Here is a 56,700-nt window from a genome sequence, read left to right on the forward strand (position 1 = left end):
GCGCGCGACGGCACGGTGATCCAGCGCTTCTCGCCTGACACCACGCCAGAAGATCCGGCGCTGGTGGCGGCGGTGAAACAAGCGCTGGCAGGGTAAGACGGATGCTGCAACTCGTTGAGGTTGGGGTGGCGGGGCGCCTGGCGCCTTTTTCGGCACAGATTGACGGCGGGTTGCAGGTTCACCTGATCGGCCCAAACGGCGCCGGGAAGAGCACTCTGCTGGCGCGGGTGGCGGGCATGCTGCCGGGGCTGGGCGAGGTTCGTCTGGACGGACGCGCGCTGTCCGATTATCCGGGGAGCGAACTGGCATCCCGGCGCGGTTACCTCAGCCAGCAACAGCCGCCGGTGTCGCTGATGCCGGTGTTTCAGTATTTGGCGCTGCACCGGCCTGCGGCGGCGGCGCAAACCGATGTGGAGCACGCCATCCTCTATCTGTGCCGGCGGTTGAAGCTGGTGGATAAGCTGTCACGCATGCTGACGCAGCTTTCTGGAGGCGAATGGCAACGGGTGCGGCTGGCGGCGGTCTTGCTGCAGGTGTGGCCCTGCGTCAATCCGCACAGCCGCCTGTTGTTGCTGGATGAGCCGACCAACAGCCTGGATGTGGCGCAGAAAGTCGCGCTGGATCGCCTGCTGCGCGAATTCTGCCAGAGCGGGCGCAGCGCGCTGGTATGCGCGCACGATCTGAATCACACCCTGCAGCAGGCCGATCGGGTTTGGTTGCTGCATGCCGGCCGGCTGGTGGCGCAGGGCGTCACGCGTGAAGTGATGGCGCCCGCGCTGCTGTCGCAGATTTATGAAGTGGATTTCCAGCTGCAATGGGTAGGGGACCAGCGTTGGATCATGACCCGCACGGCTTAATTAACCCAGTGGGCGGGGCGCAACGTAAACGGAAACTAAACACAGTGAATATAAATAGCGGGGTAAGGATCGGCGAATATTGTGCGGTCTCTCATTTTCTTATCGATTTTCTTGAAAAACGTCGATGACGTGCTACGCTTGATTCGGCAAAAATAAAATACGTAAGTAATTATTAAAAAATATAAGAAATTGATTTACATAATTAAATTAAATTAATGATGACGGCGCCTTCCTATCAGTTCTCCCACTGATGACAAGTCTCGTCTTAAGGTTTAGTTAAGCTTGCGGCCTTACATTGGCAGTTAATCCACGGAAACGATTCTTCTCTGGCGTTTAATATTCGTTAAACGAAAGGGATTTACAGTGTCATCAAAAGCAGTTCGATACGTTTGGGGTTAACTATGGATCAATTTTTACCTTTCTCTCGTCCAGCCATCGGCGATGAAGAAATCGCCGCGGTAGAGAAAGTGTTGCGTTCCGGTTGGATCACCACCGGCCCGCAAAATCAGCAACTGGAAAGCGACTTCTGTTCCACCTTCGGCTGTAAGCACGCCATCGCCGTCAGTTCCGCCACAGCGGGCATGCACATCACTTTGATGGCGCTGGGCGTGGGGCCCGGCGATGAAGTCATCACCCCTTCGCAAACCTGGGTTTCCACCCTCAACATGATCGAACTGCTGGGCGCTACGCCGGTAATGATCGACGTTGACCGTGAGACCTTGATGGTCAGCGCCGCCGACGTTGAGGCTGCCATCACCCCGAAAACCAAAGCGATTGTTCCGGTGCATTATGCCGGCGCCCCCCTGCAGATGGACGCTTTGCGCGCCGTGGCCGAACGCCATCGTCTGCCGTTAATCGAAGACGCCGCCCATGCGGTCGGCACGCGTTACAACGGCGAATGGGTCGGCGCGCGCGGCACGGCGATTTTCTCGTTCCACGCGATTAAGAACGTGACCTGCGCCGAAGGCGGCCTGATCGCCACCGACGACGATGCGCTGGCGGATCGCCTGCGTTGCCTGAAGTTCCACGGCCTGGCCGTCGATGCCTTCGATCGCCAGCAGCTGGGCCGCAAACCGCAGGCCGAAGTGGTGGAGCCGGGGTACAAATACAACCTGTCAGACATTCACGCGGCGATCGCCGTGGTGCAACTGTCGCGCTTCGCCGAGCTGAACGCGCGCCGTAAGGCGCTGGCGCAGCGCTACCTGAGCGCGCTGGAAGGCTCGCCGTTCCAACCGTTGGGCTCGCCGTTCCAACCGTTGGGCGTGCCGGATTATCCGCATGACCACGCCTGGCATCTGTTTATGGTGCGCGTCGATCCCGAGCGCTGCGGCCTCGATCGCGACCAGCTGATGGAGCGCCTGAAAGAGGTTGGCATCGGCACCGGGCTGCATTTCCGTGCCGCGCACACCCAGAAATTCTACCGTGAGCGCTATCCGCAGCTGTCGTTGCCGAATACCGAATGGAACTCGGCGCGGCTGTGCACCTTACCGCTATTCCCTGATATGACCGACGCCGATGTGGATCGCGTGGTCAATGCCTTGTCTTCTGTTGTGGAGTCTTTACGTGTCTCGCGTTGAACCGATCAAAAAAGTGTCGATAGTCATCCCGGTATACAACGAGCAGGAAAGCCTGCCTGCGTTGCTGGAGCGCACTACCGCCGCCTGTAAGCAGTTATCCCAACCTTATGAAATCATTCTCGTCGACGATGGCAGCAGCGATAACTCCGCTGACATGCTGACCGCGGCGGCCGAAAAGCCGGACAGTCACGTGATTGCCGTCCTGCTTAACCGCAACTATGGCCAACACTCAGCGATCATGGCCGGTTTCAATCAGGTGACCGGCGATCTGGTGATTACCCTTGACGCCGATCTGCAGAACCCGCCGGAGGAAATCCCTCGGCTGGTCAGCGTGGCGGAAGAGGGCTATGACGTGGTGGGCACCGTGCGCGCCAACCGTCAGGACTCCTGGTTCCGCAAAAGCGCTTCGCGCGTAATCAACATGATGATTCAACGCGCCACCGGCAAATCGATGGGGGACTACGGCTGCATGCTGCGCGCCTACCGTCGTCATATCGTTGAGGCGATGCTGCACTGTCATGAGCGCAGCACCTTCATCCCGATCCTGGCGAATACCTTCGCCCGTCGCACGACCGAGATCGACGTGCGTCACGCCGAGCGCGAGTTCGGCGACTCCAAATACAGCCTGATGAAGCTGATCAACCTGATGTATGACCTGATCACCTGTCTGACCACTACGCCGCTGCGTTTGCTCAGCGTGGTCGGCAGTATCGTGGCGCTGTCCGGGTTCGTGTTGGCGCTGGTGCTGATCGCGCTGCGTCTGCTGCTCGGTCCTGAATGGGCCGCCGGCGGCGTGTTCACGCTTTTCGCCGTCCTGTTCACCTTTATCGGCGCCCAGTTTGTCGGCATGGGGCTACTGGGTGAATACATCGGCCGCATCTATACCGACGTGCGCGCACGTCCTCGCTATTTTGTTCAGAAAGTGGTCGGCGTACAGCAAGACCACAATACTCAGGAAGAAGAATGATGAAAGCTATTGTATTTGCTTACCATGATATTGGCTGCGCAGGTCTGAAAGCGCTGACTGAGGCGGGTTATGACGTGCAGGCTGTGTTCACGCACACCGACGACCCAGGTGAGAACAACTTCTTCTCCTCCGTGGCCCGTTTGGGCGCCGAATTGGATCTGCCGGTCTATGCGCCGGAAGACGTGAACCACCCGCTGTGGGTTGATCGCATTCGCGAACTGCAGCCGGACGTGATCTTCTCGTTCTACTACCGTCACATGCTGAGCGACGAGATCTTGTCGCTGGCCCCGTTGGGCGGTTTCAACCTGCATGGTTCGCTGCTGCCGCGCTACCGTGGTCGCGCGCCGGTGAACTGGGCGTTGGTGAATGGCGAAACCGAAACCGGCGCCACCCTGCACAAAATGGTGAAACGCCCTGACGCCGGCGACATCGTGGGCCAGCAGAAAGTGGCTATCGCCGACAACGACACTGCGCTGACACTGCACAAAAAAGTGCTGGAAGCCGCACAGGCCGTGTTGAAAGAGCAGCTGCCGAAGCTGAAGAACGGCACCGCCACTTTTACCAAGCAGGATGAGTCTCAGGCCAGCTACTTCGGGCGCCGCACCGCGGCGGACGGCGAGATCTTGTGGCACAAATCCGCCAAAGAGATCAACAACCTGGTGCGCGCCGTCACTGAACCGTACCCGGGGGCATTCAGCTACCTCGGCCAGCGCAAGCTGATCGTCTGGCGTTCCCGCGTGCTGGATACCCAACACGATAAACAACCGGGCACCGTGCTGAGCACCGCCCCGCTGGTCATCGCCTGTGGCGAAGGCGCGCTGGAAATCGTCGCCGGGCAGAACGAAAGTGGCCTGTACGTGCAGGGCAGCCGCCTGGCGCAGGAAATGGGCATCGTCACCGACGTGCGTCTGGCCGCCAAGCCTAACGCCGTGATGAAACGCCGCACTCGCGTGCTGATCCTCGGGGTCAACGGTTTCATCGGCAACCACCTGACCGAGCGTCTGCTGCGCGACGATCGTTACGACATCTACGGTCTGGATATCGGCTCTGACGCCATCAGCCGCTTCCTCGACAACCCGCGCTTCCACTTCGTGGAAGGCGACATCAGCATCCACTCCGAGTGGATCGAGTATCACATCAAGAAATGCGACGTGGTGCTGCCGCTGGTGGCGATCGCGACGCCGATCGAATACACCCGTAACCCGCTGCGCGTGTTCGAGCTGGACTTCGAAGAGAACCTGAAGATCGTTCGCGACTGCGTGAAATACAACAAGCGCATCATCTTCCCGTCCACCTCCGAAGTGTACGGCATGTGCGACGACAAAGAGTTCGATGAAGACCATTCGCGTCTGATCGTCGGGCCAATCAACAAACAACGCTGGATCTACTCGGTCTCCAAACAGCTGCTGGATCGGGTGATCTGGGCTTACGGCGCCAAAGAAGGCCTGAAGTTTACGCTGTTCCGTCCGTTCAACTGGATGGGGCCGCGTCTGGATAACCTGGACGCCGCGCGCATCGGTTCTTCCCGCGCCATCACCCAGCTGATCCTCAACCTGGTAGAAGGTTCGCCGATCAAACTGATGGACGGCGGCGCACAGAAGCGTTGCTTCACCGACATCAACGACGGCATCGAAGCGCTGTTCCGCATCATTGAGAACCGCGACGGCCTGTGTGACGGCCAGATCGTCAACATCGGCAACCCGACCAACGAAGCGAGCATTCGCGAGCTGGCGGAAATGCTGCTGGAAAGCTTCAACAACCACCCGCTGCGCGACCGCTTCCCGCCGTTTGCCGGCTTCAAGGACGTGGAGAGCAGCAGCTACTACGGTAAAGGTTACCAGGACGTCGAGCACCGCACGCCGAGCATCAAGAACGCGCGCCGCCTGCTGGGCTGGCAGCCGACCATCGAGATGAAGCAAACCGTCGCCGATACGCTGGACTACTTCCTGCGCACTACCGTTCAGGAAGGGAACGATGCATGAAGAAAGTCGGTCTGCGGGTTGATGTAGATACCTTCAGCGGCACCCGTGAAGGGGTGCCGCAGTTGCTGGACCTGTTCGAAAAGTACGACATTCAGGCCAGCTTCTTCTTCAGCGTGGGACCGGACAACATGGGGCGCCATCTTTGGCGCCTTTTGCGTCCGAAATTTCTGTGGAAAATGCTGCGCTCGAACGCCGCTTCGCTGTACGGCCTGGATATTCTGCTGGCCGGCACCGCGTGGCCGGGGCGCAACATTTCACGCGCGCTGGGGCCGCTGATGAAGCGCACCGCCGAAGCCGGCCATGAAGTCGGGCTGCACGCCTGGGATCACCAGGGATGGCAGGCCAACGTCGGCAAATGGAGCGAGGCGCAGCTGACCGAACAGGTGCAGCGGGGCGTCGATGCCCTGAGCGCCAGCACCGGCCAGCCGGTGAAATGCTCCGCCGTAGCAGGGTGGCGTGCCGACACGCGCGTGCTGGAGGTCAAGCAGCGCTTCGGCTTCCATTACAACAGCGATTGCCGCGGCACCCATCCGTTCCGTCCGGTGCTGAGCGACGGGCGTCACGGTACGGTGCAGATCCCGGTGACGTTGCCGACCTTCGACGAAGTGATCGGCAGCGAAGTCAGCATGGCCGACTTTAACGACTACATTCTGCGCGCCATCGAGAACGATCGCGGCGTACCGGTGTACACCATTCACACCGAAGTGGAAGGCATGTCGCAAGCGGCGATGTTCGAACAGTTATTGCAACGCGCACGGCAGCAGGGCATCGAATTCTGCCCGCTGAGCGCGCTGTTACCGCAAGATTTGGCGTCACTGCCGTTGGGCCGCATCAAGCGCGCTCCTTTCCCCGGCCGCGAAGGTTGGCTGGGCTGTCAAACCGATGTGAAGGACGTTACATGAAGGCGCTAAAAGGATCCTGGGCCATTCTGCTGGCCGTTTTTTTTGCTCTGGTCTATCTGATCCCGCTTAACGGTCGCCTGCTGTGGCAGCCGGATGAAACGCGTTATGCCGAGATCAGCCGTGAAATGCTGCAACGCGGCGATTGGGTGGTGCCGCACCTGCTGGGGCTGCGCTATTTCGAGAAGCCGGTAGCGGGATACTGGTTTAATAACATCAGCCAGTGGCTGTTCGGGGAAAACAACTTTGCGGTGCGGTTCGGCTCGGTGTTCAGCACCGGCATGACCGCGCTGCTGGTGTTCGCGCTGGCGATGCTGATGTGGCGTAATGCGCGTCGCGCCAGCCTGGCGATGCTGATGTTCCTGTCGATGGTGCTGGTGTTCAGCATCGGCACTTACAGCGTGCTGGATCCGATGATTTCGTTGTGGCTGGCGGCGGCAATGGTCAGCTATTACCTGACGCTGAAAGCCACCTCGGTCAAAGGCAAGCTGGGTGCCTACGCCTTGCTGGGCTTGGCCTGCGGCATGGGCTTTATGACCAAGGGCTTCCTGGCGCTGGCGGTGCCGGTGATTGCGGTGATCCCGATTGTCATTCAGCAACGTCGCATCAAGGATCTGCTGTGCTACGGCCCGGTGGCGATCGTGACCGCCACGTTGCTCAGCCTGCCGTGGGCGCTGGCGATCGCGCAACGTGAGCCCGATTTCTGGAATTACTTCTTCTGGGTCGAACACATTCAGCGCTTCGCCGAAGATAACGCCCAGCACAAGGCGCCATTCTGGTATTACCTGCCGATCCTGCTGGCGGCGGTGTTGCCGTGGCTGGCGCTGCTGCCCGGCGCGCTGCTCAAAGGTTGGCGCGAACGCGTGCAGCGCCCGGAGCTGTTCTTCCTGCTGAGCTGGGCGATGATGCCGCTGATCTTCTTCAGCATCGCCAAAGGCAAGCTGCCGACCTATATTCTGCCGTGCATGGCGCCGCTGGCGCTGCTGATGACCGCCTATGCGGAAGACTATGCCGCCACGCTGCGCGCCAGGCTGTTTAAGGCCAACGCCTGGCTGAACGGCCTGTTCGGGCTGATTGGCATCGTGGCGCTGGTGGTGTTGAGCTCCGGTTTGCTGCCGAAAGCGCATCTGTTTACTCCGCAGGAGTGGCCGAAAGTGGTGCTCGGCCTGATCGCGTTCGGCGGTTGGCTGCTGTTCGCGCTGGTCTCCGCGCGCGATAACGGCCGCCAATGGCGTTGGGCGGCCGCTTGCCCGGTGCTGCTGTGCCTGGTGATCGGTTACGCGATTCCGCAGCAGGTGACCGATTCCAAACTGCCGCAGAACTTCGCCCGCGCCACGATGGCCGAACTGGGCGACAGCCGTTACGTGCTGACCGACAGCGTCGGGGTGGCGGCCGGCTTGGCCTGGGAACTCAAGCGCAGCGACGTGCTGATGTACAGCCAGAAAGGCGAGGTGGCCTATGGTCTGGAGTATCCGGACGCCAAAGGGCACCTGATCAGCGACGCCGACTTCCCGCAGTGGCTGGCGCAGGCGCGCAAGCAGGGGAATGTGTCGCTGGTGTTGCAGCTCTCCCGCGGCGAAGCGCTGCCGCAGGAACTGCCTGCCGCAGACAAGGTGGATCGCATGAACCGTCTGGTGCTGATGTGGTATAAACAGCAACCATGATCGGTTTTCTGTTGGTGATAGTGGTCAGTCTGCTCACCTGTGGTGGGCAGCTGTGCCAGAAGCAGGCGGCGCACTGCTGGGAACGGGCGGACGAGGCGCGGCTCAAGCAGACGCTGCGTTGGCTGGCGCTGGCGGTGCTGTTGCTGGGGCTGGGCATGGCGGTGTGGCTTAATGTGCTGCAACGCCTGCCGCTCAGCCTGGCTTACCCGATGCTCAGCCTTAACTTCGTGATGGTGACGCTGGCCGCGCGCTGGCTGTTTCATGAGCCGACGACCGCGCGCCATTGGTGTGGCGTGGCGTCGATTATGCTGGGGATCCTGCTGATGAGCGTGCATTCATGAAGGGCTATGCCTGGGGCGCTGCCAGCGTACTGCTGGTGACGCTGGCGCAGTTGCTGATGAAGTGGGGCATGGTTCAGATCCCGCTGATGTCGTTCGCCGACGTCTCGCTGACGCTGATCGGCGACTACTGGCTGCCGCTGCTGGCGGTGGGCGGCGGCATCTTTGGCTATGCGCTGTCGATGCTGTGTTGGTTCTTTGCGCTGCGCCATCTGCCGTTAAACCGCGCTTATCCTCTGCTGAGCGTCAGCTATGCGCTGGTTTACCTGGCGGCGGTGATCCTGCCGTGGTTTAACGAATCCGCTACGCTGCTGAAAACGTTGGGCACGCTGTTTATTCTGTTCGGCGTCTGGCTGATTAACAGCAAATCCGAGACCAAATCGCCGCAATAGGGCCAAAACCGGCGATCCTGCTATTATCTCCCTCATGGCGCTTGCCTTTTTCCCCGTGCGGGAGATAAATTAACGCGAAATAGCGCTTTCCTTACGTGGTGCCGGCTTTGCCTCGCAGGCAGTGTAGTGGTGTACCGAATGGCATAATGCGGCAACGTGTTCAATGAAGGGATATTATGCGGATGCGTGTGTGGTTTTTATTAGCCAGTTTAATCCTCGCCGGTTGCAGCAGCCATGCGCCGCCACCCAGCGGCCGCCTGGCGGATTCTATCGTGGTGGTGGCTCAGCTCAATGAACAACTGCGCCAGTGGTACGGCACGCCATACCGTTACGGTGGCCTGGATCGCGGCGGCGTGGATTGCTCCGGCTTTGTTTACCGCACGTTCCGCGATCGCTTCGATATGCAGCTGCCCCGTTCGACCGAAGAGCAAACCTCGCTGGGCACCAAGGTCTCGCGCGACGAACTGATGCCGGGCGATCTGGTGTTTTTCAAAACCGGCGGCGGTGAGAACGGTCTGCACGTCGGCATTTACGATACCAACGACCAATTTATCCACGCTTCGACCAGTCGCGGGGTGATCCGCTCCTCGCTCGATAACGTTTACTGGAAACGGGTGTACTGGCAGGCGCGGCGCATTTAGCCTTAACCCGTTGATTTGGTGTATCATGGCGGCATCACGTGTTTTGAACGGTGCCTGCCATGAACAGTTTGCGTTTACTGATCTCCGACTCCTACGATCCCTGGTTCAACCTGGCGGTGGAAGAGTGCATCTTCCGCGAAATGACCACGCAAAAAATCCTCTTCCTGTGGCGCAATGCCGAAACGGTGGTGATCGGCCAGTCGCAGAACCCCTGGAAAGAGTGCAACACCCGGCGTATGGAACAGGATGGCATTCGGCTGGCGCGGCGTAGCAGCGGCGGCGGGGCGGTATTCCACGATTTGGGCAACACCTGTTTCACCTTTATGGCCGGCAAGCCGGGGTACGATAAAAGCGTCTCCACGAACATCATTCTGCAAGCGCTGCGGCAGTTGGGCGTAACGGCCGGCGCATCGGGGCGCAATGACCTGGTGATGGAAACTGCCGATGGGCCGCGCAAAATATCCGGCTCCGCCTATCGCGAAACGCAGGATCGCGGTTTCCACCACGGCACGCTGTTGCTGAATGCCGATCTTGAGCGGCTGGCGGACTACCTCAATCCGGATCCCAAAAAACTGCAGGCCAAGGGCATCACCTCGGTGCGTTCGCGCGTCGCCAACCTGGCGGAGTTTTTGCCGGGCATCAGCCATGAGCAGGTGTGTGAGGCGATCGTGCAGGCCTTCTTCGCCCACTATGGCGAGACGGCCGAGCCGGAGATCATTTCGCCGGATGTATTCCCTGATCTGCCCGATTTTGCCGCGCAGTTCGCCAAACAGAGCAGTTGGGAATGGAATTTCGGCAAGGCGCCAGCGTTCAGCCATCTGCTAAATGAACGCTTCGTCTGGGGCGGCGTGGACCTGTTCTTCGATGTCGAGAAGGGGAGAATTGTTCGTGCGCAGGTATTCACCGACAGCCTGAATCCGGCTCCGCTACAGCGGTTGGCGGACATGCTGGTGGGCTGCGCGTACCGCAGTGAGCCCGTCGCCGCCTGCTGCGACCGCCTGGTGGCGGCCTATCCGCAACAGGCGGCTGAATTGACCGAGCTGCGGCAATGGCTGAGCGATACCATCCGCTAGCCGGGCGGTCTGGCTGCGAGGGGATGAGCGTGCTCATCCCTTTTTTTATCGCTGAAAGCGACGTTTCGCTGGGCGTAGCGCAGATTTTCTGAAAATCAAGGTGGGCATTTTTTCAGGTTTTCAATGCTGCGAATAACGGGCGGAATTGATGCGTTATTAAATTTAATCAGTCATCGTTAACGGCCGGAAAAATTGGCGTTAAGTCAGAAAGATTATTTTACTTTATTTAGGATTTTTCTTAATTAAAACAAAGGAGATAAGTCAAATTTGACCTCAAATCCATTCCACTTAAGCCAAATATCTTTTCGCATCACGCGCCGAACGAGAAAACTGGCATAAGTGCGGCTGCTTTTCTTTGCGCCGTTCGCGATTGTCGTATAGCTTTAATCTATCAATTAAATGATATTTTACGAGCATTTGCATTGATATTTCCGATTAATCCCAGAAGGATTGATCGATAAAATATATTGATATACGATGATACGCTAGCCATTCATCCTGTGGCATTAAAATGAACATCCAACTCGAAGCTGACTTTATTAGTAGCTATGTTTTTCAACCTGTTTACTCAATGGAGGGCGGGCTGTTGGCGGTGGAAATGTTGAGCCGTTTCAACAGTCTCGACGGTGATTTAGCCATGCCGGCCGAAATTGGGATTAATTTATTGGCGCCTGAACAAAGGATTGAGTTATTTAATGAGCAATTGAGACTGGCGGAGCAGCATGCGGCCTGGTTTACCGGTAACAGCGTGCAGTTGACCATCAATATCGAAGAAACCATCGTCGAGCTTATTCTTTCCGATCCGGCCTTGTGCCAGAGGATCCGGCAATATCCTTTTATTGCATTTGAAATGAGTGAGAGTTTTCCGAATCTTTCTGCCGGAAAGAACAATACGAGCGTGCGGCGATTAAGCGAATTGTTTACGCTGTGGCTCGATGATTTCGGTTCCGGTAAAGCCACGCTGACCGCGTTGTACGATGGTTTGTTTGACTACGTAAAGATAGACAAGCGTTTTTACTGGCAGCTGTTTACCCATCAGGGGTATGACGTGGTCATCGACTCGTTGTTAAAGAATATCAACCTGTTGTGTAAAGGCGTGATCGTCGGAGGAATAGAGAAAAAAGAGTACTTTAATAAACTCAGATACGCCGGTGTTTTAGGCCTGCAAGGTTTTTTATGGCCCAGCGTTGGTGTGGATAATCTGCAAGCTTTGCTGGCGATGCCCAGCGAGTTCAATAATTAAGAAGTGATACAAAAAAACTACACACAATGAGGTAAATAAGCGACGGGGTGATGTTTAGCGTGATTCAGTCGCCGTTATTCACCCACGTTTTTGCTGATAACCGCGTTTGTCAGCCGACGTTCAGCGCGTTTCCTCACGCGAAACCTCCCGCATCCGTTCTGGCGACAGGCGGATGCGTTCTCCCTGCATTCCTTCGGTGTTAATCCTCCCGTTCAGGCTCTACACTACGCTGAAACGGAGGGCCTATGCCGCAATTCGATAACGCTTACTATCAACAATTACCCGGTTTTTACACCGCCCTGAACCCGACGCCGCTCAAGGATGCGCGCCTGCTGTACCACAGTGAGCCGCTGGCGCGCGAGCTGGGGCTGGATGAAAGTTGGTTTACTCAGGATAAAACCCCGATTTGGGCGGGGGAAACGCTGCTGCCGGGCATGCAGCCGTTGGCGCAGGTGTACAGTGGCCACCAGTTCGGCGTCTGGGCCGGGCAACTGGGCGATGGGCGCGGCATTTTGCTGGGCGAACAAGTCCTCGCGGACGGCAGTCACCGCGACTGGCACCTGAAGGGCGCCGGGCTGACGCCGTATTCACGCATGGGGGATGGCCGCGCGGTGCTGCGTTCGGTTGTCCGCGAGTTTCTGGCCTCTGAGGCGTTGCACCATCTGGGGATCCCCACCACGCGTGCGTTAACTATTGTCACCAGTCAACAACCGGTATACCGCGAGCAGCCGGAACGCGGCGCGATGCTGCTGCGGGTGGCGGAAAGCCATGTGCGTTTCGGTCACTTCGAACACTTTTATTACCGCAAACAGCCGGAGCAGGTGCGGCAGCTGGCGGATTTCGTCATCGCCCGTCACTGGCCGCAGTTGCAGGATCAGGCCGATCGTTACCTGTTGTGGTTTACCGACGTGGTCGAACGCACGGCGCGCCTGATCGCCCATTGGCAAACCGTCGGATTCGCCCACGGCGTGATGAACACCGACAACATGTCGATTCTCGGCATCACCATCGATTACGGCCCTTACGGCTTCCTCGATGACTATCAGCCCGGCTATATCTGTAACCATTCCGACCATCAAGGGCGTTACGCCTTTGATAATCAGCCGGCGGTGGCGTTATGGAACCTGCATCGCCTGGCGCAAACTTTGTCGGGGCTGATGACTGCCGAACAGCTGCAGCAGGCGTTGGCGGCATATGAACCGGCGTTGATGCGCGCCTATGGCGAACAGATGCGCGCCAAACTGGGCTTCTTCACGCCGACGGCGCAGGATAACGACGTGCTGACCGGCCTGTTGAGCCTGATGGCCCAGGAAGGGCGGGACTATACCCGCACGTTCCGCCTGTTGAGCGAAACAGAACAGCAACAGGCGCAGTCGCCGCTGCGCGATGAGTTTATCGACCGCGCGGCCTTCGACGCCTGGTATCAGCAATATCGTCAGCGTTTGCAGCAGGAGCAGGTCAGCGACGCGGAGCGACAACGGGCGATGAAGGCGGTGAACCCGCGGCTGATCCTGCGCAACTACCTGGCCCAGCAAGCGATTGAGGATGCGGAGAAAGACGACGTCGGCCGTTTGCAGCGGTTGCATCAGGCCTTGCTGCGGCCGTTCGACGATGCGCCGGAGTATGACGATCTCGCCGCGCTGCCGCCGGACTGGGGCAAACATCTGGAGATTTCCTGCTCCAGCTGAGATGAAAAAAGGGCGCCTCATGGCGCCCTTGAACGTTTTATTGGCGCAGATAGACCTGCGGCAACGACACTTCGGGATGATGAATCACGCCGAGATCGGCCTGGTACCAGCGGGTGAGGATTTCCGTCTGCAACACTTCCTGCGGTGTGCCGCTCGCCACCAGGCGCCCCTGATGCAACAGCAGGATACGGTCGGCGTACAGCGCCGCCAGATTGAGATCGTGCAGCACACAGCAGACGCCCAGCGGCTGTTGGCGCGTCAACGAGCGCAGCAGGCGCAGGGTATGCTGCTGGTGGTAAAGATCCAGCGCCGAAGTCGGCTCGTCGAGGAACAGCCAGGCGGGGGACGGCTGCGGCTGCCACAGCTGCGCCAATACCCGCGCCAGTTGCACCCGCTGCTGTTCGCCGCCGGACAGCTGACGATAGTCGCGCTGCGCCAGCGCCAGGCAATCGGTCTGCGCCATCACCTGTTGGATCGCCTGGTGCTCGTCGCGTTTGCCGTGCGGCGCGCGTCCCATGCTGACCACTTCTTCCACGCTGAAGGGAAACGCCAGATCGCTGTATTGACGCATCACGGCTCGGACTTTGGCCAACTGCTGCGGCGCCCAGTGTTCCAGCGGGCGGCCAAGCAGCCGGCATTCGCCGCAGTCCGGCGTCAAATAGCCGGTCAGCAAACGCAGCAGCGTCGATTTGCCGGCGCCGTTAGGGCCGATAATCGCCACCATTTCACCGCCGGCGAGGCTGAGCGAAACATCGTTGATCAAGCGGCGCGTACCGAGGCTGTAGCGCAGCTCCCGGGCCGTGAGGTTGGCGGCGTTATCCACCGGTTCGCTCCCGCTGGCGCATCACCAGCCACAAGAAGTAAGGGCCGCCGATCAGGCTGGTCATCAATCCCACCGGCATTTCGGCCGGCGCCACCAGCGTGCGCGCCAGCGTGTCGCTGACCAGTAACAGGCAGGCGCCGCCCAGGGCGGAGCAGGGCAACAGCCAGCGGTGATCCCCGCCGAGGCGCATGCGCACCAGATGCGGCACTACCAGACCGACGAAGCCGATCACGCCGCTCATCGCCACCGCCGCGCCGATCAACAGGGCGCTCAACAGCAGCAGCTGCAGCTTGGCGCGCTGAACGTTCACCCCGAGGTAGTGTGCCTCTTCGTCCCCCAGCTGTAACAGGTTCAGACGACGCGCCTGCAGCAGCGTCAGCAGCACCGTGGGCAGGATCAGCGAGGCGGAAACGGCCAGCGTCGGCCATTGCGACTGGCTGAGGCTGCCCATCATCCACAGCGAGAATTGGCGCAGCTGTTGATCGCTGCTGATGTAGGAGAGCACGCCGATGGCCGCCATGCACAGGGCGTTGATCGCGATGCCCGCCAGCAGCAGCCGCGACAGATTGCCGTGCCCGCTGCGGCTGATGCCGTAGATCAGCAGTGATACCAGCAGGCTGCCGAGGAACGCCGCCAGCATGTGGCCATACAACGCGATCGTCACCGGCAACGCCAGCGGCATCACGATGAACAGCGCGACAAACAGCGCGCCGCCGCTGCTGATGCCCAGCAGGCTCGGATCCGCCAGCGGATTGCGGAACAGCCCCTGCATTACCGCGCCGGATACCGCCAGCGCACAGCCGATCACCACCGCCAACAGCACGCGCGGCAGACGAATGTTGAGCCAGATGTGCCAGGCGGCGTCGCTAAAGGGTTCGCGCCACAGGGTGCCAAACGACAGCGTGAGCGCGCCCAGGTTAGCGGCGACCAGCGCCAGCAGCGTCAGCAGCACCAGCAGGCCGATGATGGCTAACTGAGGTGAGGTGCGACAGCGCATTACTTTTGCTCCGCCGAGTGGCGCAGTTTGGCCAGCGCCGCCGGCGTTTCCAGACCGAAGCCCAGCAGCGTCATGTCATCGACGATCAGCACGCGACGCTGCTTGCCTGCCGGCGTCAACGCCAGACCCGGCAACGTCCACAGTTGCTGTTCGCCGCCGAGGGTGCGTACGCCGTCGGTGGTGACCAGCAATAGATCCGGCGCGCTGGCGATGACGCCTTCCTGCGACAGCGGACGGTAGCGGTCAAAACCCTGCATGGCGTTTTTCAGTCCGGCGGCGGCGATCACCGCGTCGGCGGCGGTGTGTTGCCCGGCCGCCATCGGCGTAATGCCGCCGTGGCTCATCACAAACAGCACCTTGACCGGCAGCGGAGTGGTATCGACCGCCGCCAACTGCTGTTGATAGCGCTCGCTCAACTGCTTGCCTTGCTCATCACGCTGCAGCGCGGCGGCGATCGCGGCGATTTTTTTCGGCACCGCCTGCAGGGTGGTGTCACCCGGCACGCTGACGACCTTGACGCCGCTGTCCGCCAGTTGTTTGAGCACCAGCGCCGGCTGCGCCAGCTCGGTTGTCAGCACCAGCGTCGGTTTCAGCGCCAGAATGCCTTCGGCGTTCAGCTGGCGCATGTAGCCGACGTCCGGCAGCTTTTTCACCGCTTCCGGATGCAGGCTGGTGCTATCGCGGGCGATCACGTCGTCGCCGGCGCCGAGCGCAAAGGCGATTTCCGTCACGTCGCCTCCGATCGAGACGATGCGCTGCGCGGCGGCGGCGGTGAGCGGCAGCGTCAGCGTCACCATCAACGCCAGGCGACGGATCAAGGAGGATTTCATGCGGCGATGTCCTTGGCGGCGAGCGCGGCGACCTGCTCGCGCCACTGGGTTTGTTCCGGTTGGCCTTCGGTGCGCTGGCCATACAGCTGCGCGATCTGCGTGCCATCTGCGGCGAACAGCTCCAGGCTGGTGACGATGCCGTCTTTGGTCGGTTTGCGGGTGATCCAGCTTTCGGCGATGGCGTTTTCAATCAGGTGCAGCGTGAAGCGGCGGTTGAACACGTTGATCCAGCCTTCCTGCGGCATCAAGCGTTCGATCTGGCCGGTGAAAATCTGCACGCAGCCACGGTTGCCGACGAAGATCATGATCTCATTTTGCTGTTGCTGCGCCGCCTCCAGCAGTTGCGACAGCGCGCTGTTGTCCACCTGATAGGCCAGATCGTCGCCGACGGCGCGGAAGGCCTGCTGGCGCGTCAGCTTATTGCGGCTCAGCAGCTGGAAGAACTGGTGCACGTCGGTCATCGCGCGCCATTCAGCGTCGATTTTGGCCTGATCCTGCGTGGCTTCATCGGAGGTGGCCGCCTCGGCGGGCTGCAGCGCCAGCGCCGGGTTTTCTTCGCTCAGGTGGCGTTCCACCAGCGCCATCCAGGCCGGCAGATCGGTTTCCTCGGTGGTGTAGATCTTGTGCAGCGCATCGCCCTGCGGGTCAAAGAACTGAATGCTGTGGCGCACGCCGCGCTTGTTGGTTTCGCTCATGGCGAAGACGCTGGTCCAGTGGTTGAGGAACAGGCGCAGATCCAGCTCGCGCGGGTTGAGGATCAGCCCGGCGTGGCCGTTGAGGTGCTGGTTGCGGTAGCGGCCCATCTGCTCATGCACCGCATAGCTGTTGCGGGTGATGGACTTGGTGACGCCCACTTGCTCGAGTTCGGTCAGCAACGTGCGGGCGTCGGCCTGCAGGCGGCGAGCGTCGTGGCCAACGCGGGCGTGCGTCAGTTCCGCTTCGCTGACGCCAAGGATCGCCGCCAGATCGCGGGCGTATTTGCCGGGATGGTCGATTTTAGCCTGTTGGTAACGTTCGTACAGGGTGTTGCTCATGCGGGATTCTCCTGCGCTGTGATGCGAATGGCGGACACACCGGATGTCCGCCAGATAGTCAAATGATCACCACTGGTAGCTGACCAGCAGTTTGGCGTTGCGGCCATCCTGCGGGACGCCCTGCGGCGAGTAGTACTCTTTGTCGAAGGCGTTGCCCAGCACCACGGTGGTGGTGACGCCCTGCAGACGGTCGCGGCCTTTGTAGCTCAGATAGAAGTCGTTAACCCCGTAGCCGCCTTGCTCCGGCGTCCCCGTCTGCACGCGGGTGGCGCGTTCGGCGAAGGTGGCGACCCAACCGGCGGACAGACCGGTTTCGCCCAGCGGCACATCCAGCGAGCTGGTGACGGTGTCCGGATTGATGCTGCTCAACCAGTCACCGGTCGCTTCATTTTTGCCGCGGGTGCGGTTATAAGCCAAATCCCAGCCGAACCAAGAGGTTTTATAGCTGAGCGTAGCGTCCCATCCCCAGATTTTTGCGCGATCGATATTGGTCGAGAAGGTGGTGCAACTGATGCAGTAAGGGCCGCGCGGGCCGCGTCCCAGCTCCATGGTGACGTCGGTTGTGATGTAATCCTTGGCTTTGGTATCGAAATAGCTCGCTTTGAACTGCAAGCTATCATCGGCGAGCAGCAGATCGTCGAAACGCAGGCCAAATCCGTACTCTTGAGTTTCATTGGTTTCCGGTTTCAAATTAGGGTTCGGCACCCAATAGTTGGTGATGGTGGTAGGCCCCATTGGGATGGAGAAGTGTTTGGAGTCGTTGTACATCTCACCCATCGTCGGTGCGCGGAACGCCTGAGAATAGGAGCCGAACAGCATCAGCCAGTCGGTGGGGGTAATGCTGACTGCGCCGCGTGAGGACCATTTGTTCGCATCCACATCGGCATAGCCGTCACTTGAGCCCTTGTAATTGTCATAGCGGGTGCCGGCGAGCAGGGTGACGGGCAGATCGCGCAGCGTGATTTCGTCCTGCAGCCAGCCTGAAGCGAAGTTGATTTTTGCGTGCGGGAAACTTTCGGTCGCTCCGCCCGGCGTTTGCTCCTGTTTGTAAGCCTCGGTGCCGTAGGTCAGCAGGTGCGAAGCGAAAGTATCTGCAAACAGGCGTGTGCGGTTTTCGAGTTTGGCGCCTTTAGTGGTTTGTTTGCGCGCTTCATCTTCGCTGCCGCTGGCGTGCGCGTTAATTTTCACGTCCGAGTAATACACTTTCGCTTCAGCATCCAGCCAATCCTGGCCGACCGGCTTCAGTTTGTAACTCAGAGCCGCGTCGCGTTGGATCGTCGAACGATCGGTCATTAAGTTTCCAGCGGAGCTGGCTGGCGTTTGTGGGTTTTTCGGCTCTTGGGCGCTGTTGTTGTAGTAACGAAGGTTGCCGCCCAGCGACTGGTTGTCGTCGATCTTCCAGGTGCCTTTGGCCAGCACGTTGTTGATGGTTTCGTCGTTGGGGGCATCGAAGCCATTGCCCTGGCGCAGATTGCCGACGTCGCGGGTGCCGAACGACAGCAGGCCGTCGAGGTTATCGGTCTTGCCGTAGGCGCTGGCGCCCATGCCCAAGCTGTGATCGCCGCTGCCGGCGGTGCCGTAGACGCGGAACCCGCTGTCGTGGCCTGGCAACAGCAGGTCGGCGGCGTCGACAGTTTCATAAGACACTACGCCACCCAGCGCGCCGCTGCCGTACAGCAGGGCAGAAGGGCCGCGCACGATTTCGATGCGTTTCACCAACGCAGGATCTAAAAATGTGCCGTTAATATGGCCGGTATCGGTGCCCTGGCGGATGCCGTCGACCAGCGTCAGCACGCCGCGTCGGTCGTAACCGCGCATCATGAGATCCTGCCCATTGCTGCGGCCGGAGCCCGTGACGGTAATACCCGGCACGCGGCGCAGCATATCGGCAGCGGTCCCCGCAGTTTGGCTTTCCGGCGAACTGCCTTCGATGACCGTCACCATCATCGGCGCTTCAAAGCTGCTGCGCTGATTGCCGGTGGCGACCACGGTCATGGTTTCGTCAGCGGCTTTGGCTTTTTTGGCCGGCGTCGCGGGGGAAGAAGAGGGGGTCGTGCTGGTGTTTTGTGCCAAGGCCACCGTAGGCAGAGCGCAGGCAATCGCCAGACTCAACGCGGAAAAACGCAGCCGGGTGGAAAATGTCAGAGGCATGGTGCAACTCTCCGTATGTAATGAAACATATCAATAGATTTGCTGGCTGCCTGGATCACAAGATCGGGGTGGCTGGCGTTTGAGGATGCTGTGGTTATTTGGTCAGGATCAATTTCCCTGCCTTGGTCTGCCGCAGTTGATAGCGCTGGCCCTGATGGGTAATGAACGCGATGCCGTCGGCGCCGAGCAGCTGTGCGCTGTCGTAGCTGGGCGGCGCGTTTGCGCTGTGCTCGGTCGGGGCCGCGGCGGCGGGAGTTGGCGTGTTGGCAGTATCCATCATCTTTGTGCTTATAAAACAGACCATTAAATGGTAATTAATATCAAATTGAGAATCATTATCATGTGATGGAAAGGTTACATCAAGGAAAATTTTCTTACCGATGGAACCTTTTTGCCGAACGGACATCCGGCGACGGGCCGAACGCGCTCGGCCCGTAAAAAAGAGGGATTATTTCAGCAGGGTTTCGATACGGTCGAACAGACGCTCAGGTTTGGTGATCGGCGCAAAGCGCGTGACACGTTGACCATCGGCGGTGAGCAGGAATTTGGTGAAATTCCATTTGATGCGGCGGCTGCCCAGAATGCCGGGCGCCAGGCGTTTCAGTTCGTTGAACAGCGGATGGGCGCCGGGGCCGTTGACCTCTATTTTGTTGAACAGCGGGAAACTGACGCCGTAGTTGAGGCTGCAAAAATTGGCGATCTCAAGCGGACTGCCCGGCTCCTGAGAACCAAACTGGTTGCAAGGGAAGCCGAGCACCATCAACCCGCGTTCGCGATAGTATTGCCACAAATTTTCCAGCCCGCGGTATTGCGGGGTGAAGCCGCACTTGCTGGCGGTGTTGACCACCAAGTAAGCGCGCGCCGGGAAATCGCCCAGCGTTTTTTGCTCGCCCTGCAGCGTGACGCAGGGGATGGATAACAGAGAGTGAATCATGCCGGGGCTCCCAGTGCGTTGCGGCGGGTATTAAAGGATTGCGATCAGTATAGATGAGCGAAACAGGGGAGATAAAGCCGGGGCGTGGCCCCGGCCTGCGATAGGCTAGAAGCGGCTATCGATGGCATCCGCCAGCATTGCCAGCAGCTGTTCGCTGTCGGACCAGCTCAGGCAAGGATCGGTGATCGACTGGCCATAGGTCAGCGGCTGGCCGGCGACGATTTTCTGCGTGCCTTCCACCAGGAAGCTTTCCGCCATCACGCCGGTAATGGCGGCAGAGCCGGCGCGGATCTGCTGGCAGACATTGTCGGCCACTTCCAACTGACGGCGATGCATCTTCTGGCAGTTGCCATGGCTGAAGTCGATCACCAGGTGCTCCGGCAGATCGAATTCACGCAGGCTGTCACAGGCGGCGGCGATATCGCTGGCGTGGTAGTTCGGCGTTTTGCCGCCGCGCATGATGATGTGGCCGTACGGGTTGCCGCTGGTCTGGTAGATGGTCATCTGACCATGTTTGTCCGGCGACAGGAACATGTGCCCGGCGCGCGCCGCGCGAATGGCGTCGATGGCGATGCGGGTGTTGCCGTCGGTGCCGTTTTTGAAGCCTACCGGGCAGGAGAGCGCCGAGGCCATTTCACGGTGGATCTGGCTTTCGGTGGTGCGCGCGCCGATGGCGCCCCAGCTGATCAGATCGGCGATGTATTGGCCGACGACCATGTCCAGGAATTCGGTGGCGGTCGGCAGGCCGAGCTGGTTCACCTCCAGCAGCAGGCGGCGCGCCATTTCGATGCCGCGGTTGACCTGGAAGGTGCCGTCCAGTGCCGGATCGGAGATCAGGCCTTTCCAGCCGACAACGGTGCGCGGTTTTTCGAAGTAGGTGCGCATCACGATCTCCAGGCGATCCTGGTAGCGTTCGCGCAGGGCGTTCAGCCGGCCGGCGTAATCGACGGCGGCGTCGAGATCGTGGATGGAGCAGGGGCCGATCACCACCAGCAGGCGGCGGTCTTCACCGGTAAGGATTTTTTCAATGCGTTTACGTGACGCTGTCACGTTATCGGCGACGGCCGCCGAGATCGGCAGCTTATCCGCCAACGCTTGCGGCGTGACGAGGCTGTCGATGCGCGCGGTCCGCAGTTCATCTGTTTTGTGCATGTTGTTCCCTGGAAACTGTTCTTCTCTGCGGCAGGAGCGCCGGGAAGTGATGGCGATCACAATAACGCAAAAAGCGCTGAATTCAACCGTAGAGATTGCGTTCTGTTGATCAAAGCCGCGAAAAAAAGCACAAAAAAATCAGCTGCTGCTGAAATAAACGGCAGGCGGCGGGGCGCGATGGCCCCGCAGGGAAAGATCAGAACATGCGGCGGCTCATGCCGAGGATATCGAGGATTTTGGTGGAGATCTCTTCGACCGAATAGTTGGTGGTGTTGAGGTAGCGGATCTGGTTTTTGCGGAACAGCGCCTCGACCTCGGCGATTTCCATGCGGCACTGGCGCAAGGAGGCGTAACGGCTGTTTTCGCGCCGTTCTTCACGGATCGCCGCGAGGCGCTCCGGATCGATGGTCAGGCCGAATAATTTATGCTGAAACGGTTTCAGCGAGGCCGGCAGATGCAAATTGTCCATATCGTCGGCGATAAACGGGTAGTTGGCGGCGCGGATGCCGAACTGCATCGCCAGATAGAGGCTGGTGGGGGTTTTGCCGCAGCGCGAGACGCCGAGCAGGATCACCTGCGCCTGATCGAGGTTGCGCAGCGAAATGCCGTCATCGTGCGCCAGGGTATAGTCGATGGCGGCGATGCGGGCGTCGTACTTGCCGAGATTGCTGGCGGTCAGGCCGTGGGTGCGGTTCGGCACAGGCGTCGGTTCCACATCCAGCTCGCCCTGCAGCGGGCCGACCAGCGCCTGCACGATATCCTGGCAGAAGCCCTGGCTCTGGACGATCACATCGCGCACTTCCGGCGAGATAATGGAGTAAAACACCAACGGGCGCACGCCGGTTTCATGGTAAATATCATCGATTTGCTGGCGAACTGCGCGCGCGCGGGCCTCGGTTTCGACAAACGGCAGGGTAAAGGTGGTCGCCGTGACCGGGAACTGCGACAGCACCGCGTGTCCCAGCACTTCGGCGGTGATCGCCGTACCATCCGAAATATAAAAAACGCTTCTTTCCACCCGAGGCTCCTTACCTGAAAACGGTGTTCCTGCTGTCATCACTGTCAATATCATGGGCCGCAGACGATCCGTCGGTAAAGGGGCGAGAGAAAAAATTGTGACGGCGGGGCGATAAACCGCCATGCGGCGGCGCAGGCGGAAAGCGCGATTAGCGGCCATAAAAAGTGCGGCCCAGCGGCGCTTTTCCACCTGAAGCGCGAGTTTGCCGTTATTTTCACCAAAAACGGTAGCGTTTGCGCGGTCATTAAAACAGAAGTTTAAAAAGAACGTAATTTGTTGAGAACTAAGCTTTTCGTGCGTTTGGGAACGGTTCCTAGGCAAATCAGCCGGTTAGGACATTCTCTTAAAAACCACTTTCTTCAGTGGGTTGATCGATTCACCTTTCCATTTTCCCCGGATCAGTGTGCTAGTCTGATTCGGCTCCGCGTTTAGCGGCGCCGTAAAGCAAGCGAATTAAATCCGTCTTTACCCTACTGATAGCAATAAGGATTGTCTCGATGTCCAACAATGGCCCAGACTTGCGTAATGTGCTTTGGTACAACCAGCTTGGCATGCACGACGTTGACCGTGTCGGCGGCAAAAACGCTTCCCTCGGTGAAATGATCACCAATCTTTCCGATTTGGGCGTGGCCGTGCCGAACGGTTTTGCCACCACCGCGCAGGCGTTTAACGATTTCCTCGAACAAAGCGGTGTTAACCAGCGCATCTATCAGTTACTGGATCAGACTGACGTTGACGACGTTGCACAACTGGCCAAGGCCGGTGCCCAGATCCGCCAATGGGTGATCGACACGCCGTTCCACGCCGAGTTCGAGCGTGAAATTCATCAGGCTTACCAACAGCTCGCCGACGGCGAACCGGAAGCTTCCTTTGCGGTGCGCTCATCCGCCACGGCGGAAGACATGCCGGACGCTTCCTTCGCCGGCCAGCAGGAAACCTTCCTCAACGTGCAGGGCATCGACGCCGTGATGGTGGCGATCAAGCACGTGTTCGCGTCGCTGTTCAATGACCGCGCCATCTCTTATCGCGTGCACCAGGGCTACGACCACCGCGGCGTCGCGCTGTCGGCGGGCGTACAGCGCATGGTGCGCTCCGATCTGGCCTCCTCGGGCGTGATGTTCACCATCGACACCGAGTCCGGCTTTGATCAGGTGGTGTTCATCACCTCCGCCTTCGGTCTGGGTGAGATGGTGGTGCAGGGCGCGGTGAACCCGGATGAGTTCTATGTGCACAAGCCGACGCTGCAAAAAGGCAAGCCGGCGATCGTGCGCCGCAACCTGGGTTCGAAAAAAATCCGCATGGTGTACGCGCCGTCGCAGGATCACGGCAAGCAGGTGCGCATCGAAGACGTGCCGGAAGCGCAGCGCAGCCGGTTCTCGCTGACCGATGACGAAGTGCAGGCGCTGGCGCATCAAGCGATCCTGATCGAAAAACATTACGGCCGCCCGATGGATATCGAGTGGGCGAAAGACGGCCATACCGGCAAACTGCTGATCGTGCAGGCGCGCCCGGAGACCGTTCGCTCCAACGAACAGACCATGGAACGCTATCAGCTGAACGGCTCCAGCCCGGTGCTGGTGGAAGGCCGCGCCATCGGTCATCGCATCGGCGCCGGTCCGGTGAAAGTGATTCACGATATCAGCGAAATGGATCGCATCCAGCCGGGCGACGTGCTGGTGACCGACATGACCGACCCGGACTGGGAGCCGATCATGAAGAAGGCCGCTGCGATCGTCACCAACCGCGGCGGGCGCACCTGCCACGCGGCGATCATCGCCCGTGAGCTGGGCATTCCGGCGGTAGTGGGCTGTGGCCACGCCACCGACGTGCTGAAAGACGGCCAGAAAGTCACCGTATCCTGTGCGGAAGGCGACACCGGCTTCGTTTACAGCGACATGCTGGACTTCAGCGTGCAGAGCTCCGAAGTGACCGAACTGCCGGATCTGCCGCTGAAGATCATGATGAACGTCGGCAACCCGGATCGCGCTTTCGACTTCGCGCGTTTGCCGAACGAAGGCGTGGGCCTGGCGCGGCTGGAATTCATCATCAACCGCATGATCGGCGTGCACCCGCGCGCGCTGCTGGAGTTCGATCAGCAAACGCCGGCGTTGCAAAACGAAATTCGCGCGTTGATGCAGGGCTATGACCACCCGGTCGAGTTCTACGTCGGTCGTTTGACCGAAGGGATCGCGACGCTGGGCGCCGCCTTCTGGCCGAAGCGCGTGATCGTGCGTCTGTCCGACTTCAAATCCAACGAGTACGCCAACCTGGTGGGCGGCGACAAGTATGAACCGCACGAAGAGAACCCGATGCTGGGCTTCCGCGGGGCCGGCCGCTACGTGGCCGACAGCTTCCGCGATTGCTTCGCGCTGGAGTGCGAAGCGGTGAAACGCGTGCGTAACGAAATGGGGCTGACCAACGTCGAAATCATGGTGCCGTTCGTGCGCACCGTGGCGCAGGCGGAAGCGGTGGTGGCCGAGCTGGCGCGTCAGGGGCTGAAACGCGGCGAAAACGGGCTGAAAGTGATCATGATGTGCGAGATCCCGTCCAATGCGCTGCTCGCGGATCAGTTCCTTGAGCACTTCGACGGCTTCTCCATCGGCTCCAACGACATGACCCAGCTGGCGCTGGGGTTGGATCGCGACTCCGGCGTGGTGTCAGAACTGTTCGACGAACGCAACGACGCGGTGAAAGCGCTGCTGTCGATGGCGATCCAGGCGGCCAAACGCCACGGCAAATACGTCGGTATCTGCGGCCAGGGGCCGTCCGACCATGAGGACTTCGCCGAGTGGTTGATGGAGCAGGGCATCGATAGCCTGTCGCTCAATCCGGATACCGTAGTGCAGACCTGGATCAACTTGTCGAAAAAGAAATAAGGCTTCGGCGCTGCTAAGGCATTAATATCCGGCCGCAGTTTACGCTGCGGCCTTTTTATTTCTGAATGTAAATAACGGCGCGTTAAATAATCAATTTGGCGAAAAAAGAATAAAAAAAAGCCCATCGTAGGAGATGGGCAAAGACTACACACAGCAATTCACATGTATGGCATTACATTGTTCAGAAAGGTTGCTTTAAAATCAGTGATTTGAAGCAATAGATGGCCATAATACTAGATATTTGAACGCGACTAGTCATTAAGAATCATCCTAATCGATAGCGGTATCACCATTTATTTGCGGGCGTTATCTCTTTTTGCATTTTGCAGCAAACACGGATTTACATTGCACCTTTCCATTTGCCGCGCCTTAATCAATAAACAACGGCATTATATTTGGCGAAGATATTACCCGAATGAGGTAGGCGTAGTGAGAGGGGAAACTCTTCCGCCCGGCGATGCGGGCGGAAGGGAGGGCGATTAACGTTTTTCCAGTTCTTCGATCACTTGCTCCGGCGCGGTGGTCGGCTCCGGCGCTTCATCCATCCAGGCGGTCAGCAGGCGATAAGACACCGCCAACACCACCGGGCCGATGAACAGGCCGATCATGCCGAAGGCCAGCAAACCGCCGATAACGCCGGACAGGATCAGCAGCAGCGGCAGATCGGCGCCCATGCGGATCAGCACCGGGCGCAGCACGTTATCCAGCGTGGCCACCACGCAGCTCCAGACCAGCAGCACAGTGCCCCAGGTGGTGTCGCCGTGCCAGTACAGCCAAATGATGGCCGGCACCAGCACCAACAGCGGCCCCAATTGCGCCACACAGCAGATGAAGATCAGCATCGTCAACAGGGTGGCGGCCGGAATGCCGCTTACCGCCAGACCGATGCCGCCCAGCACCGACTGCACCAGCGCCGTCACGACCACGCCCAGCGCGACCGCGCGGATCGCCTGGCCGCCCAGCAGCACCGCCGCATCGCCGCGCGCGGAACCGAGGCGTACCGCAAAGTGACGGATACCCAGCGCGACCTGTTCGCCGCGCGCGTACAACAAGGCGCTGAACAGCAGCATCAGCGCGCAGTGCAGCAGCAGGCGGCCGATATGCGCCGCCTGCGCCACGAACCAGGTGGCGGTCTGGCCGAAGTATGGCTGTACCTTCGCCAGCAGCGCGGCGCCGCCGGCGTTAACCAGCGTATGGTAGCTGGTATAGAGCTTGTCGCCGATCATCGGGACGGATTGCAGCCAGGCGAGATCGGGAATATGCAGCTTGCCTGGCGAGCTGGCCCAGGCGATCAACGGCGCGCTGTTATCCACCACGCTGCTGATCAGCAGGGAGATGGGCAGAATGAACAGCAGGATCAACAGCAGGGTCATGACCAGCACCGCCAGCGAGCGGCGGCCCCACAGCAGCTTTTGCAGTTTGAGCAGCAGCGGCCAGGTGGCGATGACCACCATGCCCGCCCAGGCGAAGCCGAGAATAAACGGTTGGATCACCCAGAAACAGGCGACGATCATGATGGCGATAAACAGCACGCCGAAAATAATTCGCGGTAAGTCGTAGCGCGATTGCGGGAGTGGCATCAGTGGGTTCTCATCCTGGTCAATTAAATCCCTGGCACCGGCGAATCGGGGTGCCTGTCTGTCGGTTTATCACCGCCGGGCGGCCGCCTGTGGCGGCGCTCGCAGGGCGGTAATAATGTGAATGCCTTCACTAAACGAGTATGTTAGTTTTTAGTGTCACTAAAAAATAGGGTGGGTCTGAATTAAAGGCCCGATTCAGCGTACATCAGCGCATAAAAAATAGACGGACAGGGTCAAAAAAGCGAATGATCCCACAGATTTCTCAGGCGCCCGGCCTCGTTCAACGGGTGCTCGACTTTTTGGAAGCACTGAAGCAAAACGGATTCAACGGCGATACCGCCACCAGCTACGCCGACCGGCTGACGATGGCCACCGACAACAGCATTTACCAGCTGTTGCCCGATGCGGTGGTGTTTCCCCGTTCCACCGCCGACGTGGCGCTGATCGCCCGCCTGGCGGGGGAAGAGCGTTTCAATACGCTGACCTTCAGCCCGCGCGGCGGCGGCACCGGCACCAACGGTCAGTCGCTTAATACCGGCATCGTGGTCGATATGTCGCGTCATATGAACCGCATTCTGGAGATCAACGTCGAACAGGGCTGGGTGAAAGTCGAAGCCGGGGTCATCAAGGATCAGCTGAATCAATATTTGCGGCCGTTCGGCTACTTCTTCTCGCCGGAACTGTCCACCAGCAACCGCGCCACCTTGGGCGGCATGATCAACACCGACGCCTCCGGCCAGGGCTCGCTGGTATACGGCAAAACCTCCGATCACGTGTTGGGCCTGCGGGCGGTGCTGCTGGGCGGCGAGATGATCGACACCCGCGCCATGCCGACGGCGCTGGCGGAAACGATTGCCCTGGAAGAGACCGCCGAAGGGCGCATCTACCGCACGGTGCTGAATCGCTGCCGCGAGCAGCGCGCGCTGATCCTGGAAAAATTCCCCAAACTCAACCGCTTCCTCACCGGCTACGACCTGCGCCACGTGCTGAGCGACGATCTGCAAACCTTCGATCTGACGCGCATCCTCACCGGTGCGGAAGGCACGCTGGCCTTTATCACCGAAGCGCGGCTGGACATTACGCCGCTGCCGAAGGTGCGTCGTCTGGTTAACGTGAAATACGACTCCTTCGACTCGGCGCTGCGCAATGCGCCCTTTATGGTCGAGGCCAAGGCGCTGTCGGTGGAAACCATCGACTCCAAGGTGCTGAATCTGGCGCGTGAAGATATCGTTTGGCATTCGGTAAGCGAACTGATCGCCGACGTGCCGGATAAAGAGATGCTTGGGCTGAACATCGTCGAATTCGCCGGCGACGACCGCGCGCTGATCGACGGCCAGATGGAGACCCTGTGCCAACGGCTGGATGAACTGATCGCCCAGCGGCAGGCCGGCGTGATCGGGTACCAGATCTGCGGCGACCTGGCGGGCATCGAGCGCATTTACAACATGCGCAAGAAGGCGGTCGGGCTGCTGGGCAACGCCAAAGGGCGCGCCAAGCCGATCCCGTTCGCCGAGGATACTTGCGTGCCGCCGCAGCACCTGGCGGACTATATCGTCGAGTTCCGCCAACTGCTCGACGACCACAAGCTGAGCTATGGCATGTTCGGCCACGTCGATGCCGGGGTGCTGCACGTGCGTCCGGCGCTCGACATGTGCGACCCCCAGCAGGAAGTGCTGATGAAGCAGATCTCCGATCGGGTGGTGGCGCTCACCGCCAAATACGGCGGCCTGCTGTGGGGCGAGCATGGCAAGGGGTTCCGCGCCGAGTACAGCCCTGAATTCTTCGGGGAAACGCTGTACGAGGAGCTGCGCCGCATCAAGACGGCGTTCGATCCGGATAACCGTCTTAACCCGGGCAAGATCTGTGCGCCGCTGGCGGTGGATGCGCCAATGATGCAGGTGGATGCGGTCAAACGCGGCACCTTCGATCGCCAGATCCCGGTCGAGGTGCGCACCTCGTTCCGCGGCGCGCTGGAGTGTAACGGCAACGGCCTGTGCTTCAACTTCGACGTGCGCAGCCCGATGTGCCCGTCGATGAAGATCAGCGGCAACCGCATTCATTCGCCGAAAGGGCGGGCGACGCTGGTGCGCGAGTGGCTGCGTCTGTTGGCCGAGCAGGGCATCGATCCGTTGGCGCTGGAGAAACAGCTGCCGCAGCAGCGCCTCAGCTTGCGCGGTCTAATCGAGAAAACCCGCAACAGCTGGCATGCCGGCAAGGGCGAGTACGACTTTTCGCACGAAGTGAAAGAGGCGATGTCCGGCTGTCTGGCCTGCAAGGCCTGTTCCACCCAGTGCCCGATCAAAATTGACGTGCCGGGGTTCCGTTCGCGCTTCCTGCAGCTTTACCATACCCGCTACCTGCGCCCGGTGAGCGACTACATGGTCGCCGGCGTAGAGAGCTATACCCCGTTGATGGCCCGCGCGCCGAAGGTGTTCAACTTCTTCTTCCGCCAGCCGTGGCTGCGGGAGATGAGCCGCAACGCCGTCGGCATGGTCGATCTGCCGCTGTTGTCCAGCCCGACGCTGCGTCAGCAGCTGTCAGGCCACCGGGCGACCACGCTGACGCTGGAGCAGCTGGAAGGGCTGAGCGCCGAGCAACGCGAAGAACACGTGCTGATTGTTCAGGATCCGTTCACCAGCTATTACGACGCCAAAGTGGTGGCGGATTTCGTCCGGCTGGTGGAAAAGCTCGGTTATAAACCGGTGCTGCTGCCGTTCTCGCCGAACGGCAAGGCGCAGCATGTGAAGGGCTTTCTGACGCGGTTCGCCCGCACCGCGCGCAAAACCGCCGATTTCCTCAACCGCGTGGCGCAGCTCGGCATGCCGCTGGTGGGCGTCGATCCGGCGCTGGTGCTGTGCTATCGCGACGAATACCGCGAGATCCTCGGCACCGAGCGTGGCGATTTCCAGGTGCAGCTGGTGCATGAATGGTTACAACAGCGGATCGCGGATCGCGCCGAACAGCCGGCGACCGGCGAACCCTGGTATCTGTTCGGTCACTGCACTGAAACCACCGCGCTGCCGGCCAGCGGCCAACAGTGGGCGGCGATCTTCGCCCGCTTCGGCGCCAAACTGGAGAACGTCAGCGTCGGCTGCTGCGGCATGGCCGGCACTTACGGCCATGAAGCCAAGAACCTGCAAAACTCGCTCGGCATTTATGAGCTATCATGGCATCCGACGCTGCAGCGTTTGCCGCGTCAGCGCTGCCTGGCGACCGGCTATTCCTGCCGCAGCCAGGTGAAACGCATTGAGGGCAATGGCGTGCGCCACCCATTACAGGCACTTCTGGAGATGATTGAGTGAAATTGTGGAAACGTGAAACATCGCTGGAGCAGCTGAACCGCGCCGGCGACGGCTGCATGGTCAGCCATGTGGGCATCGAGTTTACTCAGCTGGGCGAGGATTTCCTGGAGGCCACCATGCCGGTGGACGGCCGCACCCGGCAGCCGTTCGGGCTGTTGCACGGCGGGGCGTCGGTGGTGCTGGCGGAATCGATGGGATCGATGGCCGGCTACCTGTGCAGCGAAGGCGAACAGAAGGTGGTGGGGCTGGAGATCAACGCCAACCACCTGCGGGCGGTGTTCGATGGCCAGGTGCGCGGGGTGTGCCGCGCGCTGCACGTTGGCCGCCGTCATCAGGTGTGGCAGATAGAGATCTTCGACGCGCGCGATCGGCTGTGCTGCACCTCGCGTCTGACCACGGCGGTCATCGACTGATCCCCGCCGGTTTCCGCAGGCGATCGGCCTGCGGAGCGCTTCGTTTTACAGCTGAAACGGCACGCGTTTGACGAAGTCCTTCTGAAACGCGTTCGCCTTCTCCCAGGTGCCTTCCATCGCATATTTTTGGCAGATCAGCGTCAGCGTGTGGCGGGCGAAGTGGTAGCTTTGCACCCGAAACAGCTGGCAGCGCTGCGGATTGTTGATCTCGACGATCAGCCGGTTGTGCAGCTTGCTGAGCGCGTGCAGATAGCTGTCATCATCGCCGTTCTCCAGGCACAGATTGGCCATGGTGAGGCTGACGCTGTTGTACCGCTTCAGATGGTCAATATTGCATTCCGGGCGGCGCAGCGCCGCTTCGGCCATATAAAAGTCCACCGTGGCGTCGCGCACGCTGAATTTGTAGTCATCAATCTTGCCCAGCAACCATGCGTTGATCGAAAGAGTCATTGGCTTCGCGCTCAAATTCAAATTGAATGATAATCATTATCATATAAACTGCCGCGTTGCCGATCAATCCCCGTGGCGGCGTTTTTTCATTCCATGGGGGTAAAAGGCCATCGACGGCCCAACTTAACCCAGAGCGACTAAACTTTAACTTAAAGGCCGCGCCTTGCGCCGCGGCGCAAAATGCCGATAAACGCACATTTACGACAGACAGAATGCAGAAATAGGTATTTTCTATGAATGTTTAGATCGGCAACGCACGGCGGCGCTGTAACGCTGACGGGCCACCGGGGAGTGCGGTACGGTGATGCAGGATAAAGAACAAATTCATAGGGATAGCATGCACGCCTTGCCGCCACACGCCGCAAGCCGCCACGGATGTCCCGCTGGCTTGCCGCACGCCGCAGCGAAAAACCGCGCTCGCGGCGGATACCCCCGCAAAACAAACGGTTGAAGTGATAATCGTTATCACTAACATATAAGTAACCCAGATTGGCTGTGGCCAAACACGAGTGTGAGGTAGACCCTATGCAAACGGAAAATGTCGGCACTTTTTCTTTGGACGAGAATGTCTGGCAAGGCATTTCGCTCAGCGACAGCGCCGTACGACAAATAACGAAACTGATGCAGCAGGATCCGCAGGTGAAAGGGCTGCAGCTAGGGGTAAAACAATCCGGCTGCGCCGGCTTTGCCTATGTGCTGGATCTGACCCGCGAACCCGCCGATGACGATCTGCTGTTTGAGCGCGACGGCGCCAAACTCTATGTGCCGCTGAAGGCGATGCCGTTTATTGACGGCACCACGGTAGATTATGTCCGCGAAGGGCTGAATCAGATATTCAAATTCAATAACCCTAAAGCTCAGCATGCCTGCGGGTGCGGCGAGAGTTTTGGCGTTTGAGCGATGCAATCAACATGACACGAAGCAATGTAGAAATGCCTAATGAAGTGCAGGCTTGGGTCAGCGAAGGTCGCTACAAAGAAGGTTTCTTCACCCAGCTGGCAACCGATGAGTTGGCCAAGGGCATCAACGAAGAGGTGGTGCGCGCTATCTCGGCCAAGCGCAACGAACCCGAGTGGATGCTGGAATTCCGCCTCGAGGCCTACCGCGCCTGGCTGCAGATGGAAGAGCCGCACTGGCTGAAGGCCAATTACGAACGCCTTAACTACCAGGACTACAGTTACTATTCGGCGCCGTCCTGCGGCAGCTGCGACGACGCCTGCGGTTCGCAGCCCGGCGCCGAGCAGCAACCGGGCGCGGCGACGGAAAAAGATTACCTGACCAGCGAAGTGGAGCTGGCGTTTAACCAGCTCGGCGTGCCGGTGCGCGAGGGCAGCGAGGTGGCGGTGGACGCTATCTTCGACTCGGTCTCGGTCGCCACCACTTACCGTGAAAAACTGGCGGAGAGCGGGGTGATCTTCTGCTCGTTCGGCGAAGCGATCCAGGAATACCCGGATCTGGTGCGTCAGTATCTGGGGCGCGTGGTGCCGTCCAACGATAACTTCTTCGCCGCGCTGAACGCCGCGGTGGCCTCCGACGGCACCTTCGTCTACGTGCCGAAGGGCGTGCGCTGTCCGATGGAGCTGTCGACCTATTTCCGCATTAATGCCGCCAAAACCGGCCAGTTCGAGCGCACCATTCTGATCGCCGACGAAGGCAGCTACGTCAGCTACATCGAAGGCTGTTCCGCCCCGGTGCGCGACAGCTATCAGCTGCATGCGGCGGTGGTGGAAGTGATCCTGCATAAAGACGCCGAAGTGAAATACTCGACGGTGCAGAACTGGTTCTCCGGCGGTGAGAGCAAGGGCGGCATCCTCAACTTCGTCACCAAGCGCGCGCTGTGCGAAGGCGCCGGCTCGAAAATGTCCTGGACCCAGTCGGAAACCGGCTCGGCCATCACCTGGAAATACCCGAGCGTGATCCTGCAGGGCGACAATTCGATCGGCGAATTCTTCTCGGTGGCGCTGACCAGCGGCCATCAGCAGGCGGACACCGGCACCAAGATGATCCACATCGGCAAAAACACCAGGTCGACCATCATCGCCAAAGGCATTTCCGCCGGCCACAGCGAGAACACCTATCGCGGCCTGGTGAAAATCCTGCCGGGGGCGGAAAACGCCCGTAACTTTACCCAGTGCGACTCGATGCTGATCGGGCCGGACAGCGGCGCCCACACGTTCCCTTACGTTGAAGCGCGCAACAACAGCGCGCAGCTGGAGCACGAAGCCACCACCTCGAAGATTGGCGACGACCAGCTGTTCTACTGCCTGCAGCGCGGCATCAGCGAGGATGACGCCATTTCGATGATCGTCAACGGTTTCTGCAAGGACGTTTTCTCCGAGCTGCCGCTGGAGTTCGCCGTCGAGGCGCAGAAACTTTTGGCCATCAGCCTGGAACACAGCGTGGGCTAATCGCCGCATTTTTAGCGCCGTCGGCGCTATCTGAGGACACAGCATGTTAAGCATCAAGAATTTGAAAGTCAGCGTGGAAGGCAACGAGATCCTCAAGGGATTGGATCTGGAGATCAAACCGGGCGAAGTGCACGCCATCATGGGGCCGAACGGCTCGGGCAAGAGCACGCTGTCCGCCACGCTGGCCGGGCGTGAAGAGTACGAAGTGACCGAAGGGGAAGTCACCTTCAAGGGCAAGGACCTGCTGGAGTTGGATCCGGAAGATCGCGCGGGCGAAGGCGTGTTCCTGGCGTTCCAGTACCCGGTCGAGATCCCCGGCGTCAGCAACCACTTCTTCCTGCAGACGTCGGTCAACGCGGTGCGCAAATACCGCGAACAGGAGCCGCTGGATCGCTTTGACTTCGCCGATTTCATCGAAGAGAAGATCGCGCTGCTGGATATGCCGGCCGATCTGCTGACGCGTTCGGTCAACGTCGGCTTTTCCGGCGGCGAGAAAAAGCGCAACGACATTCTGCAGATGGCGGCGCTGGAGCCGGATCTGTGCATTCTCGATGAAACCGACTCCGGTCTGGACATCGATGCGCTCAAAATCGTCGCCAACGGCGTCAACTCGCTGCGGGACGGCAAGCGCGCCTTTATCATCGTCACGCACTACCAGCGCATTTTGGACTACATCCAGCCGGATTACGTACACGTGCTGTCCCAGGGGCGCATCGTCAAATCCGGCGATTTCTCGCTGGTGAAACAGTTGGAGGAGCAAGGCTATGGCTGGCTTACCGACCAACAGTAACGCCAACGCGTTGCAGCAGCTGTATCGTCTGTTCGAAGGCCGCGGCGGCGAGCGTTCGCCCCATGCGCTGGCGCACTGGCAGCAGGCGCTGAGACTCGGCTGGCCGACGCGCAAACATGAGAACTGGAAATACACGCCGCTCGAGAGCCTGCTGGAGCAGCACTTCCTTGAGCCGCAGCCCGCATCCGTGAGCGCCGCGCAGCTCGAGGCGCTGGCGCTCGGTATCGACGCCTGCCGGCTGGTGTTTATCGACGGCCGATACAGTGCCGCGCTCAGCGATGGCGATCTGGGCGACTACCAGTTCGAGCTGACCGCTTACGGCACGCCGCAGGCGCTGCCGGAGCCCATTCAGCCCGAAGTCTTCCTGCATCTGACCGAAAGCCTGGCGCAGGAAACCAGCCTGATCCGTTTGCCGGCCGGCAAAGCCCCCACATGGCCGCTGTACCTGCTGCATATCAGCAGCGGCCGCGGCGTGAGCGGGGAAGTGAATACCGTGCATCATCGTCATCATCTGGAGATCGGACGCGGGGCCGAGGCGGAAGTGATCGAACACTATGTCAGCCTGGGCGAGGCCGCGCACTTTACCGGCGCGCGCCTGACCGCCAACGTGGCGGACAACGCCGTGCTGTTGCACTGCAAGCTGGCGTTTGAAAGCCGGCCGAGCTACCACTTTGCCCATAACGATCTGGTCATCGGCCGCGACGCGCGGGTGAAAAGCGACAGTTTCCTGCTGGGCGCCGGCCTGACGCGCCACAACACCAGCGCGCAGCTGAACGGCGAAGGCGCCAATCTGGTGATCAACAGCCTGGTGCTGCCGGTGGGCAAGGAGATCTGCGATACCCGCACCTATCTGGAACACAACAAGGGCTACTGCGAAAGCCGCCAGCTGCATAAAACCGTGGTCAGCGATCGCGGCAAAGCGGTGTTCAACGGCATGATCAAAGTGGCCAAACACGCCATCAAAACCGATGGGCAGATGACCAACCACAATCTATTGTTGGGGAAAGTGGCGGAAGTGGATACCAAGCCGCAGCTGGAGATCTACGCTGACGACGTCAAGTGCAGCCACGGCGCCACCGTGGGGCGTATCGATGAAGAACAGCTGTTTTATCTGCAGTCGCGCGGCATCGACAAACGCGCGGCGCAGCAGATGATTATCTTCGCCTTCGCCGCCGAGCTGACCGAAGGCATCGCCAACGACACTATCCGGGAACGGGTGCTGGCGCGCATCGCCCAGCGCCTGCCGGGGGAGGCTGCATGAGTTATCCGATTGAACGCGTGCGCGGAGACTTCCCGCTGCTGGCGCGCGAGGTGAACGGCCAACCGCTGGCCTACCTCGACAGCGCCGCCAGCGCGCAGAAACCGCAGACGGTGATCGACCGCGAACTGGATTTCTATCGCCACGGCTATGCCGCGGTGCATCGCGGCATCCACACCCTGAGCGCCGAGGCGACTCAGCAGATGGAAGCTGTGCGGGAACAGGCGGCGCGCTTTATCAACGCCGCCTCGGCGGAAGAGATGGTGTTCGTCAAGGGCACCACCGAAAGCATCAACCTGGTGGCCAACAGCTTTGGCCGCCACCGGCTGCAGCCGGGCGACGCGATTCTCATCACCGAGATGGAACACCACGCCAACATCGTGCCCTGGCAGATGTTGGCGCAGGAGCGCGGTCTGCAACTGCGGGTGTGGCCGCTGCAGAGCGACGGCACGCTGGATCTGGCGCGGTTGCCGGAACTGGTCGACGCGTCCTGCAAACTGCTGGCGCTGACCGAGGTCTCCAACGTGCTGGGCACCGTCAACCCGGTGCGCGACATCATCGCTCGCGCCAGAGCCCTGGCGCCGGATCTGACTGTGCTGGTGGACGGCGCGCAGGCGGTGATGCACCAGCGCGTCGATGTTCAGGCGCTGGACTGCGATTTCTACGTGTTTTCCGGCCATAAGCTGTATGGCCCTTCCGGCATCGGCATGCTGTATGGGCGCCAGGCGCTCCTGCAGCAGATGCCGCCGTGGGAAGGGGGCGGTTCGATGATCCGTCAGGTCAGCCTGACGGCGGGCACCACCTTCGCCGATCCGCCCTGGCGCTTCGAGGCCGGTTCGCCGAATACCGCCGGCATCATGGGGCTGGGCGCGGCGTTCGATTACGTCGAAGCCCTGGGGCTGAATGCGATCCGCGATTATGAACAGTCGCTGATGCATTACGCGCTTGAGGCGCTCAAGCAGGTGCCGACGCTGAAAATCTATGGTCCGGCGCATCGGGCCGGGGTGATCGCCTTCAATTTGGGGGAACACCATGCCTATGACGTCGGCAGCTTCCTCGATCAATACGGCATCGCCATTCGCACCGGCCACCATTGCGCCATGCCGCTGATGGCGTTTTATCAGGTGCCGAGCATGTGCCGCGCGTCGCTGGCGTTATATAATACCCGCGAAGAGGTGGACCGGCTGGTGGCCGGGCTGCAACGCATTCATCAGCTGTTAGGCTAGCCGGGGCGCGTCCTCGGCGGTACAAAAGGATCCCCATGGCGAATTTGCCGGACAAAGACAAATTGGTGCGTAATTTCTCCCGCTGTTTGAACTGGGAGGAGAAATACCTGTACGTGATTGAACTCGGCGCCAAATTGCCGCCGCTGGACGAGGCCGAGCGGCAGGCCGAGAACCTGATTTCCGGCTGCCAGAGCCAGGTGTGGATCGTGATGGGCCGCGATGAGCAAGGGCAGGTCGAATTCCATGGCGATAGCGACGCGGCGATCGTCAAAGGGCTGCTGGCGGTGGTGTTTATTCTTTATCGTCAATTGACGCCACAGCAAATCGTCGAGCTCGACGTGCGGCCGTTTTTCACCGAGCTGGCGCTCAGCCAACATCTGACGCCTTCGCGCTCGCAGGGGCTGGAGGCGATGATCCGCGCCATTCGCAGTAAAGCCGCTCAGCTGGCCTGATCCTTAACGCCACTGCTCTTTAAAGGCTCATTGATATATTCGCTTTGTCAATGAGTCTTTACAATCCGCCGTTTTCCCCAGGGTTCATCCCCCAATTCAGTGATATTTCAGCAGCTTACCCATTGACGTTTCGTTGACAATCAACGACGGCGATTACGTTATAACGTGTTGATTTTTAGAGAACTTATTGCCTTTGATGCCAGCGTTGCTAGTATTAATCAGGTATTGTCTGATTTACCCACCGCCAGGCGCTCGTTAGCCTTGGGGGCGAACCGTCATAAAAAATATAGGGATGATAATGAAACGTGCGTTGAGTTTAATGGGCATGGTCTTCGCCACCGTACTGGCCGGCACGCAGGCCGCCAGTGCGACCGAATACCCGCTGCCGCCGCCGGACAGCCGTCTGATCGGTGAAAACACCACTTATACCGTGCCAAACGACGGCCGTCCGCTGGAGGCGATCGCCGCCGACTACAAGATTGGCCTGCTGGGCATGCTGGAAGCCAACCCCGGCACCGATCCGTTCCTGCCTAAGCCGGGTACGGTGCTGACCATTCCGACCCAAATGCTGCTGCCTGACACCAAGCGTGAAGGGATTATCGTCAACCTGGCCGAGCTGCGCCTTTACTACTATCCGAAAGGCGAGAATAAAGTGATCGTCTATCCGATCGGTATCGGCCAGACCGGGATGCACACGCCGCTGGAGGTGACTTCCATCAGCCAAAAGATCCCTAACCCGACCTGGACGCCCACCGCTAACATCCGCAAGCGCTATCAATCCCAGGGCGTGACGCTGCCTGCGGTGGTGCCGGCCGGCCCTGAGAACCCGATGGGGCTGTTCGCCCTGCGTCTGGCGATGGGGCGCGGTGAATACCTGATCCACGGCACCAACGCCAACTTCGGTATCGGCATGCGCGTCAGCTCCGGCTGTATTCGCCTGCGTCCGACGGATATCGAGGCGCTGTTCAACATGGTGCCGCGCGGTACGCGGGTGCAAGTGATCAACGATCCGGTGAAGATTTCGGTCGAGCCGGACGGCAAACGCTATGTGGAAGTGCACCAGCCGCTGTCGCGGGTGGAAAGCGACGATCCGCAGACCATGCCGATCGCGTTGTCTAAAGCGGAGAAAGCCTTTGCTGCCGATGGGCAAACCGATCGCGCCGTGTTCGATAGCGCGGTTGTACGCCGCTCTGGCATGCCGGTGCTGGTCAACGTAGGGGAGAGCCCGTCTGAGGTGAGTTTAACGCCTGCAGCGGCTCCTGCGGCGAATAAGAGCCCATTCAAGGCAGCGCCAATCAGCTCGGTGAACTAAGTTTGCCGGATTGAGCGGTCGAAGAGGGGTTCAGCGTGCTGAACCTCTTTTTTTTGCCTGCCGCGCTGGAAAGCCCAGGCCGACAAACAGACAAAAAAAACGGCGCACAATGTGCGCCGTTTTCAATAACCAAAGCTATCTTACTTTTTGTAAGCGTGAGCTTGGTTGTCCAGACGCTGGTTAGCGCGTGCTGCGTCGTCTTTAGCCGCTTGAACGTCAGAACGCATTGCGTTCACGTCGTTGCTCAGCTGATCAACTTTAGCGTTCAGAGTCTGAACGTCAGAAGACAGTTGATCGATTTTAGCGTTGCTAGAGCAGCCAGCCAGCAGAGTGGAACCCAGGATTACCGCGCCCAGTACCAGTTTAGTACGATTCATTATAACACCCTCTAGATTGAGTTAATCTCCATGTAGCGTTACAAGTATTACACAAACTTTTTTCGAAAGAGAATAATTTTTTAGTGTTGAGGTGCTTTATTTTGATCGTTCGCTCAAACTTGCATCTGGTTTTACAAATTAGTTAAAAAAACGAGGGAAAACAGCCGGCTTCCATGGGACTACTCCGATTTGTTATTAGCTAAATAATGAGCAGATCGCGGTTGCGTTTTGAGAAAAATAGTTTACTGCCGATAAAAAAAACGCCGCAAAGCGGCGTTTTGATCAAGATAATTATGTCACGTTTTATATTACAGCACGTGTACCGAGGCGGTGTTGGTGGTGCCGCTCGGCACCAGCGCGCCGGAAACCATCACCACGACGTCGCCTTTTTGCGCCAGGCCGCTGGCCAGCGCGGCTTCTTTACCAATGCGGTAGAAGTCATCGGTGGAGGCGATTTCTTTGACCATCTGCGGGATAACGCCCTTGCTCAGCACCAGCTGATGCGCGGTGGTCTGGTTGGTGGTCAGCGCCAGGATCACGGCGTTCGGGAAGTATTTACGCACGGATTTCGCTGACTTGCCGCCGCTGGTGGCGACGACGATCAGCGGTGCGTCCAGTTTTTCGGCGGTTTCAACCGCGCCGCGGCATACCGCTTCGGTGATGCGCAGCTTGCGGCGATCGTTCAGGGTATCGATGCGGCTTGGCATCACGCGATCGGTGCGTTCGCAGATGGTCGCCATGATGTTGACCGCTTCCAGCGGGTATTTGCCCTTGGCGCTTTCGCCGGACAGCATGACGGCGTCGGTGCCGTCCAGAATGGCGTTGGCGACGTCACCGGCTTCCGCACGGGTAGGGCGCGGGTTCTTGATCATGGAATCGAGCATCTGGGTGGCGGTGATCACCACTTTACGCGCACGGTTGCATTTTTCGATCATCATCTTCTGGGCGAAGATCACTTCTTCTACCGGGATTTCAACGCCCAGATCGCCGCGGGCAACCATGATGCCGTCGGACGCTTCGAGAATTTCGTCGAAGTTGTTCAGGCCTTCCTGGTTCTCGATCTTGGAGATGATCTGGATCTGCTCGCCGCCGTGCGCTTTCAGGTGCTCGCGGATCTCCAGCACGTCGGAGCGTTTACGGATAAAGGACGCCGCCACGAAGTCGACGCCTTGCTCGCAGCCGAAGATCAGGTCGCGTTTGTCTTTCTCGGCCAGCGCAGGCAGTTGGATGGACACGCCCGGCAGGTTGACGCCTTTGTTCTCGCCCAGGTCGCCGTTGTTTAGCACCTTGCAAACGACTTCGTTCTCGGTCACGTTGGTGACTTCCATGCCGATCAGGCCGTCGTCAACCAGCACGGTGTTGCCGATCTTCAGGTCGGCGGCGAAGCCGGCGTAGGTCACCGCCACGCGTTCGCTGTTGCCGATCACGCTCTGGTCGGTGGTGAAGGTGAAGGTTTGGCCGGCGACCAGAGAGGCGTCTTTGCCGCCTTCCAGTTTCATGGTGCGAATTTCCGGGCCTTTGGTATCCAGCAGGATGCCGGCGTTGATACCGGTTTTCGCCATCACGGCGCGCATGTTCTTGATGCGGTTGCCGTGCTCTTCATAGTCGCCGTGAGAGAAGTTGAGACGCATCACGTTCATGCCCGCATTGAGCAGGTTGGTCAGCATTTCTTCCGATTCGGTTTTTGGACCGATGGTACAAACAATTTTGGTCTTTTTCATGGCGGAGTTTTCTACAAGTTGTGATGGATAAAAAAACGAATTTGACCGGCGTTGTTTACGCCGATAGGGAATTTGAGCCGTGCCTGGTGGTGAAAAACATAGTTAAGGATAGGTGACGACAGTTGATGTGGGGCGGAAAAATTCAGCCCGCGCGGGGGCGCGGGGATGCTGCGCAACGGGGTGAGATTAAATCGTGTTGTTATTGCGTTTTCGCAGATCAAGGGCTGAAACCATTCAACTGATAGACGTTGCGCATTATAAAGGCTAAGCGGCGGGAAACAAAATAAAAAACCGCGGCGGTGCGGCGGATATGTCAAAACGAGGGCAAATGTGGCGCAAATGCAACGCGTTGCGTACGGCTTGTTGCGCAAATAACCTTGCTGTAAATGCGGCTTAGCGCGTTTGCGGGATTTCCAGCAGCACACCGGCGCTCAGGCAGAAGCAGCCGCTGGCGACGTTGGCCGGCAGGGTCAGGCTCTCGCCGGCCCGCACTGTCCGCGTGTCGCCGCCGAGGGTGAACTCGAATTCACCCGATATCACCCGGGTTTGCAGCGCGTGCGCGGGTTTTTGCAGCTGGCCGAAGGCCCCGGTCTCGAAACGCACTTCCGCTGCCGGCGAACCGTCGCTCATCACGCCTTCACGACGGGCAAGGCCATTGTCGAGCGGTAAAAAGGCGGTGTTGGCGGTGAAAGTGGTCATGTGGCGTTCCTGATGGCTGATGGCGGTAGTTCGGCGCAATCGACATGAAAAATCGAGCGGTCGGGCAGAGACGAAACAGCGAGAATTATAACGCGATAGGGGGAGAGGTGAATCAGCAATATGGTGCGTCCGAGTGGACTCGAACCACCGACCCCCACCATGTCAAGGTGGTGCTCTAACCAACTGAGCTACGGACGCACTGCACTGCTTCTGAAATTTGGTGCGTCCGAGTGGACTCGAACCACCGACCCCCACCATGTCAAGGTGGTGCTCTAACCAACTGAGCTACGGACGCACTGTACTGCTTCTGGAATTTGGTGCGTCCGAGTGGACTCGAACCACCGACCCCCACCATGTCAAGGTGGTGCTCTAACCAACTGAGCTACGGACGCATCTTTTCCTGTCTGTCATGGCTGACAGCGGGGACGAATATTAACGAGCTACCCGCGTGCTGGCAAGGGGAAAAACGCAATTTTATTCGGTATTTCACGCGATTGCTGAGGTTGTGCGCAGACAGGCGTTTTTTTCCGCAACCCGCTGCCCGGCCGGGGAGAAAACCGGCCGGGAAGGGACTCAGCGGGTAGAACGCTGCAGGATGACGGTGGTCGGCTGTTTCTGCAGCCAGCGCATGCGCAGCGCCATCATGATGGCGGCGAAGGTCAGGCCGATGATAAAGCCGATCCAGAAACCGCTCGGCCCCATCGCCGGCACCACCGCATCGGTCAGCGCCAGCAGATAGCCGCTCGGCAGGCCCAACACCCAGTAAGCGATGAAGGTAATGAAGAAGATCGCGCGAGTATCTTTATAACCGCGCAGCACGCCGCTGCCGATCACCTGGATTGAATCCGAGATTTGATACAGCGCCGCCAGCAGCATCAGCTGCGAGGCCATCGCCACCACCGCCGGGCTGTCGTTGTACAGCAGGGCGATCGGTTCGCGGAAGGTGGCGGTAAACAGCGCAGTGCAGACAGCCATGGTGATGCCGACGCCGATGGCGGAGTAAGCGGCGACGCGCGCGCCTTCCACCGACCCTTCTCCCAGACGATAACCGACGCGAATGGTGGCGCCGACGCCCAGCGACAGCGGCAACACGAACATCAGCGCGCTGAAGTTAAGCGCGATCTGGTGGCCGGCGACCGCGACGATCCCGAGCGGCGACACCAGCAGAGCCACCACGGCGAATAGGGTGACTTCGAAGAACAGCGCCAGCGCCACCGGCATGCCGATGCCGATCAGGCGCTTCAGCGCCGCCCAGTCCGGGCCGCCGAGATCGCCTGCCTGGCGCTTGATGTCGCGCTGCGACGGCGCGCGCTTCACGTACCAGCGCATCATCAGGAACATGATCCAGTAGACGCTGCCGGTGGCGACGCCGCAGCCCACGCCGCCCAGCTCCGGCATGCCGAACTTGCCGTAGATGAAGATGTAGTTGATCGGGATATTCACCAGCAGGCCGAGGAAGCCGATCACCATGCCGGGCTTGGTTTTGGACAGCCCTTCGCACTGGTTGCGCATCACCTGGAAGAACAGATAGCCCGGCGCGCCCCACATGATGGCGTGCAGATAACCGACGGCTTTATCCGCCAGCTGCGGATCGATGTTGTGCATCATGTCGATGACGAATTTGCAGTTATACAGCACGACGATCAACAGCACGGAAACGCCGGAGGCCAGCCAGAAGCCCTGACGCACCTGATGGGCGATACGATCGCGACGGCCGGCGCCGTTTAACTGGGCGATCACCGGGGTCAGCGCCAGCAGCAGGCCGTGGCCGAACAGGATGGCCGGCAGCCAGATAGAGGTGCCGACCGCAACCGCCGCCATATCGGTGGCGCTGTAAGCGCCGGCCATGATGGTATCCACCACGCCCATGGCGGTTTGCGAGATTTGCGCGATGATCACCGGGATAGCGAGAGCCAATAAACTACGCGCTTCAATTAAGTACTTCTGCACGCATACACCTTTCTATTTTATATATGTGGGAGGGAGGGCTGCCGCGAGAGGACAACAATTAAAATAGCGGAATTTTGTCAAAAAATATTGTACCTGCTCGGCGTCGTTAAGCAAACGCCGCAGATAAATAGTTATTAAATGCGCAGGGACGCGTTTTTTGCCGTCGCGGATTTGGTTTTCAGCGCCAACTGGGGCAAACTGCCGGAAGCGTTTTAATCTATTGAGTAAGAAGAGGCACATATGTTCACCGGTATCGTACAAGGCACCGCGCCGCTGGTCGCCATTGATGAGAAACCCAATTTCCGCACCCATGTGATCGAGATGCCTGCAGAATTGCTGCCGGGGCTGGAGCTGGGCGCGTCGGTGGCCCATAACGGCTGCTGCCTGACCGTCACCGCGGTGGAAGGCAATCGCGTCAGCTTCGATTTGATCAAGGAAACGTTGCGCCTGACCAACCTCGGCGATCTGGCGTTGGGCGACATCGTCAATATCGAGCGCGCGGCGAAATTCAATGATGAAATTGGCGGTCATTTGATGTCCGGCCATATTATCTGCACGGCGGAAGTGGCCAAAATTTATACCTCGGAAAATAACCGTCAGGTATGGCTGCGCATGCCGAATGCGGAATTGATGAAATATGTGCTGCACAAAGGTTTCATCGGCATCGACGGCATTAGCCTGACCATCGGCGAAGTGGTGAATAACCGTTTCTGCGTGCATCTGATCCCGGAAACCCTGGAGCGCACTACGCTGGGTAAAAAACGCCTGGGCGATAAGGTGAACATCGAGATCGATCCGCAGACGCAGGCGGTAGTGGACACCGTCGAACGCGTGCTGGCCAATCGGGAAGCGACGCTGGCGGCGGCGGTGGCGCCGGCGCACAAAGACTGACAGCGATTCGGGCGTTGCCGCCGGAGTCGAATCATAAGCAGAGAGGAGAAACGCGTGAAGTTTTATGGGAAAACGTTGTTGTTAACCGCGTTGCTGGCGCTGAGCGCCTGCAGCAGTTCACCTGAGCAGGGCGGCGGCGCGCAAGTGGCCGATGCGGACGATACCTGCGGCGCTTCGCAGTATCAAAACTACGTCGGCAAGCCGATGACGTCGCTGGAAGGCGTGCGGATCGAATCCAAGGTGCGCGCCATTCCGTACAACTCTGCCGTCACCATGGATTTCAACCTGCGCCGTCTGAACTTCCTCGGCGATAGCAACGATAAAATCATCCGCGTTTACTGCGGCTAAGCCGCCTGGTTCGAAAGAGCAAAAAAAAGCCCCGGCGATGAGGTTGCCGGGGCTTTTTTTATTAGGGGAGCGTTCAGCGTGCGACGCGGATGCCGCCTTCAACGCCTTTCGGGCTGAACACCACCTGCCACAGCTGCAGATCGCGCGCCCGAAACGCGCCGGCGCAGGCGTTCAGGTAATAGCTGAACATCCGCTCGAAGCGCTCGGAATAACGTGGAGCAAGCTGCGGCCACGCCTGCTTGAAGCGCTCGAACCAGGCCATCAGCGTGCGATCGTAGTCGGCGCCGATGTTGTGCCAGTCTTCCATCACGAAATGGCCTTCGCTGGCCTCGGCGATATGCCTCACCGAGGGCAGGCAGCCGTTCGGGAAGATATATTTGTTGATCCACGGATCGACGTTCATGTCGGTCTTGTTGGAACCGATGGTGTGCAGCAGGAACAGGCCGTGCGGCGCCAGATTGCGCTCTACCACGTTGAAATAGGTGCGATAGTTTTTCGGCCCGACGTGCTCGAACATGCCGACCGAGACGATGCGATCGAACTGCTGATGCAGATCGCGATAATCCTGCAGCAGGATCTGCACGTCCAGCCCGGCGCAGCGTGCCTGAGCCAGCTTCTGCTGCTCGGCGGAAATGGTCACGCCGACCACCGACACGCCGTAATTTTTCGCCGCATAGGCGGAGAGGCCGCCCCAGCCGCAGCCGATGTCCAGCAAGCGCATGCCCGGCTGCAGCTGCAGTTTTTCGCAGATCATCCGCAGTTTCGCTTCTTGCGCTTCCTCCAGCGTGGCGGCGTCTTTCCAGTAGCCGCAGGAGTACTGCATGTAAGGATCGAGCATCAGCGTAAACAGATCGTTGCCAAGATCGTAATGCTCTTTGCCGACGATCCAGGCGCGCTTTTTCGATTGCAGATTGGTCAGGCGCGCCGCGGCGATACGCAGGGTATCTTTCAGGTGGTGGGGGAGCTTCTTCTCCAGCCCGGCGCTGACCACGCGCTGGAAGAATATATCCAGCCGTTCGCACTCCCACCAACCATCCATATAGCTCTCGCCGAGACCCAGGGAGCCTTGCTGCAAAACGCGTTTAAAGAATTCGGGGTTTTTAACCTGAATATCGAAAGGGCGCGATCCGTTAATTTCGATACCGGCCAGACCGAGCATTTCGTGCGCGATACGGTACCACTGGTTATCCTGGATGCTCAGATCTTCTATACACGATGAACTCATAGCTTCTCCATCACCTTCTTCTGACTGATGACCCGTTAGGAAACAGCTTAGACAATTTCTGCGGGTGCATACGTATACCGACGGGAAATAAGCCCGCGGCGTCTGATATCCGACTATGAACAGAGGAAATTTAAAGAAGCGACCCGACGCAAACGGCGCGGGATAAACGCGTCTTCAAAAAAAGAGTGTGACGCAAGACGCGTACACAACAGCTAATTGAGATATAGAGATTATAAGGTGTTACTTTACAAGGTTGTTTTTGAGTATAGGCGCGCCGAGGCATTGACTCAACTGTAAATCGCACTCGGCACGCATATTCTTTAAGTGATTATTTAGCTTGGCAATTATGACGCTGAGTTAGCATGTTCGCGCGGCGTTTCTTGCGGCGCCTTGGCCGCTTTTCCCCGCTGCAGGAAATACCCCAGCGCGGCCAGTATCACCGTGGACACCATCACCGTCACCGTCGCCAACAGCGGCTGCGCAATAAACGTCGATACCAGCATGCTCGCCACGAAACACAGCCCCAGCTGCAGCGTATTTTGCAGCGCGGCGGCTTTGCCGCTGCTGTCCGGGAACGGCATCAGCGCGTTGGCCACCATGATCGGATAGCCGGCGCCGTTGACCAGCGCCATCACGCAGAACGGGATCAGGAGCGTGGTGAGCGTCGGGTTGGTCAGGGTCGCCACCAGATACAGAGCCACCATGCTGACAGCATAAGCTACCAGCAGCCACGGCAGCAGGGTTTTGCCATTGATGCGCTTGAGCGCGGCGCGGCACCCGTAACCGCCCAGCAGGAAGGCCAGCGTCTGCGGCACATAGCTCAGGCCGATGTCGCTCGGGCCGTAGCCCATATCACCGAGGATAAACGGCGAGCCGGTCAGCCAGGCGAAGAAACCGGCCGAACAGGCGGCGTACATGGCGACATTGCCGCTGAATACCGGGGATTTCAATAATTGCCAAAAACTGACGCTGCTTTTTGGCGCGTCGACGGCGGGTTTTGGCCTGGCGTTCTCTTTGAGCAGCAGCGTCGGCAGCAGCAACAAGGCGGTGATGGCCAGCAGCACGGCGAAGATCGCGCGCCAGCTGGCGTGGTTCAGCAGCCAGGCGCCCAGCAGCGGCGCCAGCGCCGGCGATAGCGCCACCAGCGGCATGATGGTGGCGAATACGCGGTTGGCCTGGCCTTCACGATAGCGGTCGACCACCAGCGCTTGCCAGATGGCGGCGGCGGAACAGACGCCTACGGCCTGAATAAAGCGCAGTATCCAGAGCTGCGCGGCATTTTCCACCCACAGCATGCCCAGGCAGCCGAGCGCGAACAGCGTCAGGCCAATCAACAATACCGGTTTGCGCCCCAGACGGTCGGAGAGCGGCCCCCACAGCAGCTGCGCGAAGGCGAAGCCGGCCAAAAAGATGCTCAGGCTGGCGCTGACCGCGCCGGCGGAAATTTGCAGTTCCTCCCGCATGGCGCCGAAGGCGGGCAGGTACATATCGGTCGCCAGATAACCCAGCATGCTCAGGCCGGCGAGGTAGAACATAAAACCAAAGGAATTTCGCATGGTATTTCTCGTTAATATTTTAGTGTCGCAGGTTTTTAGCGCTGGCCAGTGTATCCGGCTGGATCTCTGCTTGTGAAACGGTAATATTTGCAAAGTGCTGTTAAAAAAATTGAAGGCAAAGCGATGTGGTCTGAATATTCTCTCGAGGTCGTTGATGCGGTGGCGCGCACCGGCAGTTTCAGCGCGGCGGCGCAGGAGCTGCACCGGGTGCCGTCGGCGGTAAGTTATACCGTGCGGCAGCTGGAGCAATGGCTGGCGGTGCCGCTGTTTGAGCGGCGTCACCGAGATGTGGAACTGACGCCGGCCGGCGCGCTGTTTATCAAGGATGCGCGAGCTGTTATCAAAAAAATGCTCGACACCCGCCGCCACTGTCAACAGGTGGCCAACGGCTGGCGCGGTCAGCTGAATATCGCGGTGGACATCATCGTCAAACCGCAGCGCAGCCGCCAGCTGGTGCTGGATTTCTACCGTCATTTCCCCGACGTCGAGTTGATGCTGCAACCCGAGGTGTTTAACGGCGTGTGGGATGCGTTGGTGGACGGCAGGGTGGACATGGCGATCGGCGCCACCCGCGCGGTGCCGGTCGGCGGCGGCTTCGCTTTCCGCGACATGGGGGATATGAACTGGCTGTGCGTAGTCAGCCCACAGCATCCGCTGGCGCAGCTGGCAGGGCCGTTGAATGACGATCGGTTGAGGCCGTACCCTGCGCTTTGTCTGGAAGACACCTCGCGCAATCTGCCCAAGCGCGTCACCTGGACGCTGGATAACCAGCGGCGGCTGGTGGTGCCGGACTGGACCTCGGCGCTCGACTGTTTGTGCGCCGGATTGTGCGTCGGCATGATGCCGGCGCATCTGGCGCTGCCGCGGGTGCAGCGCGGTGAGCTGAAGGCGTTGCAGTTGCAGCAGCCGTTTCCCGCCAGCCCCTGCTGCCTGACCTGGCAACAGGATAAACCGTCACCGGCGATGAGTTGGCTGCTGGCGTATTTGGGCGATGGCGAGACGCTGAATCAGGAGTGGCTGAGTGAGGCGGCACCGGAAGCCGCGCCGGCTTCCGGTAGGGAGGACGATCAGCGGCGGTAGTCGATGAACGGACCGTCGGCGACCGAACGGCGTTCGACCAGCTTCGGATGCACTTCGATCACCTGCGATTCTTCGCGCTTGCTGATGATGCGATCCAGCAGCATGGTGAAGGCCATTTCGCCCAGACGCTCTTTCGGCTGATGAATGGTGGTCAGCGCCGGGGTGAAGTAGCGGGCGTTGCGCACGTTGTCGTAGCCGATCACGGAAATATCCTGCGGCACCCGCAGCCCCAGTTCGTCGGCGGCGCAGATGGCGCCCATCGCCATGATGTCGCCGCCGCAGAATACTGCGGTCGGTCGCTGTTTTTGCGACAGAATTTGATGCATCGCCTTGTAACCGGACTCCGGCTCGAAGTCACCCTGGACTATCCACTCTTCGCGAATATCGATATGCGCTTCCTGCAGCGCCTTCATGAAGCCCTGATGCCGACCGCCGCCGGTGTTGCGCGACAGCTGGCCCGGGATAGCGCCGATATCGCGGTGGCCGCGTTCGATCAGATAACGCCCGGCCAGATAGCCGCCTTCGAACGCGTTATCGATGATGGTGTCGGTGAAGTCGCCGCGCGCGGCGCCCCAGTCCATTACCACCATCGGGATGTTGCGGTAGTCTTCCAGCATGCCCAGCAGCTGATCCGGGTATTCGGAACACATGACCAGCAGGCCGTCGACGCGCTTTTGCGCCAGCATCGCCAGGTAGGCGCGCTGTTTGTCCAGATTGTTGTGCGAGTTGCACAGGATCAGGGTATAGCCTTTGCTGTAGCAGCTGTTTTCCACCGCCTCGATCACTTCGGCAAAGTAGGGCGCTTCGCTCGAGGTGGCCAGCAGACCGATAGACTTGGTGTGATTGACTTTCAGGCTGCGCGCCACGGCGCTCGGCGAGTAGTGCAGCTCTTTGATGGCGGCCCACACGGCCGCTTTGGTCTCTTCGGCGACGAAACGAGTCTTATTGATGACGTGCGAAACGGTGGTGGTGGAAACGCCCGCGCGTTTGGCCACATCTTTAATCGTTGCCATGTAAGGAATGACTCCTGAACTCACATGTTTACAGCATGTAAGTGTGATGTTAATCGTTTGCCTACGTAGATCCTTCTCCAGAGAAGCGAAAACTGAGTTTTTAGTGTTGAAGTCGTCAGCGCTTAATCAGGAGGGGCATGAATGCCGGTACGCAGTTGTGAACTGCGAATTTTGTCGCATATTGAACAAAAGTGGAAGAGGTAATCGAGATTATAAACCGGGAAATGATAACAAGATTTTATCGGCGAACTGTGGGAAAATGATTTGACGTACTAATTGTGCGCCTTTTATCCTTAGGAAAGCCCATTTTAAAGGAGTTGTCATGGATACCGATCTGAAGATGTCGCTGTTCACCACCGTTTGCGCATTGGCGATGATCATCGCTTTCAGCTTTGTCGCCGCGTTGAACTGATTTCCCGCCAGTTTTAAAAAAGGCGCAGCCAAGCTGCGCCTCATCACTTAGGCAAGGCCTGCGCTTACGCCAGGTTTTCCGCCGCGAAAGTCCAGTTGACCAACGCCCAGAAGTTTTCCAGGTATTTTGGACGCGCATTGCGGTAATCGATGTAATACGCGTGTTCCCACACGTCAACGGTCAGCAGCGGTTTGTCTTCGCCGGTCAGCGGGGTTGCCGCGTTGGAAGTGTTGACGATCGCCAGCGCGCCGTCCGGTTTTTTCACCAGCCAGGTCCAGCCGGCACCGAAGTTTTTCACGGCGGCATCGGTGAACTGCTCTTTGAACGCAGCGAAAGAGCCGAAGGATTTGACGATCGCCGCCGCCAGTTCGCCCTGCGGTTCACCGCCGCCCTGTGGCGACAGGCAGTGCCAGTAGAAGGTGTGGTTCCACACCTGCGCGGCGTTGTTGAACACGCCGCCGTTAGAGGTCTTGATGATCTCTTCGAGCGATTTGCCTTCGAACTCGCTGCCTTTCACCAGGTTGTTCAGGTTAACCACGTAGGTGTTGTGGTGTTTGCCGTAGTGGTATTCCAGGGTCTCGGCGGAGATGTGCGGCTCGAGCGCGTTTTTCTCATACGGTAATGCAGGTAATTCAAACGACATTGCTTCCTCCTTTACAGCGCCATTCAGCTTCTCGCCGGGGCGAACGCCGGATGGGCCGTTTTTTATTGTGGTCATTCAATCTTAACAATTTTCATCATAAAAAACAGGAGGAAAAGCGAGAAATGCGCGTGGGGGAGTGCGATGGGCGATAGCTTGAGCAGGCGGTTGCGGCCGAGGCCGCAACCGCTCAGAGCAGGGAATTAACGGATGGTTTTCGGCGTCACTACGCGGCGAGCGCCGATGTAGTGGTTCTGCCAATAGTCGTTATCGAGCTGGCTGATGCGGATCTCTTCGCCGGTGCGCGGCGACTGGATGAATTTGCCGTTGCCGAGGTAGACGCCGACATGATCCGCCACGCCGCGGTTGTTAATGCGGAAGAACACCAGATCGCCGCTTTCCAGTTCGCTTTTCTTGATCGGCGCCGCGTCGCGCAGGTGATACATTTCGTTGGCAGTGCGCGGCATCTTGATTTTCACCACGTCTTTATAGGCGTAATAGATGAGGCCGCTGCAGTCGAAGCCGGTGCGCGGCGAGCTGCCGCCCCAGCGGTAAGGCTTGCCCATCTGATCCATCAGCTTGGCCATCGCGGTCTGCTTGGCGTGCTGGTAACGCTTTTTGTGCGCCGGGCTGAGTTTCAACGGTTTTTCATCACGCGCCAGCTTGGCGGTGGCCATACCGGCTTCGCGGTGGCGGCCATAGCCTTTTTTGTAGCCCTTTTTCGGCGGGGTGACTTTAATTTTGGCGGTTTTCTGCGCTTTGGCCTTGGGTTTGGCGCTGACGATCTTTTTCGCGCTTTTCTCGCTTTTGACCTTGGCGGTCTTGGTTTTTTTCTCGGGGGCCGTCACTTTGGCTTTTTTGGCGGCTTTATCCGCTTTCTTTTTTCTGCGGTCATCGGGCCGCGCTTCATTGGCATGGCTTTTACGCTGCTCGGCGGCAACACGCGCCTGTGGCGCAGCGTGCGCCAAATTGAAGAAGAGCTGCGTAAACAGCAGCGCAAAGAGCGTAAGAATTAAACGCATGTCGACGTCACCAACCTTGGCCCCGAAACGGATATCGAAAGAGTTACAGTATTCCCGAATTTCGCCATATAAAACAGCGAAGAACTCATAAATAATAATCCATATTGTGAGAAAACGTTAATGACATTTTTTTGGTTTAAAATCAGCCTGTTGATGTATAAAAAAGCGCCAGGCGGCGGCGGTGGATATAATTAAGCCGCGCCGTCATCGCGGCGCAATATATTAGTGAAATGGTCGGATTAAAAATGTTATTCTCAACGTATGTTTTGACCGGAATGACGTGGCCGGTGAAACGCGATCGGCGGCGGGCGAATATCCTTGCAAAAGATGGCGTTTTCTTGCGACTGTTCCAGCCGCTACAATAGCCCGCGTGATGCATGTTGTAGCCATGAAATGTGGCTTGAGGAAGCAATAAATGACGACGACACTTGAAAAAATTCAGCACCAGATCGCTGAAAACCCGATTCTGCTGTACATGAAGGGTTCGCCAAAGCTGCCGAGCTGCGGCTTCTCCGCGCAGGCTGTGCAAGCGCTGTCCGCCTGCGGCGAGCGTTTCGCCTATGTGGATATTCTGCAAAACCCGGACATCCGCGCCGAGTTGCCAAAATACGCCAACTGGCCGACTTTCCCGCAGCTGTGGGTAGACGGTGAACTGGTCGGCGGTTGCGATATCATCATCGAAATGTATCAGCGCGGCGAATTGCAGCAGCTGATCAAAGAAACGGCAGAAAAGTATAAAGCGCAGGAAGACCAGCAGTCTTAATCGACAGACGTGCGGTTATCGCGTAACGGGCGGCGCCAGTGCAAACTGGGCCGCCTTTTTTATTGGGCTTATTCGGCGAGATCGCCGGCGGGCAGCGGCCAGCCGCCGAAACGCTTCCAGCGGTTAACCAGCTCACAAAACAGCAGGGCGGTTTGTTCGGTGTCGTACAGCGCGGAGTGCGCCTGGCTGCTGTCGAACGGCATGCCGGCGGCGATGCAGGCTTTGGCCAGCACCGTTTGCCCCAGCACCAGGCCGCTCAGCGCAGCGGTGTCGAAGGTGGCGAACGGATGGAACGGATTACGCTTCAAACCGGCGCGTTCGGCCGCGGCCATCAGGAAGCTGTGATCGAAGTTGGCGTTGTGCGCGACGATAATGGCCCGGTTGCAACCGCGATCCTTGAGCCCTTTGCGCACCGCTTTGAAAATGGCGTGCAGCGCGTCGTATTCGCTGACCGCACCGCGCAGCGGGTTGTGCGGATCGATGCCGTTAAACGCCAGCGCTTCCGGTTGCAGGTTGGCGCCCTCGAAAGGCTCCACGTGGAAGTGCAGGGTTTCGTCGCGCTGCAGCCAGCCGTCTTCATCCATTTTCAGCGTCACGGCGGCGATTTCCAGCAGCGCATCGGTATTGGCGTTGAAACCGGCGGTTTCAACATCTATTACTACGGGATAAAACCCACGAAAACGACCACTCAGGGCGTTAAGATCACTTTTTTCGGCCATCAGTTTCTTATCTTCATCGAATGCAGCGCGCATTATGGCAAATTTTGCGCCCGGTTGCAGGCGCTATCGCGCGGAGAATCAGCGGGGCGCAGGCGCGCCCCGAGAAAGGCTTAGTGGCCGAGGCCTTGGCCGGCGTGTTTGTTTTCGATCAGCTCGATTTTATAACCGTCCGGATCTTCGACGAACGCGATCACCGTGGTGCCGCCTTTCACCGGGCCGGCCTCACGGGTGACGTTGCCGCCGGCGCGGCGGATGTTGTCGCAGGTGGCGGCGACGTCGTCTACGCCCAGCGCCAGGTGGCCGAAGGCGGTGCCCATGTCGTAGCTGTCGGTGCCCCAGTTATAGGTCAGTTCGATAACCGCGCCTTCGCTCTCTTCCGTATAGCCGACAAAAGCCAGCGAGTATTTGTACTCCGGGTTTTCGCTGGTGCGCAGCAGGCGCATGCCTAATACCTTGGTATAGAAGTCGATGGAGCGTTGCAGATCACCGACGCGGATCATGGTATGGAGTAAGCGCATAATTCCTCTGAATTGACTGTGCCGTGGCAGACGGCGGGTGGATTGAAGCACAAGCGAGTATAGCCTTGTCCCGCAAGGGAATTCAACGTGACGAGTTGGTGACGATGTCACTTTTTGCCCCCTCGCCATGGGTGTTTAAATATTGATCGAGTGTACCGATCGATACGAAGTAATTGATCTGCACAATCAATTATCAATTCCGCGCGTAACCGTGTAGAAATTGACCTGTAGCAGATAACAACACCAGGGAACGTCGGCCCGCCTTGTGCGGGCCTTTTTGCGTGCATAAAAAAACGGCCAGGCGGTTGCGTGGCCGTTTAGGGTCAGGACGGGTTACTTCGTCAGAAACGGATAGTCGGTATAACCTTCGGCGCCACCGCCGTAGAAGGTTTCCGGCTTAGGTTCGTTGAGCGGGGCGTGTTGACGGAAACGCTCGACCAAATCCGGATTGGCGATGTAGCTACGGCCAAAGGCCACCGCGTCGATGAAGCCTTTTTCGATCAACGCTTCGGCTTTTTCAGCGGTGTAGGCGCCGGCGCCGACGATCACCCCTTTAAAGTGGGCGCGCACCGAGTCACGGAAGGCGTCGGAATACGGTTTGCCGCCGGCCCAGTCCGGTTCGGAGATGTGCAGATAGGCGATGTTGCGTTTGTTCAGCTCTTCCACCAGGTACAGCGCCGCTTCTTCCTGATCTTCACCGTTGTCCAGGCCGTTGAACGGCCCCAGCGGCGAGATGCGGATGCCGATGTGCTCGGAGCCCCATTCTGCGATGGCGGCGTCGACCACTTCCAGCGTCAGGCGGGTGCGATTCTCGATGCTGCCGCCGTATTGATCGGTACGCTGGTTAGACGCCGGAGACATGAACTGGTGCAGCAGATAGCCGTGAGCCGCATGCAGCTCGATAAAGTCGAAGCCGGCTTCACGCGCGTTGGCGGTCGCCTGGCGGAAATCGTTGACGATGCCCGGGATCTCGCTGGTTTCCAGCGCGCGCGGCGTAGAGGTCGGTACGCGCACCCAGGCGCCGGTTTCGTCACGCACGGTGGTGCGGGTGTCTGCGTTGATCGCCGAAGGGGCGACCGGCGCTTGTCCGCCCGGCTGGAGGCTGGTGTGGGAGATGCGGCCTACGTGCCACAGCTGTACGGCGATGTGGCCGTTTTTGTCGTGTACCGCCTGCGTGATGTGTTTCCACGCGGCGATCTGCTCCGGGGTATGCAGGCCCGGCGCACCGGCGTAGCCTTTCGCCTGGAAGGAAATCTGCGTCGCTTCGGTCACGATCAGACCGGCGCCGGCGCGCTGCGCATAATACTCCGCCATCAGCGGCGTGGGAATGTCGCCCGGTTCGATGCTGCGCAGACGCGTCAGCGGAGCCATAAACACGCGGTTGGGCAGGGTGACTGCGCCAACTTTCAGCGGAGAGAGCAATTTTTCAGTCTTCATAGTGCATCCTGTATTTAATAGACCGGTCGTCTAGTTGTGGGCGATAAAAAAACACGAACTGCATTTTCACAAAAAAAAGAACGGTGGTGTTACGGCTGCAGCGGGCGCAGCAGCAACTCGATGCTTTCCAGCGCGCTGGTCAACGGGGCCAACGATCGCCGGATCTTGGCGCGCAGCGAGGCGCCGAGCCACAGGGCATACAGCGTCTCTGCGGTTGCCGCCGGGCTCATGGCTACCGACAGCGAGCCCTCGGCGATGCCGCGCTCAATGGCCGCCTGCAGGTGGCCGATCACCCGGGCGGTCCCGGTTTCCAGCGCATGGCGCATCGGCTCCGACAGGTCGCTCACCTCGGCGGAGAGTTTCACCGCCAGACAGGCGTTATGACATTCGCTGCGGCAGTGGTAACTGATGGCCTGGGCGTAATACCCCAAGAGCTGGTGGCGGGCATCGGTATGCTCGTCGGCAAACAGCTTTTGCATTTGCGCATCATAGTGCGCGAAATAGCGTTGCAGCATCGCTTCGCCGAAGGCTTCCTTCGAGCGGAAATAGTGGTAGAACGATCCTTTCGGCACGCCCGCCGTGGCCAGCAGTTCGCTCAGCCCCATGCCGGTAAAGCCCAGGCGCAGGCTGAGGGTTTCGCCGGTGGCGAGAAGATGTTCACGTGTATCCACGTTGCAATGCGTTGATTTGGTCATCATGGCGCCGAGCATAATAGACCGATTGGTCTAGGTCAATGGGAATAAAAAAACCGGCGCACAAAACGCCGGTTGGTCTCAAGCATTGTGCCTCAGCGGCACGCGGAAGTTAAGCGCTTACGCCGCGTTGCGGCAGCGTTGCAGAATATCCAACTGGGATTGATATTCACGCGTCTGCACATTCAGCATGCCCAGCAGGGTGTGGAACAGATTGTCCTGCGACACGTCGTCCTTTTCCGCCAGTGCGCTCAGGCACTGGCGATCAATGCCGAAATTGCGCTGATAGTCGGCCGACATCCACATCAGGAATGGCACGTGAGTTTGCTGGCTCGGCGCGAAGACATAAGGCGTGCCGTGCAGATACATGCCGTTTTCTCCCAGCGATTCGCCGTGATCGGACAGGTAGACCAGCGCGGTATTGAACCGGTCGTCATACTGCTGCAGCAGCTTGATGGTGGCATCGAGCATCGCGTCGGTATACAGGATCGAGTTGTCGTAGGTGTTCACCAGCTGTTCATGGCTGCAATCCTGGATCTGATTGCTGTTGCAGGTCGGCGAAAACGTCTGGAACTGCGGCGTGCTGCGGCGGTAATAAGCCGGGCCGTGGCTGCCCATCTGGTGCAACACGATCACGCCGTCGTCTTTCAGGCTATTGATATAGTCGTTCAGTTTGTACAACAGCACATTGTCCATGCAAACTTCGCCGTCACAGTCCTGCGGCAGTTTCAGTTTGGTCATGTCGATGTGCGGCACCCGATCGCAGGCGCCTTTGCAGCCGCCGTCGTTATCGCGCCACAGCACGTTGACGCCGGCATGCGCCAGCACGTCGAGCATGCCTTCCTGGTGCGTCGCCTGAGTTGCGTCGTACGCTTTGCGCGGCATGTTGGAGAACATGCAGGGGACGGAGATCGCCGTTTCGGTGCCGCAAGAGCTGGCGTTCTTGAAATAGACCACGTTGTCCTGCTTGAGGCGCGGGTTGGTCTCGCGATCATAGCCCCCGAGAGAGAAGTTTTCGGTGCGGGCGGTTTCGCCCACCACCAGGATAACCAGCGTTTTCTTGGCCTGTCCGGCGATCAGCGGCCCTTTGCGCGCGTCTTCACCGATCTTCACCAGCGGCAGATTGCGCGTGAAGTAGCGCTGCTCGGTAAACTTGATGGTGCCGGCGACGAAGTTGGAAGGCGTCAACATCTTCACCACGCTTTTATTGTTGCGGATCAGCGAAGCGTAGTCTTTGTAGAACAGCGCGGCGATGATCAGGATCACCACCAACGACAGCATGACGTTGGCGGCGCGCAACCCAACCATGT

Annotated in this window: 53 protein-coding genes, 3 tRNA genes and 1 other RNA gene (2 of these 57 cut by a window edge); 28 read left to right on the forward strand and 29 right to left on the reverse strand. The window is 59.2% G+C overall.

Annotated elements, in window-relative coordinates; genetic code table 11:
- The 13 genes from SERRSCBI_RS10310 to SERRSCBI_RS10370 form a co-directional block, all read left to right on the forward strand.
- Window positions 1-96: the end of a glutathione peroxidase gene (locus SERRSCBI_RS10310; protein ID WP_033642881.1), read on the forward strand. Its footprint begins 456 nt before the window's first position; 96 of the gene's 552 nt are visible here — the last part of the coding sequence; its start codon lies beyond the left edge, outside the window; the stop codon is at window positions 94-96.
- A 5-nt stretch (window positions 97-101) separates the two neighbouring features.
- Window positions 102-857, forward strand: a complete 756-nt coding sequence (btuD, locus tag SERRSCBI_RS10315; RefSeq protein WP_042784351.1) for a vitamin B12 ABC transporter ATP-binding protein BtuD — start codon at window positions 102-104, stop codon at window positions 855-857.
- Window positions 858-1,258: 401 nt separating this feature from the next.
- Window positions 1,259-2,434, forward strand: a complete 1,176-nt coding sequence (arnB, locus tag SERRSCBI_RS10320; RefSeq protein WP_042784352.1) for a UDP-4-amino-4-deoxy-L-arabinose aminotransferase — start codon at window positions 1,259-1,261, stop codon at window positions 2,432-2,434.
- On the forward strand, window positions 2,421-3,401 hold the full coding sequence (gene arnC, locus SERRSCBI_RS10325) for an undecaprenyl-phosphate 4-deoxy-4-formamido-L-arabinose transferase (protein WP_033642884.1): 981 nt from the start codon (window positions 2,421-2,423) through the stop codon (window positions 3,399-3,401). The genes arnB and arnC overlap by 14 nt, the downstream gene beginning before the upstream one ends.
- Window positions 3,401-5,383: a bifunctional UDP-4-amino-4-deoxy-L-arabinose formyltransferase/UDP-glucuronic acid oxidase ArnA gene (gene arnA, locus SERRSCBI_RS10330; RefSeq protein WP_033644264.1), complete on the forward strand. Its 1,983-nt coding sequence runs from the start codon at window positions 3,401-3,403 to the stop codon at window positions 5,381-5,383. Before arnC ends, arnA begins: the two co-directional genes overlap by 1 nt.
- Window positions 5,380-6,285 (forward strand): 4-deoxy-4-formamido-L-arabinose-phosphoundecaprenol deformylase, encoded by a 906-nt coding sequence (gene arnD / locus SERRSCBI_RS10335; RefSeq protein WP_033652453.1) that lies wholly within the window; start codon window positions 5,380-5,382, stop codon window positions 6,283-6,285. The genes arnA and arnD overlap by 4 nt, the downstream gene beginning before the upstream one ends.
- On the forward strand, window positions 6,282-7,946 hold the full coding sequence (gene arnT / locus SERRSCBI_RS10340) for a lipid IV(A) 4-amino-4-deoxy-L-arabinosyltransferase (protein ID WP_033652452.1): 1,665 nt from the start codon (window positions 6,282-6,284) through the stop codon (window positions 7,944-7,946). The genes arnD and arnT overlap by 4 nt, the downstream gene beginning before the upstream one ends.
- Window positions 7,943-8,287: a 4-amino-4-deoxy-L-arabinose-phosphoundecaprenol flippase subunit ArnE gene (arnE, locus tag SERRSCBI_RS10345; RefSeq protein WP_033642887.1), complete on the forward strand. Its 345-nt coding sequence runs from the start codon at window positions 7,943-7,945 to the stop codon at window positions 8,285-8,287. Before arnT ends, arnE begins: the two co-directional genes overlap by 4 nt.
- Window positions 8,284-8,676, forward strand: a complete 393-nt coding sequence (arnF, locus tag SERRSCBI_RS10350; RefSeq protein WP_033642888.1) for a 4-amino-4-deoxy-L-arabinose-phosphoundecaprenol flippase subunit ArnF — start codon at window positions 8,284-8,286, stop codon at window positions 8,674-8,676. Before arnE ends, arnF begins: the two co-directional genes overlap by 4 nt.
- Window positions 8,677-8,852: 176 nt before the next feature.
- The gene (locus tag SERRSCBI_RS10355) at window positions 8,853-9,317 is read left to right on the forward strand and encodes an NlpC/P60 family protein (protein ID WP_016927954.1); all 465 of its coding nucleotides are present in this window, start codon (window positions 8,853-8,855) and stop codon (window positions 9,315-9,317) included.
- 59 nt (window positions 9,318-9,376) lie between these two features.
- Window positions 9,377-10,390 carry a lipoate--protein ligase A gene (locus tag SERRSCBI_RS10360; protein ID WP_042784353.1) on the forward strand — a complete coding sequence of 338 codons (1,014 nt, stop codon included), beginning with the start codon at window positions 9,377-9,379 and terminating at the stop codon, window positions 10,388-10,390.
- A gap of 511 nt (window positions 10,391-10,901) precedes the next feature.
- Window positions 10,902-11,633: an EAL domain-containing protein gene (locus tag SERRSCBI_RS10365; protein ID WP_033642891.1), complete on the forward strand. Its 732-nt coding sequence runs from the start codon at window positions 10,902-10,904 to the stop codon at window positions 11,631-11,633.
- Between the two features lie 245 nt (window positions 11,634-11,878).
- Window positions 11,879-13,321: a protein adenylyltransferase SelO gene (locus SERRSCBI_RS10370; RefSeq protein WP_042784354.1), complete on the forward strand. Its 1,443-nt coding sequence runs from the start codon at window positions 11,879-11,881 to the stop codon at window positions 13,319-13,321.
- 37 nt (window positions 13,322-13,358) lie between these two features.
- Here the strand turns inward: SERRSCBI_RS10370 and SERRSCBI_RS10375 are convergent, their stop codons facing one another.
- The 9 genes from SERRSCBI_RS10375 to SERRSCBI_RS10415 form a co-directional block, all read right to left on the reverse strand.
- The gene (locus SERRSCBI_RS10375; protein ID WP_033642893.1) at window positions 13,359-14,144 is read right to left on the reverse strand and encodes a heme ABC transporter ATP-binding protein; all 786 of its coding nucleotides are present in this window, start codon (window positions 14,142-14,144) and stop codon (window positions 13,359-13,361) included.
- Complete coding sequence (locus tag SERRSCBI_RS10380; RefSeq protein ID WP_042784355.1) at window positions 14,137-15,141, reverse strand: iron ABC transporter permease; 1,005 nt, start codon at window positions 15,139-15,141, stop codon at window positions 14,137-14,139. Before SERRSCBI_RS10380 ends, SERRSCBI_RS10375 begins: the two co-directional genes overlap by 8 nt.
- A complete protein-coding gene (locus SERRSCBI_RS10385; RefSeq protein WP_042784356.1) occupies window positions 15,141-15,971 on the reverse strand; it encodes a hemin ABC transporter substrate-binding protein in 831 nt (276 codons plus the stop codon). The genes SERRSCBI_RS10380 and SERRSCBI_RS10385 overlap by 1 nt, the downstream gene beginning before the upstream one ends.
- On the reverse strand, window positions 15,968-17,005 hold the full coding sequence (locus SERRSCBI_RS10390; protein WP_042784357.1) for a hemin-degrading factor: 1,038 nt from the start codon (window positions 17,003-17,005) through the stop codon (window positions 15,968-15,970). Before SERRSCBI_RS10390 ends, SERRSCBI_RS10385 begins: the two co-directional genes overlap by 4 nt.
- Window positions 17,006-17,071: 66 nt before the next feature.
- Entirely contained in the window at window positions 17,072-19,156 is a 2,085-nt protein-coding gene (locus SERRSCBI_RS10395; RefSeq protein WP_033642897.1) for a TonB-dependent hemoglobin/transferrin/lactoferrin family receptor, read from the reverse strand.
- A gap of 94 nt (window positions 19,157-19,250) precedes the next feature.
- Window positions 19,251-19,433 carry a hemin uptake protein HemP gene (hemP, locus tag SERRSCBI_RS10400; RefSeq protein ID WP_016927944.1) on the reverse strand — a complete coding sequence of 61 codons (183 nt, stop codon included), beginning with the start codon at window positions 19,431-19,433 and terminating at the stop codon, window positions 19,251-19,253.
- Window positions 19,434-19,604: 171 nt separating this feature from the next.
- A complete protein-coding gene (locus SERRSCBI_RS10405; protein ID WP_033642898.1) occupies window positions 19,605-20,090 on the reverse strand; it encodes a glutathione peroxidase in 486 nt (161 codons plus the stop codon).
- Between the two features lie 105 nt (window positions 20,091-20,195).
- Window positions 20,196-21,242, reverse strand: a complete 1,047-nt coding sequence (locus tag SERRSCBI_RS10410) for a 3-deoxy-7-phosphoheptulonate synthase (RefSeq protein ID WP_033642899.1) — start codon at window positions 21,240-21,242, stop codon at window positions 20,196-20,198.
- Window positions 21,243-21,438: 196 nt separating this feature from the next.
- On the reverse strand, window positions 21,439-22,299 hold the full coding sequence (locus SERRSCBI_RS10415; RefSeq protein ID WP_162493841.1) for a pyruvate, water dikinase regulatory protein: 861 nt from the start codon (window positions 22,297-22,299) through the stop codon (window positions 21,439-21,441).
- 458 nt (window positions 22,300-22,757) lie between these two features.
- Between SERRSCBI_RS10415 and ppsA the strand changes: the two genes are divergently transcribed.
- Window positions 22,758-25,136 carry a phosphoenolpyruvate synthase gene (gene ppsA / locus SERRSCBI_RS10420; RefSeq protein ID WP_033642901.1) on the forward strand — a complete coding sequence of 793 codons (2,379 nt, stop codon included), beginning with the start codon at window positions 22,758-22,760 and terminating at the stop codon, window positions 25,134-25,136.
- Window positions 25,137-25,245: 109 nt separating this feature from the next.
- Here ppsA and rprA read toward each other — a convergent pair.
- Together rprA and ydiK are read right to left on the reverse strand one after the other, a co-directional pair.
- Window positions 25,246-25,357, reverse strand: an RNA gene (rprA, locus tag SERRSCBI_RS24090) — antisense sRNA RprA.
- A gap of 258 nt (window positions 25,358-25,615) precedes the next feature.
- On the reverse strand, window positions 25,616-26,716 hold the full coding sequence (gene ydiK, locus SERRSCBI_RS10425; protein WP_042784360.1) for an AI-2E family transporter YdiK: 1,101 nt from the start codon (window positions 26,714-26,716) through the stop codon (window positions 25,616-25,618).
- Between the two features lie 245 nt (window positions 26,717-26,961).
- On the opposite strand from ydiK, the gene SERRSCBI_RS10430 reads away from it, so the two are divergent.
- A complete protein-coding gene (locus tag SERRSCBI_RS10430) occupies window positions 26,962-30,018 on the forward strand; it encodes an FAD-binding and (Fe-S)-binding domain-containing protein (RefSeq protein WP_042784361.1) in 3,057 nt (1,018 codons plus the stop codon).
- On the forward strand, window positions 30,015-30,431 hold the full coding sequence (menI, locus tag SERRSCBI_RS10435; RefSeq protein ID WP_016927938.1) for a 1,4-dihydroxy-2-naphthoyl-CoA hydrolase: 417 nt from the start codon (window positions 30,015-30,017) through the stop codon (window positions 30,429-30,431). Before SERRSCBI_RS10430 ends, menI begins: the two co-directional genes overlap by 4 nt.
- A 45-nt stretch (window positions 30,432-30,476) precedes the next feature.
- Here the strand turns inward: menI and SERRSCBI_RS10440 are convergent, their stop codons facing one another.
- Window positions 30,477-30,881 carry a hypothetical protein gene (locus SERRSCBI_RS10440; RefSeq protein ID WP_004931369.1) on the reverse strand — a complete coding sequence of 135 codons (405 nt, stop codon included), beginning with the start codon at window positions 30,879-30,881 and terminating at the stop codon, window positions 30,477-30,479.
- A 525-nt stretch (window positions 30,882-31,406) separates the two neighbouring features.
- On the opposite strand from SERRSCBI_RS10440, the gene sufA reads away from it, so the two are divergent.
- The 7 genes from sufA (at window position 31,407) to SERRSCBI_RS10475 (ending at window position 38,327) form a co-directional block, all read left to right on the forward strand.
- Window positions 31,407-31,778 carry a Fe-S cluster assembly scaffold SufA gene (sufA, locus tag SERRSCBI_RS10445; RefSeq protein ID WP_004931368.1) on the forward strand — a complete coding sequence of 124 codons (372 nt, stop codon included), beginning with the start codon at window positions 31,407-31,409 and terminating at the stop codon, window positions 31,776-31,778.
- 14 nt (window positions 31,779-31,792) lie between these two features.
- Window positions 31,793-33,289 carry a Fe-S cluster assembly protein SufB gene (gene sufB, locus SERRSCBI_RS10450; RefSeq protein WP_004931367.1) on the forward strand — a complete coding sequence of 499 codons (1,497 nt, stop codon included), beginning with the start codon at window positions 31,793-31,795 and terminating at the stop codon, window positions 33,287-33,289.
- A 43-nt stretch (window positions 33,290-33,332) separates the two neighbouring features.
- Window positions 33,333-34,079, forward strand: a complete 747-nt coding sequence (gene sufC / locus SERRSCBI_RS10455) for a Fe-S cluster assembly ATPase SufC (RefSeq protein WP_016927936.1) — start codon at window positions 33,333-33,335, stop codon at window positions 34,077-34,079.
- Entirely contained in the window at window positions 34,054-35,340 is a 1,287-nt protein-coding gene (gene sufD / locus SERRSCBI_RS10460; protein WP_042784363.1) for a Fe-S cluster assembly protein SufD, read from the forward strand. The genes sufC and sufD overlap by 26 nt, the downstream gene beginning before the upstream one ends.
- Complete coding sequence (gene sufS, locus SERRSCBI_RS10465; RefSeq protein WP_042784364.1) at window positions 35,337-36,563, forward strand: cysteine desulfurase SufS; 1,227 nt, start codon at window positions 35,337-35,339, stop codon at window positions 36,561-36,563. The genes sufD and sufS overlap by 4 nt, the downstream gene beginning before the upstream one ends.
- Before the next feature lie 35 nt (window positions 36,564-36,598).
- Window positions 36,599-37,015, forward strand: coding sequence for a cysteine desulfuration protein SufE (gene sufE, locus SERRSCBI_RS10470; protein ID WP_042784365.1), 417 nt, complete (start codon window positions 36,599-36,601; stop codon window positions 37,013-37,015).
- Window positions 37,016-37,313: 298 nt separating this feature from the next.
- Window positions 37,314-38,327 (forward strand): L,D-transpeptidase family protein, encoded by a 1,014-nt coding sequence (locus SERRSCBI_RS10475; RefSeq protein WP_033652724.1) that lies wholly within the window; start codon window positions 37,314-37,316, stop codon window positions 38,325-38,327.
- A 140-nt stretch (window positions 38,328-38,467) separates the two neighbouring features.
- Here SERRSCBI_RS10475 and SERRSCBI_RS10480 read toward each other — a convergent pair whose 3' ends face one another.
- The 7 genes from SERRSCBI_RS10480 to SERRSCBI_RS10510 all read right to left on the reverse strand — a co-directional run bounded on the left by SERRSCBI_RS10480 (window position 38,468) and on the right by SERRSCBI_RS10510 (window position 43,074).
- Window positions 38,468-38,704 (reverse strand): major outer membrane lipoprotein, encoded by a 237-nt coding sequence (locus tag SERRSCBI_RS10480; protein ID WP_004931354.1) that lies wholly within the window; start codon window positions 38,702-38,704, stop codon window positions 38,468-38,470.
- A 308-nt stretch (window positions 38,705-39,012) separates the two neighbouring features.
- Entirely contained in the window at window positions 39,013-40,425 is a 1,413-nt protein-coding gene (gene pykF, locus SERRSCBI_RS10485; protein ID WP_033642909.1) for a pyruvate kinase PykF, read from the reverse strand.
- 393 nt (window positions 40,426-40,818) lie between these two features.
- On the reverse strand, window positions 40,819-41,124 hold the full coding sequence (locus tag SERRSCBI_RS10490) for a cupin (protein WP_033652725.1): 306 nt from the start codon (window positions 41,122-41,124) through the stop codon (window positions 40,819-40,821).
- Window positions 41,125-41,245: 121 nt separating this feature from the next.
- Window positions 41,246-41,322 (reverse strand) — tRNA-Val (locus tag SERRSCBI_RS10495).
- A 20-nt stretch (window positions 41,323-41,342) separates the two neighbouring features.
- Window positions 41,343-41,419: transfer RNA gene (locus SERRSCBI_RS10500), tRNA-Val, on the reverse strand.
- A gap of 20 nt (window positions 41,420-41,439) precedes the next feature.
- Window positions 41,440-41,516 (reverse strand) — tRNA-Val (locus SERRSCBI_RS10505).
- A 181-nt stretch (window positions 41,517-41,697) separates the two neighbouring features.
- Window positions 41,698-43,074 carry an MATE family efflux transporter gene (locus SERRSCBI_RS10510; RefSeq protein WP_033652604.1) on the reverse strand — a complete coding sequence of 459 codons (1,377 nt, stop codon included), beginning with the start codon at window positions 43,072-43,074 and terminating at the stop codon, window positions 41,698-41,700.
- A 240-nt stretch (window positions 43,075-43,314) separates the two neighbouring features.
- Here SERRSCBI_RS10510 and SERRSCBI_RS10515 point away from each other — a divergent pair, with 240 nt between their 5' ends.
- A complete protein-coding gene (locus tag SERRSCBI_RS10515) occupies window positions 43,315-43,965 on the forward strand; it encodes a riboflavin synthase (RefSeq protein ID WP_033642912.1) in 651 nt (216 codons plus the stop codon).
- A gap of 54 nt (window positions 43,966-44,019) precedes the next feature.
- Window positions 44,020-44,313: an I78 family peptidase inhibitor gene (locus tag SERRSCBI_RS10520; protein WP_033642913.1), complete on the forward strand. Its 294-nt coding sequence runs from the start codon at window positions 44,020-44,022 to the stop codon at window positions 44,311-44,313.
- Window positions 44,314-44,386: 73 nt separating this feature from the next.
- Here the strand turns inward: SERRSCBI_RS10520 and cfa are convergent, their stop codons facing one another.
- Together cfa and punC are read right to left on the reverse strand one after the other, a co-directional pair.
- Window positions 44,387-45,538 carry a cyclopropane fatty acyl phospholipid synthase gene (cfa, locus tag SERRSCBI_RS10525; protein WP_033642914.1) on the reverse strand — a complete coding sequence of 384 codons (1,152 nt, stop codon included), beginning with the start codon at window positions 45,536-45,538 and terminating at the stop codon, window positions 44,387-44,389.
- A gap of 344 nt (window positions 45,539-45,882) precedes the next feature.
- The gene (gene punC / locus SERRSCBI_RS10530) at window positions 45,883-47,094 is read right to left on the reverse strand and encodes a purine nucleoside transporter PunC (protein ID WP_042784368.1); all 1,212 of its coding nucleotides are present in this window, start codon (window positions 47,092-47,094) and stop codon (window positions 45,883-45,885) included.
- A gap of 123 nt (window positions 47,095-47,217) precedes the next feature.
- Here punC and punR point away from each other — a divergent pair, with 123 nt between their 5' ends.
- A complete protein-coding gene (gene punR, locus SERRSCBI_RS10535) occupies window positions 47,218-48,174 on the forward strand; it encodes a DNA-binding transcriptional activator PunR (protein WP_042784369.1) in 957 nt (318 codons plus the stop codon).
- On the opposite strand, the gene purR is transcribed toward punR, so the two are convergent.
- Window positions 48,162-49,187, reverse strand: a complete 1,026-nt coding sequence (purR, locus tag SERRSCBI_RS10540) for an HTH-type transcriptional repressor PurR (protein WP_004931336.1) — start codon at window positions 49,185-49,187, stop codon at window positions 48,162-48,164. The genes punR and purR overlap by 13 nt on opposite strands.
- Before the next feature lie 322 nt (window positions 49,188-49,509).
- Between purR and SERRSCBI_RS24720 the strand changes: the two genes are divergently transcribed.
- On the forward strand, window positions 49,510-49,599 hold the full coding sequence (locus SERRSCBI_RS24720; protein WP_094143265.1) for a YnhF family membrane protein: 90 nt from the start codon (window positions 49,510-49,512) through the stop codon (window positions 49,597-49,599).
- A gap of 64 nt (window positions 49,600-49,663) precedes the next feature.
- Here the strand turns inward: SERRSCBI_RS24720 and sodB are convergent, their stop codons facing one another.
- Complete coding sequence (sodB, locus tag SERRSCBI_RS10545; RefSeq protein ID WP_004931333.1) at window positions 49,664-50,242, reverse strand: superoxide dismutase [Fe]; 579 nt, start codon at window positions 50,240-50,242, stop codon at window positions 49,664-49,666.
- A gap of 200 nt (window positions 50,243-50,442) precedes the next feature.
- Entirely contained in the window at window positions 50,443-51,261 is an 819-nt protein-coding gene (locus tag SERRSCBI_RS10550) for a C40 family peptidase (protein ID WP_042784370.1), read from the reverse strand.
- A gap of 415 nt (window positions 51,262-51,676) precedes the next feature.
- Here SERRSCBI_RS10550 and SERRSCBI_RS10555 point away from each other — a divergent pair, with 415 nt between their 5' ends.
- Window positions 51,677-52,024, forward strand: coding sequence for a Grx4 family monothiol glutaredoxin (locus tag SERRSCBI_RS10555; protein WP_004931329.1), 348 nt, complete (start codon window positions 51,677-51,679; stop codon window positions 52,022-52,024).
- A 68-nt stretch (window positions 52,025-52,092) separates the two neighbouring features.
- On the opposite strand, the gene rnt is transcribed toward SERRSCBI_RS10555, so the two are convergent.
- From rnt to eptA, 5 genes are all read right to left on the reverse strand, one after another.
- Entirely contained in the window at window positions 52,093-52,776 is a 684-nt protein-coding gene (gene rnt, locus SERRSCBI_RS10560) for a ribonuclease T (RefSeq protein ID WP_042784371.1), read from the reverse strand.
- A 77-nt stretch (window positions 52,777-52,853) separates the two neighbouring features.
- Window positions 52,854-53,261 carry a lactoylglutathione lyase gene (gene gloA, locus SERRSCBI_RS10565; RefSeq protein ID WP_033652600.1) on the reverse strand — a complete coding sequence of 136 codons (408 nt, stop codon included), beginning with the start codon at window positions 53,259-53,261 and terminating at the stop codon, window positions 52,854-52,856.
- A gap of 333 nt (window positions 53,262-53,594) precedes the next feature.
- A complete protein-coding gene (locus tag SERRSCBI_RS10570) occupies window positions 53,595-54,698 on the reverse strand; it encodes an alkene reductase (protein ID WP_033642920.1) in 1,104 nt (367 codons plus the stop codon).
- Window positions 54,699-54,787: 89 nt separating this feature from the next.
- Window positions 54,788-55,408 (reverse strand): TetR/AcrR family transcriptional regulator, encoded by a 621-nt coding sequence (locus SERRSCBI_RS10575; protein WP_042784372.1) that lies wholly within the window; start codon window positions 55,406-55,408, stop codon window positions 54,788-54,790.
- A gap of 102 nt (window positions 55,409-55,510) precedes the next feature.
- Window positions 55,511-56,700, reverse strand: partial view of a phosphoethanolamine transferase EptA gene (gene eptA, locus SERRSCBI_RS10580; protein WP_042784373.1) — the 3' portion only. The gene runs 448 nt beyond the window's last position; 1,190 of the gene's 1,638 nt are visible here — the last part of the coding sequence; its start codon lies off the right edge, out of view — the gene reads right to left on this strand; the stop codon is at window positions 55,511-55,513.

Origin of the sequence: Serratia sp. SCBI (genome assembly GCF_000747565.1) — a bacterium.
GTDB classification, from domain to species: Bacteria; Pseudomonadota; Gammaproteobacteria; order Enterobacterales; family Enterobacteriaceae; genus Serratia; species Serratia ureilytica.

Coding starts and splice junctions, on each gene's coding strand:
- SERRSCBI_RS10410 (WP_033642899.1), bottom strand. CDS start 21,242: ATGCACAAAACAGATGAACTGCGGACCGCGCGCATCGACAGCCTCGTC.
- arnB (WP_042784352.1), top strand. CDS start 1,259: ATGGATCAATTTTTACCTTTCTCTCGTCCAGCCATCGGCGATGAAGAA.
- SERRSCBI_RS10430 (WP_042784361.1), top strand. CDS start 26,962: ATGATCCCACAGATTTCTCAGGCGCCCGGCCTCGTTCAACGGGTGCTC.
- SERRSCBI_RS10360 (WP_042784353.1), top strand. CDS start 9,377: ATGAACAGTTTGCGTTTACTGATCTCCGACTCCTACGATCCCTGGTTC.
- SERRSCBI_RS10390 (WP_042784357.1), bottom strand. CDS start 17,005: ATGAGCAACACCCTGTACGAACGTTACCAACAGGCTAAAATCGACCAT.
- SERRSCBI_RS10575 (WP_042784372.1), bottom strand. CDS start 55,408: ATGCTCGGCGCCATGATGACCAAATCAACGCATTGCAACGTGGATACA.
- arnE (WP_033642887.1), top strand. CDS start 7,943: ATGATCGGTTTTCTGTTGGTGATAGTGGTCAGTCTGCTCACCTGTGGT.
- SERRSCBI_RS10480 (WP_004931354.1), bottom strand. CDS start 38,704: ATGAATCGTACTAAACTGGTACTGGGCGCGGTAATCCTGGGTTCCACT.
- SERRSCBI_RS10515 (WP_033642912.1), top strand. CDS start 43,315: ATGTTCACCGGTATCGTACAAGGCACCGCGCCGCTGGTCGCCATTGAT.
- arnD (WP_033652453.1), top strand. CDS start 5,380: ATGAAGAAAGTCGGTCTGCGGGTTGATGTAGATACCTTCAGCGGCACC.
- sufA (WP_004931368.1), top strand. CDS start 31,407: ATGCAAACGGAAAATGTCGGCACTTTTTCTTTGGACGAGAATGTCTGG.
- SERRSCBI_RS10380 (WP_042784355.1), bottom strand. CDS start 15,141: ATGCGCTGTCGCACCTCACCTCAGTTAGCCATCATCGGCCTGCTGGTG.
- SERRSCBI_RS24720 (WP_094143265.1), top strand. CDS start 49,510: ATGGATACCGATCTGAAGATGTCGCTGTTCACCACCGTTTGCGCATTG.
- arnT (WP_033652452.1), top strand. CDS start 6,282: ATGAAGGCGCTAAAAGGATCCTGGGCCATTCTGCTGGCCGTTTTTTTT.
- SERRSCBI_RS10355 (WP_016927954.1), top strand. CDS start 8,853: ATGCGGATGCGTGTGTGGTTTTTATTAGCCAGTTTAATCCTCGCCGGT.
- SERRSCBI_RS10365 (WP_033642891.1), top strand. CDS start 10,902: ATGAACATCCAACTCGAAGCTGACTTTATTAGTAGCTATGTTTTTCAA.
- ppsA (WP_033642901.1), top strand. CDS start 22,758: ATGTCCAACAATGGCCCAGACTTGCGTAATGTGCTTTGGTACAACCAG.
- SERRSCBI_RS10405 (WP_033642898.1), bottom strand. CDS start 20,090: ATGATTCACTCTCTGTTATCCATCCCCTGCGTCACGCTGCAGGGCGAG.
- rnt (WP_042784371.1), bottom strand. CDS start 52,776: ATGCGCGCTGCATTCGATGAAGATAAGAAACTGATGGCCGAAAAAAGT.
- sufE (WP_042784365.1), top strand. CDS start 36,599: ATGGCGAATTTGCCGGACAAAGACAAATTGGTGCGTAATTTCTCCCGC.
- arnA (WP_033644264.1), top strand. CDS start 3,401: ATGAAAGCTATTGTATTTGCTTACCATGATATTGGCTGCGCAGGTCTG.
- SERRSCBI_RS10555 (WP_004931329.1), top strand. CDS start 51,677: ATGACGACGACACTTGAAAAAATTCAGCACCAGATCGCTGAAAACCCG.
- SERRSCBI_RS10370 (WP_042784354.1), top strand. CDS start 11,879: ATGCCGCAATTCGATAACGCTTACTATCAACAATTACCCGGTTTTTAC.
- btuD (WP_042784351.1), top strand. CDS start 102: ATGCTGCAACTCGTTGAGGTTGGGGTGGCGGGGCGCCTGGCGCCTTTT.
- sufS (WP_042784364.1), top strand. CDS start 35,337: ATGAGTTATCCGATTGAACGCGTGCGCGGAGACTTCCCGCTGCTGGCG.
- SERRSCBI_RS10550 (WP_042784370.1), bottom strand. CDS start 51,261: ATGCGTTTAATTCTTACGCTCTTTGCGCTGCTGTTTACGCAGCTCTTC.
- SERRSCBI_RS10490 (WP_033652725.1), bottom strand. CDS start 41,124: ATGACCACTTTCACCGCCAACACCGCCTTTTTACCGCTCGACAATGGC.
- SERRSCBI_RS10385 (WP_042784356.1), bottom strand. CDS start 15,971: ATGAAATCCTCCTTGATCCGTCGCCTGGCGTTGATGGTGACGCTGACG.
- punR (WP_042784369.1), top strand. CDS start 47,218: ATGTGGTCTGAATATTCTCTCGAGGTCGTTGATGCGGTGGCGCGCACC.
- sodB (WP_004931333.1), bottom strand. CDS start 50,242: ATGTCGTTTGAATTACCTGCATTACCGTATGAGAAAAACGCGCTCGAG.
- punC (WP_042784368.1), bottom strand. CDS start 47,094: ATGCGAAATTCCTTTGGTTTTATGTTCTACCTCGCCGGCCTGAGCATG.
- gloA (WP_033652600.1), bottom strand. CDS start 53,261: ATGCGCTTACTCCATACCATGATCCGCGTCGGTGATCTGCAACGCTCC.
- arnF (WP_033642888.1), top strand. CDS start 8,284: ATGAAGGGCTATGCCTGGGGCGCTGCCAGCGTACTGCTGGTGACGCTG.
- SERRSCBI_RS10475 (WP_033652724.1), top strand. CDS start 37,314: ATGAAACGTGCGTTGAGTTTAATGGGCATGGTCTTCGCCACCGTACTG.
- sufB (WP_004931367.1), top strand. CDS start 31,793: ATGACACGAAGCAATGTAGAAATGCCTAATGAAGTGCAGGCTTGGGTC.
- SERRSCBI_RS10440 (WP_004931369.1), bottom strand. CDS start 30,881: ATGACTCTTTCGATCAACGCATGGTTGCTGGGCAAGATTGATGACTAC.
- hemP (WP_016927944.1), bottom strand. CDS start 19,433: ATGGATACTGCCAACACGCCAACTCCCGCCGCCGCGGCCCCGACCGAG.
- purR (WP_004931336.1), bottom strand. CDS start 49,187: ATGGCAACGATTAAAGATGTGGCCAAACGCGCGGGCGTTTCCACCACC.
- pykF (WP_033642909.1), bottom strand. CDS start 40,425: ATGAAAAAGACCAAAATTGTTTGTACCATCGGTCCAAAAACCGAATCG.
- sufD (WP_042784363.1), top strand. CDS start 34,054: ATGGCTGGCTTACCGACCAACAGTAACGCCAACGCGTTGCAGCAGCTG.
- SERRSCBI_RS10415 (WP_162493841.1), bottom strand. CDS start 22,299: ATGACAGCAGGAACACCGTTTTCAGGTAAGGAGCCTCGGGTGGAAAGA.
- ydiK (WP_042784360.1), bottom strand. CDS start 26,716: ATGCCACTCCCGCAATCGCGCTACGACTTACCGCGAATTATTTTCGGC.
- sufC (WP_016927936.1), top strand. CDS start 33,333: ATGTTAAGCATCAAGAATTTGAAAGTCAGCGTGGAAGGCAACGAGATC.
- SERRSCBI_RS10570 (WP_033642920.1), bottom strand. CDS start 54,698: ATGAAGACTGAAAAATTGCTCTCTCCGCTGAAAGTTGGCGCAGTCACC.
- cfa (WP_033642914.1), bottom strand. CDS start 45,538: ATGAGTTCATCGTGTATAGAAGATCTGAGCATCCAGGATAACCAGTGG.
- SERRSCBI_RS10395 (WP_033642897.1), bottom strand. CDS start 19,156: ATGCCTCTGACATTTTCCACCCGGCTGCGTTTTTCCGCGTTGAGTCTG.